Genomic DNA, 57,671 nt, shown 5'->3' with positions numbered 1-57,671 from the left:
CAAAATTTAGTGGCACATAAGGTTGGCCCTGCCATTGCAGCTGGTAACACGATTGTCTTAAAACCTGCTTCTCAAACGCCACTTTCTGCGCTATTTTTAGCTGAAATGATTGATCAAACTGCCCTACCGAAAGGGGCTTTTAATGTCGTAACAGGTAGCGGTAAAACTGTTGGCGATGCACTTGTAGATAGTAACAAAGTTAAAATGATTACATTCACAGGTAGTCCGGCTGTTGGAATTGGCATTCGTGAAAAAGCAGGCCTGAAAAAGGTCGCCCTAGAATTAGGCTCCAATGCAGGTCTTATTATAGATCACAATGTAGACTTAGATGAGATCGTGCCGAAGTGCGTTATGGGGGCTTTTTCAAATCAAGGTCAAGTTTGTATTTCATTGCAGCGCGTTTATGTACTGGATGAATTATATGAGGCATTTACTGAAAAATTCATAGCTGCAACAACACAATTAATGATTGGTAATCCTCTTGAAGACACAACAGATATTTCTGCAATGATTCATCCTGATGAGCAGGTTCGTGCGATGAACTGGGTACAAGAGGCCACCCAAAACGGAGCACAACTTTTAACTGGTGGCACTGTAGAAAATGGTGTATTTTTGCCTACAATTTTAACGAATGTAGCCTCTACATTAAAAGTTTCATGCCAAGAAGTATTCGCGCCTATCGTTATCATCAATCGTATTTCTTCTATTGATGAAGGCATAGCAGCCATTAATGACTCGAACTACGGCTTACAAGCGGGTATTTTCACAAAGGATATTCAAACAGCCTTTACTGCTTCCAAAAAGCTTGAAGTTGGTGGTGTTATCATTAATGACATTCCCACATACCGTGTCGATCAAATGCCCTATGGTGGTGTTAAGGAAAGTGGTACAGGTAAGGAAGGTTTAAAATACGCAATACATGAAATGACAGAAACAAAATTGGTCGTTTGGAATCAACAATAAGGAGTGCTGATTATGTCTGAAAAAATTACATTTGCCCCTATTAGCTATACGGGCTGGGGTTCGTTATCTCACCTATTGGATGAAGTAAAACGTTTGAAAGCCAGTAAAATACTAGTAGTAACTGATCCTTTCCTTAAGGATATCGGTCTTACTAATCAAGTTACAGAGCCGTTAGAGGCTGAAGGTTACGCCATTGAAATTTATACAGAAGTTGTTCCTGAACCACCTTTAGCAATAGGTGAAAAATTAGTGGCTCATACACGTGTCAATGCTTTTGATTTAGTTATTGGTGTAGGCGGTGGTAGTGCGCTGGATTTAGCAAAATTAGCTGGTGTACTTGCTTCACATGAAGGCAATGTCGCACATTATTTAAATTTAACAGGCACAAAACAAATCACAGAAAAAGGAATTCCTACTATATTAATTCCGACAACTTCAGGTACAGGCTCAGAAATTACGAATATCTCTGTCCTTTCTCTTGAAACAACAAAGGATGTGGTGACACACGACAACTTACTAGCCGATGTGGCCATTGTCGACCCTGCCCTGACAATTTCTCTACCACCAAAAGTCACTGCCGCTACTGGGGTTGATGCTTTAACCCATGCAGTAGAATCCTATATTTCTAAAAATGCTAGTCCTGTTTCAGATGCTTTGGCATTACAAGCTATTCGCCTAATTAGTAACTCGATACGTACAGCAGTTGCCAATGGACAAGATAAACAAGCACGAACTGATATGAGTTACGGTAGTTATCTTGCAGGTATTGCCTTCTTTAACGCTGGCGTGGCTGGGGTTCATGCACTTGCTTACCCTTTAGGTGGCCAATTCCACATAGCCCATGGTGATTCGAATGCCGTATTACTTCCTTATGTAATGGGCTATATTCGCCAAAGTTGTGAGAAACGAATGAAAGACATTTATGATGCAATGGGCTTTAGTTCCATAAACCTTTCTCAAGAAGAAGCATCCTATAAATGTGTTGCCGAATTAAAACGCTTAGTTGAAGATGTGGGTATCCCCTCTTCTTTAAAAGGCTTTAACATTCCAGAAGATGCTTTACAAAGTCTCACAAATGATGGCATTAAACAACGTCGTATTTTAGCACGAAGCCCCATGCCTCTATTAAAAGAGGATATTTATACGATTTATAAAGCTGCTTACGACGGCGTAATTGTGGAACCTTCGAAATAGGTGCCGAATAGAGGGGCCGTCAAGTCCGGCTAATCTGAAAATATGAATCTGCTCGTGTTCTGCGCGTTAGCAGGAAGTCTTCTCGACGCTCAGCGTCTAGCAAGATGCTTGCTTTGCCTAGCGCGGAAATCCGGCAGATTCACTTTTATTTTCAAGTCCGGAAAAAGCCACTCGCTTTCCGCGCGCGAGCCAGCTAACCTCCTCCTTTGCTCGTTTCGTGTGGGGCCTAAACCTGCTCGCGTTCTTCTGCAGGAGTCTTGCAATGGAAAGCGTCCGTCGTCGCGGAAATCAACGGATTCTTATAGACTCCTCAATTTTAAAACCAATTTTGATTTTATCTTCAATCTAAAAAGCTCTCCCCAATATGGGGAGAGCTTTTTTCGATATTGAATTTTAGTATGCTAAACCAAATAAAGCTTTGATGTGTGTAAGATAGCGAATGTTAGACGCTTCTTTCATAAGTGTAGCAGGAAGTCCTTTAAGTTGAGTGTTGCTAGCACCTATTGTAGCTACAGCATCTTTGCGACCTAAGCTTGCAAGTGTACCAGAGTTAACTGCTGAGAATGGCTTCAAATCTTGGTTTTTGTATTGTGCGAATAAGTTGTAACCAGCGCATTCGCCCATTTGCCATGCAACTTGTGCAGTTGGTGCGTAAAGTGGACGTCCACCGTCAGCTGGTAATGCAACAGATGCATCACCGATTACGAATACATCAGCATGTGATGTAGATTGTAAGAATTCGTTGATAGTTGCTTTACCGCGATCAGCAGCAAGACCTGACTCACCTACTAGTGGAAGTGGCGCTACACCACCAGTCCATACAAGTGTGTTTGCAACGATTGGCTCACGGTCTTTAAGTGAGATTACATTACCGTCAACACCAGTAACCGGTGTCCCTGTAATGAATTCAACACCACGTTTTGTTAAGCTTTCAGTAGCACGCTCAATAAGCACGTCTGGCAGTACTGGTAAGATTTTTGGACCAGCCTCAACAAGTTTGATTTTAAGGTCAGCAAAGTTAACACCGTGCTTTGCTGCGATTTTAGGGAAGTTGTCCACGATTTCGCCAACAAGTTCAACACCTGTTAAACCGCCACCACCAATAACGATTGTTGCATCCGCTTCGTCTTTTGACTGTGCGTAAGCTTTAATACGGTCTTCGATGTGTCTATTAATTTTATTGGCATCATTTACTGATTTAAGTACCATAGAGTTTTCTTCTAGCCCTGGGATACCGAAGAAACCTGTTTGGCTACCTAGTGAAACTACTAAAGTATCATAATTTAAAGTATATCCAGTATCTAAATCAACCTTTTTAGTGTCTACGTTGAATTTCGTTACTTTTGCAATTTCTAGATTAATATCTAAACCTTTGAAGATTTTTTTTAGTGGTAATGCTACAGCACCTTCTGCAATAGTACCTCCAGCTAAACGGTGAAGCTCAGTGATGATTTGGTGTGTTGGAAATTGGTTAACGACTGTGATTTTAGCTTCATCAGCTGATAAATACTTACGTGCTGTTAATGCAGTTAAAACACCAGCGTAACCAGCACCTAAGATGACGATTTCTTTTGACATTATTAATTAATCCTCCGTCCTTACGAATTAAATGTATCTCGAGTCTTATTTAGATTGACGTTCAGCGTTTACTTGTAAAAAAGCATTTACAAAACGGAAAACACCTTGAACTTGAGGGTCTTTTAGCATTTTCATAAGACCAAATAAACCGATAACTTCTTGGCTCTCAGAAGCACGGTCTTTTGCTTCAATTGCAGTAGCTGCAAGATTTTTAGCTGTACCTACAACTGGACCAGCCATTTCTGTAACAGCACCGACAGTATCATTTTTTAATACTTCATCAGTTGCAACTGCTTGTGCGAACTCATATGATTTTGTTAATAACGTCATCATTTCAGTTAACTTTGGTAATTGCTCAACTAAAGTTGTTAGAGAGGCTTGTACCTCAGGCTTTAATAGTTGGTCTAGTACATCTAGTTGTTCTTGACTCACAGTTAATTGTTCAGATTGTGCTTGGTTATTCGTTTCTGACATGTTGAACTCTCCTTTGCCATCACTATTACTATTTTTATATTACTTCCATGTAAAAAAGACCATTAAGCGATTTCTTAACAGTCGTTACAGCGGATATCTTACACATTCACCAGTCACAAGGGCTGGATAGTAATTCGTATGATCAGTTATTACAATGTTAACTTCATTTTGCAAAAAGTACATCACAATTCCATCCTTATCTTGGTGACATTACAACCTTCATTATAAAGCTGTTTGTACATTATTTCAATCAGCTAAATCACAATTTCAACATTCTTTTCAAGATTCATTGAATTTGTCAACTATTTGTTGTTAACAAAGATATCTTTTTGTCCATTTTGTTAAAAAATACAATTCCTTAATTCTCTTTTTTTAGCTGATGCGGTAATAAATATTTTACAATCAATAGTAATGCATTCTATTTTCTAGACAGTCTACTACCAAACTTATGACGACTTCTTAACAGACAGCCAGAAGAAATCAATAATCTCTTTCGCAGCATTGGCTTCTGTTTGAAATAGTCGATTACCTTCGCCATCTTTAAAATAGCCAACTGACATGAGCGCCATAAAGGTATGTGTAAAAAATTGAGCATTACCAGTCCGAATTGTCCCCTTGTCCATTTCACTTTGCATCGCCTGCTCAATTGTTTTATACATTTCGTTTTCCGAGGCATGAACTTCTTTTAATTGTTGCTCTGATAAATTAATTGTAGCTTCACGCATAAAATTCTTCATATCAATATCCAATGTTGCAGATAAATGAATTTCGACTAGTTGCTCTAATCGCTCTTTAAATGCTGTAGGCTGTTCTAATATCTGTTTAATATGTAGCTGAATTCTTTTCATCATTGCAATTAATGCGGAGGTATATAACTCCCCTTTAGTCGGGTAATAGTAATAAATAGTTGCTTTCGTAACATTGCATGCTTTTGCTACATCATCCATCGACACATTCTTATAGCCATCTTTAATAAAAAGTCTTGTTGCCGTCTCCAGTACAAGTTCTTTAGTTGGTTTAGCATTGTCATCATGGCGAGGTCTTCCTAGAACACGCGGTGATTGTTTCAACAAGTTCGCCCCCTTATAACTGATTATTATTAGACATAGTATAACATATCGGTAAATAGTAATTGATTAATTAACCTTCTAGTATATATAATTATCATTACATACATGGAATGGAGGTTTCGTCATGCAAAAACACCCACTCGAGCAATGGGGCGCAATGGTTGCAGGTAAAAAAGGTCGGTTGTTAGCACTTACCATTTGGGTTTTACTTGTTGTTGTCCTATCTTTTGCTTGGCCACAAATAAATAGTATTGAAAGTGAATCGGGTAATAATCTGCCTGATTCAGAAATGTCTGAGCAAGCAGCAGCTATTATTGAAGAAGAATTTCCAAATGATGCCGGTACCCCACTGTTACTTGTCTGGCATCGTGAAAATGGTCTAACGACCGATGATTACTCAGCTATTCAAAAGGTATACAAAGATCTTAAAACCATACCTTTGGCACACCAATCTCTTGTTCCACCCTATGATGAAATGCCACCTCAAGCTTTTTTGGCAGCCACATCTGAAAATGGTTCAACAATCGTTACACCTATTTTCTTTGAAAAAGGTGTTGCTACTGATTTATTACAAGAGAGTCTTGATAATTTAGCCAAAACAATGGATACGTATAATGTCCAATTAGATGAAGAATTAACAAAAGATGCACTCCATGTACGCTATTCAGGACCTGTGGGTATTGCAACAGATGCTGTTAGCTTATTCTCGCAAGCGGATGTGAAACTACTAATAGCAACGGTAATGCTTGTACTTGTGTTACTGATACTAATCTATCGTTCACCTTTACTTGCCATTATTCCACTAATCGTTGTAGGCCTTGCTTATGGTGTCATTAGTCCAACACTTGGTTTCTTTGCGGAGCAAGGCTGGATTGATAAGGATTCACAGGCTGTGTCCATTATGACCGTATTGCTTTTTGGTGCAGGAACAGACTATTGTTTATTTTTAATATCCAAATATCGTGAAATACTGTTTGATATTGAGGATAAGGCTTCAGCAATGAAGCTTGCTGTAAAGGAATCTGGTGGTGCTATTTTGATGAGCGCTTTAACGGTCGTTATCGGATTAGCCACACTTAGTCTTGCCCACTATGGCGCATTCCAACGCTTTGCGGTGCCATTTAGTTTTGGCGTTTTAGTAATGGGCATAGCGGCATTAGTTGTACTGCCTGCCATCCTCGTTATTATTGGGCGTGTAGCATTCTTTCCATTTACACCTCGAACAGAGGACATGGCTCGTAAGAAGGGTAAAAAACAACATAAGTCATCTCATAAAATAAGCCGCAAAATCGGACACTTCGTCACGCATAAACCTTGGATTGTTATTGTTGTAACTGTTCTTTTACTTGGTGGTTTAGCAGCATTTGTGCCGCGTATTCAATATACATTTGACTTATTATCTTCTTTCCCAGAGGATATGCCCTCTCGTGAAGGTTTTACTTTAATAGAAGAAAATTTCTCACCGGGAGAACTAGCGCCTGTTCAACTTGTAATTGATACGACAGGCACAGATATTAATATCCAGCAGTCGCTCACTGCACTTCCTTATATAGATACTGTGGGAGATGTCCAAATTGGGGAGAAAAACGATGCCATTCAATTATATGAACTTACGTTTAATGCAAACCCTTATGCAAAAGAATCATTGGCGCATATACCAGAGCTTAAGGCTGAAGTCGTAAATATACTTGAAAGTACAGGCATCAAGAATGCTGATCAGCAAGTGTGGATTGGCGGAGAAACTGCAAGTCAGTATGACACACAACAAATTACTGAACGTGATGAATCGGTTATAATGCCGACCATGATTGCGTTAATAGCAATTTTATTATTTATCTATTTACGTTCTGTGACAGCAACAGTGTATTTACTGGCGACAGTGATTATTTCTTATTTTGGCGCACTCGGTGCAGGTTGGCTTATTTTGCATCATATTATGGGAGCAGAGGCGATATCGGGTGCCATTCCACTGTATGCATTTGTATTCTTAGTAGCCCTTGGGGAAGATTATAACATCTTCATGATTTCAGAAATTTGGAAGAAACGTAAAAATACAGATCATTTAACAGCGGTAGAAGAGGGCGTAGTTCATACGGGTAGTGTCATTACATCTGCAGGTCTTATTTTAGCAGGTACATTCGCTGTCCTCGCAACACTACCTATACAGGTACTTGTGCAATTTGGCGTTGTGACTGCCATCGGTGTTCTACTGGATACATTTATCGTACGTCCACTGCTTGTGCCAGCGATTACTACTGTTCTTGGAAAATATGCTTTTTGGCCAGGTCCGCTATTTAAAAAGGATGCCTAAAGCCTGCTATCCAACTCTTAATATTTTGTAATTAAAGCAGCACGTTAATGTATAAGAATAGACCCGTTTTTTGTGGATGCTACTAGGCACACAGAAAACGGGTCTTATTTTATCCTTTTATAACATGACTTTTCATCTAGATTATTAAATGTATCGACCAACTTCTAGATTTTATCGATAACTTCAAACGATTTATCCCCCAACTATACGATTACTGTAACAACGTATTGAAAAAAACATAAAAAGCCCCGTTCTTAGAACGGAGCTTTTTGTCGTTTATAAGCTAAATTTAAATCATTTCTCTCATTTATTACTTTGTAGGTTTTTTCAAATCCATTGTAGCTGCTACACTTTCAACTTTTACACGTTTTAAGAAGAATGCCAGCACTAGTGCAAGAACTGTTACAATAGCCGCTATTAAGAATGAATGTGTAATCCCATCTAATAAGGCTGTTTGCATAATTTGATCTTGCATTTGTTGCATTTGCTCAGCTGTTGGCACCACACCGGATTGAGCCGCCTTCGCTTGTGCATCTGCTATTAAGTCCGCAGCTGTCGCTTTCGTACGGTTGTTCATAAAAGTAACCAACACTGCACTACCTATCGCTCCTGCTACTTGTTGTAGAGTATTATTGATAGCCGTACCATGTGGATTCATAATTTGTGGTAATTGATTTAAACCGTTTGTCATAATAGGCATCATTACCATAGACATACCGAACATACGAATTGAATACATAGACACGATAAATGTATAACTCGAATCCATGGCTAATTTCGTTAGACCAAATGTAGCAAGAGTAGTAATCGTTAAACCAATAATCGCTAAAATACGCGGCCCGAATTTATCAAAAAGCTTCCCTGTAATTGGAGACATAATGCCCATTACAAGTGCCCCCGGAAGCATCATTAATCCCGCTTCAAAAGGTTCAATTCCACGAATTGATTGCACATAAGCCGGTGTTAAAATCATCCCAGAGAACATCGCCATGGAAACAATAACAGAAATAGCCGAGCCCAGTGCAAACATCGGATATTTGTAAATACGTAGTTCCAGTAAAGGTTCATCCATACGTAATTGTTTGAAGATGAAAATAATTAACGATACAAAACCAATTGAAATGGTACCGTATACCCAAGGGCTAGACCATCCTTTATCGCCTGCTGTACTGAAACCATAAAGAATACCACCAAATGCAACTGTCGATAAAAATACGGAAAGGAAATCTAAATGAACTTCACGTGTCTCCATCACGTTTTTTAATTTCCAAACGCCAAATAGTAAACTAATAATGGCAAATGGAATAATCATTTGGAATAGCATGCGCCAATCATGATGTTCCACAATCCAGCCTGATAATGTTGGACCAATAGCTGGTGCCGCAATCATAACTAAACCAAAAATACCCATTGCTGCTCCACGTTTTTCTTTCGGGAAGCTCGTCAGCATTACATTCATTAACAGGGGTGACATACTTGAAGCCCCTGCTGCTTGCACCATACGACCAGCTAAGAGCACGCCAAAGTTTGGCGCAAAACCAGCCATAATTGTACCAATTGTAAATATTGTCATCGCTGTAATAAATAGATGTCTATTTTTAAAGCGTGTTACGAAAAATGCCGAAGCCGGTACTAAGATACCACTTACAAGCATATAACCTGTAGCCAGCCATTGTACTTTTGCATACGTAATACCAAAATCTTTCATAATGGTTGGCAACGCAACATTTAACAATGTGTTGTTAAGAAAAGCAACAAAAGCACCCACAAATAAAATAGCAATCATGCCATAAGGGGGCTTTTTCATTGTTAAGTCATTATTCATTTATATCCCTCAATTCTTTCTTGTTGTTTAAGATAAAACTTATTTTATACTCCCAGTCTACTTTTTTCAACAATTTATATTAATAATTTTAAAAACGTTGATATATAAGCGTTTTCATTATAGAATGAGAGTATAATAATTAAAAAAGGTGAGGTTATGAACAAAAGAAAAAGACAAATACTTACTTCTGCCCGTGAACTTTTTATAGAAAAGGGATTCGTAGATACATCTATTAACGATATCATCAGTGCTGCTAAAATATCTAAAGGCACATTTTATAATCATTTCGCCTCGAAAAACGAATGCTTAATCGCCATTCTAGATGAAGGGCGCGAGGAAGCAAGCAATCGCCGACATGAGCTTCTTTATGGGAAAGATCCAACTGACTTGGAAGTATTAACACAGCAAGTTGCAGTGCTCATGTATGTCAACCGCGAGCAAAATCTCATTCAAATTTTCGAATCAATTTTCCATTCTCGGGATAACGAACTAAAGAAAATTATTTTGAACTACCATTTACAAGAGTTAGAATGGCTTGCCAATAGACTTGTACAAGTTTTTGGAGAAGAAATTAGTCCGATGAGCTATGAATGTGCGGTACAAACACTTGGTATGATTAACCTTTCTTTACGTGCAGTGTTGATTTCAGATTATAAATATATAAATCGAGAAGCAATTGTACGCGTAGCATTACGCAATATTAGTGTAATTATTCCTGCAATGCTAAAATCAAAAGATATCATTATAAGTGTCGAGATGATTAACGCCATACAAAATGTTGTAAATTATCGTTCAGTCAGTAAAGGAATGGTAATCGAACAACTTCAAGGCTTTACGAAGGGATTATCGAAGGATGAAACTGTTGAAGGTTTAGAGTTCGCTACGTTTTTAATGGAAGAATTGCAGCAAGAGAAACCTAAGCTCTTTATTATCGAATCACTACTTACACCTTTCAGAAAAGCATTTGTTGGGACTGAACACGCAGCAGAGGCGCGTGACATTGCCAATAATTTATGGCGTTACGTAAAAATAGAACATCCTTCCGAGCACTGTCATAAAAAATAATCATAGGCCAAAAAAAAGAAAAATAGTATGCTAGGAGTACCTATGCATACTATTTTTTGTCATGTAAAGTGAAAATGTACTTATTAATTTATTTGCGCAACAGCGAGGGGCAATGAAGCAACAGCGGTTAAATCCTCTTTGTCTAATACTCTGTAGCCACGATGCAGCGCGTACCTTAAACACAGAAAGCGCAGCACATTGTAAGGACTTATTTTCAGACTACGCCATCATATAACTTCATGCTAATATGAATGCGCTATTGTTCATATGAAAATTTCACAACAAAAACGGTACCTCTTGCATCAGAACTAACACGAATTGTCCCATCATGCAAATCAATTAGTTGTTTGGTAATCGCTAACCCCAGACCAGTACCTGTAGCATCATCGGTTGTATTTGTTCCTCGGTAATAGCGCTCAAATAAGTTATCTAGTTCTTTTTGTGGAATTCCTGGACCTTGGTCAGCAATTGTCAACATGACGCCTTCTTGCGTATTTTGCGCTTCAACACTTACCTTCGTGTCAATCGGGGTATACTTCTTGGCATTTGTAATTAAATTATCTAATATTCGCTTTAAAAGAAGTTCATCTGCATCCAGTATGACATCTCCATAGACATGCACACACACCTGATTGTCTGCAAATTGCAGTAACCACGTATTGAGGGCTAAGGATACCTTTTCAAGCTTTATCGCTTTATTTTTCAACTGATACGTATAGGTTAAATCTTGGATAAGAGCATCCATATATGTGGCCTTTTCTTGCATTGTTTTCGCAAATGCACGCATTTCATCATTCGTCCACTCATAATCACCAGACGCCAACATTGTGGAATAACCGTAAATAGAGCTTAGAGGTGTCTTTAAATCATGTGATAGCCCCGTAATCCATTCTTCACGTAATTGTTCGGATTGCTTAATTTGTCTTTCATTTGAGGCAAGTCGGTCCGATAAATGATTGAGCGATTCATCGACAGGTTGAAATAATTTAAATTTACGCTTTAATTTCCCTGTCTTCTGGTGATGAACTTTCTTATCGCTCAATTTCCGGTAGTCAAATTGCGCAAGTTGTTCAATCCGTGAAATAACGTAAACAAGCGGTCGAACAAATTGACGAGAAATCCCAATAGATAAGAAAATGACGCCAATTAACAAGATAATATGACTGCCGAAAAAAATTGCAACAAACAGAAGCATCGCTTTATTAAACGGTTCTTCAAACGGTTTATAGGCTGGGTTCGGCATACGTACAACAAGTGTTGTTTCATCTGCCAGTGTTGCACTTTGGATAAGTTCTTCCTGTTCGAAAATGTCATAATTCTCTTCAAATAATTCTGGCTTATCCAGTAATTTATAACTTTCACCAATAACTTCTACGCGTTTCCACCGTTCGTTATAAAGCTCTATAGTAGCTGTATTATCCTTTAAACGCTGGAGCAAATCTGCAGGTATGTCCTCTTGTTTTTGCCAAACACTATATGTTTCATCAAATAGAGGCTGCACAAGTGAAGTAGGTAAAAATAATAAGTAATATTTAGGTAGTTTCCACGTATGCATACCTGAACGTTCAAGCGACAAAATTTCACTATCGGCTAATCCGCAAAGTTCGCATGTATCCCCTGTATAATCCACTATGTCCATTGATTGATTGATTAAATATAACTGCCCTAAATTCTCCGCAGCACGTTCTACTAAATAATCCGCAATTCGTACAGAATCCCCATCCTTTACCACTGCGTCATTTTCAATTTCATAGGAAGTCATAGTATGGATATTATCACCAACACGTGCATTGATAAAAAACGCAAAAAATAACAGACTGACAATAAAGCCTAAAATAATTAATAAATAAAATACTGTGAAATATGAAACAAAACGCAGTGTTAATCTTCTTGATGGTTTCATCACTGAATATCTCCAACGAGTTTATAGCCAATTCCCCTAACCGTTACAATGCACGTCGGTTTACCTGGATCTTCTTCAATCTTTTCACGTAGTTTACGAATATGAACCATCACCGTATTATCATCGAATATATAATCTCCCCACACGCGTTCATATATTTGTTCCTTTGATAATACTTGCCCTGTATTTTCACAGAGATATTTCAGTAAATGAAATAACCTTCCACTAATAATGTCCTTTTTTCCATCAACTGTGAGCTCTGCCGCATCCACATTAAACACAAAACGATGACAAGTATATAGATGTCCCTCTTGCACATCCACCTTCTTTTTCATGTAACGCGTGAGCTGTACTTTTACCCTCGCTACAAGCTCTAGCGGATTAAATGGTTTTGTTATATAGTCATCCGCTCCATTCATAAAGCCACGTAGTTTATCCGCATCACTACTCTTGGCAGTTAAAAAGAAGATTGGGGCATCACTGTTCTCGCGGATACGCTTCGCCATCTCTAAGCCACTACCGTCTGGTAACATGATATCTAACAGATAAAAGTCAAATTCTTCCTTGCCTATTTCCCTCATGGCACCTTGTACAGTGTCACAAAGTGTAATGTTGTCAATTCCTTCTTTTCTTAAGATGATTTCAATCATTTCTGCTATAGCTCGTTCATCTTCTAATACTAAAATTTTTGCCTTTTGCATATTATCACCAACTTTTAAGATTACTTTAAGGTAGTCATTATATCTCTATAAGATTTTACTATTACTCTATGTATAAGTTAACCAATTAAGGAGATAAAACGCAAATGACAACAAATCGAGTTACCTTCATTGACAGTATGCGTGGATTAAGTTTGTTTGGGATTTTGATGGCTAACCTGCTTATTTTCCAGTTTGGCATGTATGGCAAGGATGAATTAAAAAATTTATCAATGATAGATAACGGTGCATTATATTTTGTAAAAGTCTTCATTGAGGGCTCATTTATGCCTATTTTCACCATCTTATTTGGCTTCTCTCTTATTAAATTTATCGAATCTGTCCGTAGAAAGAAAACTAAGAGTCGGTGGTCAATTCTACGTCGCGCAATTGGTCTAATCGCCATCGGTTGGCTCCATTCTTCATTTTTATGGGAAGGTGATATTTTATTATCTTATGGCTGTATGACATTATTTTTAATTCCGTTCATTAATCGTAAACCAAAAACATTATTTATATGGTGCGGTGTATTATTTTTACTGACGACAGCTTTAACATTCGGTCCTACGGAAATCACAAAAAAAGAGCAGAATGAACTAACTACTTATATCGAAAAGGCAGATGCAACTTATGCAAACGGAAGTTACCTAGACATCTATGATTTCCGTGCAAATGTTATGCCTCCTGGATTAGACGATCCTATTTTTGTATTCTTTATCTTTATTTTTGCACCTTTATTTTATGCACCACTGTTTTTATTTGGTATGGGGCTTGCTAAACTACACGCTTTTGAAAATATGCAAAAAGAAAAGAAATGGTACGTTATCGGGGCAATCTTAGTACCAGTGGGCCTCGCTTTCAAAGCATTTAGCTTTATAGAAAATAACTTTTCCGGCATGTTACTAATGGGTGGTTCACAGCTATTAGCGGTAGGCTACGTGTGCTTAGTAGCATTATTTTTTAATACGCGACCTGTACAGTTGCTCTCACCTGCTTTTGAAAGTGTCGGCAAGCTATCGATGACCAATTATTTAATGCAAACAATCATTTGTACAACAGTATTTTACGGATACGGACTCGGCTTATATGGCCAATTAGGCGTATTTGGTGGCATCATATTCGGGGTTGTACTCTATAGCTTGCAATGCATTTTTAGTATTGCTTATTTAAAGAAATTCAAACGTGGCCCGTTTGAAACCGTACTGAGAATATGGACGAATTGGTCATGGAGTGGGCAAACGAAACAGAAAGGAAGTACTGTAAATGAATCGTGAATCGAAAGAAGATTTTACAGATACATGGTGGTTTCTAGGAATTTGTGCAACCGTAACCGTCGTTCTTACTATATGCGCATTCTAAAGACTTAAACCTCATAAAAAACATTTTGGCACTATACGGGAAGTATATTACCTTAAACTCTTTTTACTAAGAAATAGAATAAAGCTCAATGTCTTGCAGGTTAAGTTACCGACAGCAACATTACCAACCAACGATTTGTAGGTTCTATTTTAAGCATATTGACGTCTGCTAATGCTCATGAACTATCCAAAACATATTCATATTCGTTTTCATATGTCCCCCTACTGTATACTATTTGTAGATAATATATAGCTTAGGGGGCTTTTCTATTGCTACAAAGAATAATAATTACAGGCTACAAACCACATGAACTCGGTATTTTCAATGATAAACATCCCGGGATTCACATCATAAAAAAGGCATTGGAAAACCGTTTACGTCAATTGATTGATGAGGGGTTGGAATGGGTTATTATTAGTGGCCAACAGGGCGTAGAAACTTGGAGTGCAGAGATTGTCCTCTCATTAAAGGAAGAGTTCCCTGCATTAAAACTTGCCATAATCACACCATTTTTAGAGCAGGAGAAAAATTGGCAGGATATTAAAAAAGAAAAATATCTGTCCATAGTATCTCAAGCAGACTTTGTAACAAGTGTCACTAAAAAGCCCTATGAGGCGCCATGGCAGTTTGTTGAAAAGGATAAATTTATCATTCAAAATACGGATGGGCTTCTTCTCATCTATGACGACGAAAACGAAGGCTCGCCAAAATATATGAAGAGACTCGCAGAAAAATTTAGAGAAACTAACGACTATACCCTTTTGATGATTACAGCATATGACCTACAAGTAATTGCAGAAGAAATACAACAGCAGGATTGGTAGATAAATATTGATATAATTTTCTGTCAATTATATACTAAACTAAATAGATTATGACGTCATTTATCCTGAAAGGAGCTGTTGACATTTGAATAGAAAAATCGAAATGATTGTTGAACCCTCACCTGTGAATATCTCACACGATACGTACCGTCGAGAGTGCCAATATTCGCGGGGGATTCATATTGAAGAACAAGAGTTCAAAGCCATTTTAGCTACAATGTGCCACGATTCACGCTTGTATTTTGATTTCCACAATCCTCGTAAAGAGATTAAACAAGGAACATATTTAAATGGACACTCCGGTCTAGCACGTGATATTTTTGATTATTATAAAAGAAAAGACGGCACTGAAATTACTGAGCTCATGAACGGCAAGGATTTTTATGTGAAAATAATTTAAAAAGCGACGTAGACTCAATGCTATTTCATCATGTCTACATCGCTTCAGACTATAGACAAACTCGGCAAAAGTCGAGTTTACCTATAGTCTTTTTTCTTTTCCAACAGAAAGCAAAAATATTTAATGCCACGCGCTTTCGGCGGACGAACAAGCTCGCATCCGCTACACTTTGTGCTAGGACTAGCTGGCTCGTTCTTACGCAGGAGTGTCGCAGTTTTTTTCTCTCTATATCGAATCAGAGAGTCGTGTCTAAAAAATAATTCCGATTGCTTAAGCGGTACCACCTGATTGCTAAGCCGTACTAGAAGCTAGATGCATCTTATAAAAAGACATGTATTAACTACTTCAAAATCCTAAACACGTGTTTCAGTTTTCTATCCTTTCATTTTTATACTTTAAATGAATTCGTTTTTTCTTGTAAATCCTCCGCCATTTTAGAAAGTGTTGACGTAGATGCTGTAATCTCCTGCATAGAGGCTAGTTGCTCTTCTGTAGCCGCTGAAATATTTTGTGTCCCTACCGCAGAGCTTTGCGCAATTCCATTGATTTGTTCGATTGATTTAGACATTTGATTAGCTCCTACAACCATCTGTTGTACGGAAGAGGATACTTCTTGAATTTGAACAGCTACCTCATTAAAGGCAGATTGAATTTTTTCAAAAGATTCCCCCGCTATGTTCACATTGTGAATACCTGTTATGACTTCATTCGTTGTGAACTGCATGGAGTCTACCGCTTTATTTGTTTCGGCTTGAATTCTTATAATAAGTTCAGAAATTCTGTGTGCCGATACAGATGATTCTTCAGCTAATTTTCGCACTTCTTCCGAAACGACCGCAAAGCCCTTTCCATGTTCTCCTGCTCTTGCTGCCTCAATTGCTGCATTTAATGCCAGTAGGTTGGTCTGTGCTGCAATACCTGTAATGACTTCAACGATTTGTCCAATTTCAGCCGAGCGCTCACCCAAACCACTAATGACATCATTTAAACTACCAATAGATGTTTGAATCGCATTCATTTGTTGAACAGCGGTTTTAATAATATCATTTCCTTCCACTGAAAGTTGTTCTGCTTGGATAGCTGCCTCTGAAACGTTAGTAGAATTTTCAGCTATTGTTTGCACACCATGTACCATTTGAGTCACAACATCTGATGTTTCTATAATTGTTCTCATTTGCTCGTCTGAACCGCTTGCCACATCTAACGTCACTGACGCAATATGTTCACTTGCCTCACTTGTTTGTTCCGCACTCGCCGTAAGCTCCGACGAGAATGCCGCCATCTGGTCGGAAGTTTCTTTTACCTGACCAATTAAGTCTCGTAAATGAGCAATCATATTAATAAACGAAGTAGTTAAGACCCCTAGTTCGTCCTTTGAATCATAGTCTATATTAAAATTCAATTCTCCAGCCTCTGCTAATTGTACAGCAATTTTCAATTTTTCAATTGGCGTAATTATATATTTTCGTACACCTATAAAACCAATTACAACAAACAGAATCCCTAAAACAATTGAAATGATTAAAGAAATTAGCGTTCCTTTACTTGCTTTAGCTTTACTTTCCATATTTAAATCACCTGCATGTTTTTGATTTAAATCTGTTAACTCCACGCCTTTATTGTTAATTTGTTCGACTATCGGCTTAACCTTTGAATTAAACAAGTTTATTGCTTCCACATTCTTATTAACAGTACTTAGTTGTAAAATTTGCTCCATTCTGGCTTTAAACACAGGATAGAGCTGTAGCAGGTCAGCTACAATGGCATCCTCATCTGACTGTAATTTAGCCGCTTTCAGTAGCTGAAGATTTTCTTCATTCGCTTTAAGAGCTTTCTCTATTTCATCTTTAATTTGTTTATTTGTTGCTTCATCTACAGTTAAAAAAGAAAGATACATATCTGAAGTGATAACTCGATTATTAATTCTATATTGAGTCAAAACAAGGCTTGGTTCTAGTCGGTTTGTAAAAATATCCTCTGTATTCTTCTCCAGTGATTTTATTGTGATATATCCATTTAGCTGAATAATACCAATTGTTAAAATAGATATACCCATTAATAGAACTAGCTTTTTAAACATGGATAAATTGCGTAACATGGTTAATACTCTCCTTTTCGAATTCAGTTATTTAGTGCAAATAATTCTAATGAAAGACATTGAATCAAACATTATTATGGGTCCATGCCGATATGTAAATGCCAGCATAGAGACTAACCCGTTTCTAATCCCATGGCTTCTTTATATTTGGTCTTTTTTGCATACTCCTATACCGTTAAACATACTTACAACTAATACAGATTTTGCTGAATATATTAAAACCCTTACTTTATAACCTCTTTCTAAATTAAATTAAATAGTATATTTACCTATTCTAAATCTCTATATCTACACATTTCAATATTATTGAACTAAATTTTATAAATTGATTTAATTGGGTATTTAATACCAATAATAAATTATAATGTAACAAAAATAGTTCTTTTTGTTTAAAAATAACATTTTGCATAAAAAAGAGAAGTGAAATTCCACTTCTCCAAACTTTTTATATTGTTATTTTTTAACCCTCGATGATTCATCTTCTAATATGGTAGAAGGATGTGTTGACATGGACCCATTGAAGCTACAAAAACGTTTCCCCTTATTAAAGCCTTTTAATGACTTGCATACTGAAGGCTATTTGTTTAATTTTGACAATCAGCTCTATGAAATACCAAAGCACGCCATTACACGAGATGAACTCGAGCTATTGCGCATTTTCTCAGGTCCACTTATTATTTCTACCTTGCAGGACACCGATTGGCATCAGTATTTAACCAATCAAACCAATACAATACCTGCTGCTATTCAGGACCACCGCTTATTATTTTTACACTTTGACAAGGTTTTTACAGACCTTCACCTCCTACGGACAACACTTGAGGCACTGTTAGGTAAGGAAATATTATTAATGTCGTTAAATGAGCATTTATTTGTAGTTATCGAACAAATTACAGACGATGAGCCACTAATATTCACTTACTTTATTCATCTCTTGTGTGAAGATTTAGAAGCAAAATTAAAAATTTTTGTGACAGATGTTATATCAGATATTACCGTGACAAAAGCAAGGTTTAGTTGGCTTTCATCATTACAATCATCAATTTGGCATCATACTTCCAAGCATGTACTTACACAACAAGAATTACTTATTCCTTATTTAACACTTCAGTTAGACTCACAGGAAAAAGCTATTTTCAGTGCTTCGATTTTAAAAGAAGCTGTTGAACACCCAGACTTACTGCAAACCGTCAAGCAAGTCATTCAGTATGAAGGCAATATTTCATTTGCTGCTAAAAAATTATTTATGCATCGTAATACCTTACAAAATCGACTAGAGAAGTTTCATATCCTTACGCTCAAGGATATTAGACAATTCGAGCAAAGGCTTGAGGTGTTTCTTGCCATTACCCTCTTTGAATCCTTGTAGGTGTATGGCACATTGCACAGTTGATGAGACAAAAACTGTGCAGAATTGCTCTGTTCAGAAACGTACTATTTTTTTACACTATCCATATCACTACTAAAAGAAAGGATGTTGCCATGACGGAATTACGCTTGGAGCATATCTATAAGATTTACGATAAAAATGTGCAAGCTGTAACGGATTTCCATTTGCATATTCACGATAAAGAATTCATTGTCTTTGTCGGTCCTTCAGGATGTGGGAAAACTACAACACTGCGTATGATTGCGGGCTTAGAAGATATTTCGAAAGGTGAATTTTACATTGATGATGTCCTTATGAATGATGTGGAGTCAAAGGATCGGGGTATTGCTATGGTTTTCCAAAGCTACGCCTTATACCCCCATATGTCGGTTTACGATAATATGGCATTTAGCTTAAAGCTTCGAAAAGTCGATAAAAAGGAAATCGACCGACGCGTGTTAGAAGCCGCAAAAATTTTAGGCTTGGAAGATTACTTAAAACGTAAACCTAAGGCATTGTCAGGCGGTCAAAGACAGCGTGTCGCTCTAGGGCGCGCCATTGTCCGTGATGCTAAAGTATTTTTAATGGATGAACCCCTTTCTAATTTAGATGCCAAATTACGTGTGCAAATGCGTGCAGAAATTCAAAAACTACATCAACGTATTCAAACAACAACGATTTATGTAACTCATGACCAAACTGAAGCGATGACAATGGCCACACGTCTCGTAGTCATGAAAGATGGGCTCATTCAACAAATTGGCGCGCCAAAGGAAGTATATGATTATCCAAATAATATGTTTGTAGCAGGTTTTATTGGATCACCCTCGATGAATCTATTTCATGGACAGCTCACTGAAAATGAGGTAAAGATAGGAGATTTCAACTTACCTATTCCTGAAAGTTATTTAACAATACTAAAAGACCAAGGCTATCTAGGAAAAGATATCGTGCTCGGAATACGTCCTGAGGATTTACAACTTACATCCACAACCTCCGCTTATACTTTTGACACCACGGTAGATGTAGCAGAATTACTAGGTGCCGAGGTATTTCTCTACGCTTCATTAGCAGGTCAATCTTTTATTGCCCGTGTAAATGCCGATGCACAATGTCACCCAAATGACACGGTAAGCTTAAGAATAAAGGACAACAAAATACATTTTTTTGACCCTCAAACAAAAGTACGTATTATGAATGAACTGAGGTTGTGATCGCAACCTCAATTTTTACGTTTTACAACCTTCTTATGAAGGCCCTCGATGGCAGCGCGTGTCGTGTCTAGATAATTGATTGTTTGTTCATAGGAATTAGTAGCCACAGCCATAAATAGAATATCAATAACATGTAGTTGAGCAAGCCGTGATGATGTGGCACCACTTCTAAAAGTTGCTTCTACATTTGGCGATGTATATAAACAAATATCTGCTAGGCTAGACACTAGCGAATTGCCGTAACGCGTTAAACTAATGGTTGTCGCTGGTGTTTCACTAGCTATTTCTAAAATTTTTGCCACTTCATGTGTTTCACCAGAAAATGATATCCCCACTACCACATCCCCTTCCTCTGCATTTACTACTGCTGTAGCTCCTAAATGCAAGTCCATTAGTGCCGTACTATTTTTATTAATACGCAAAAATTTCTGGTCTGCATCCATTGCCGCAATACCTGATGCACCAACGCCAAAAAAGAAAATCCGCTTAGCCTGCGCTAGAGATGTCACCGCTCTCAATAACTCTTTGTCATCTATTAAGTCTGCAGTTTCCCGTAAAATTTGACTACTTTGGGTCGTCACCTTTTCTACAATAGTTTGTAATGGTTCATTTGGTTCAATATCACGATCATCTACCATTTCGCGTTGTAAATCTCCTGCAATACGTAGTTTCAACTCTTGTATACCACTAACATTTAACGATTTACAGAGACGAATCACTGCTGCACCACTTGTTTTACTTGCTTCCCCCAATTCAACAGCAGTCATTTTAATGGCTTTCGTCGGATGTTCTAAAATGTAGCTAGCTACCTTTCGTTCTGAAGGGGGAAGCCGCTCCTCCATTTCTGCCAGCATAATTAACCCTGCATTGATTTTCTCCATTTACTATCAACTCCGTTTTCCAATATGTAATGCAACGACAAATATCTTATGGATTTTGGAGCTAGCTGTGCCAGCTCCACCTGTTAATGCCCAGATACACAGTACAAATAATTAGCTCTGTTTCCTTTTTTTACTTCCTGTTCTTTAACTCCATCGCTGTCCGTACATGTCCTTCAGATTGGGCTAATAATCGTTCTGCTTCTTCATAAGTTGTCTCCATCAAAAGCATGATGATGGCTAGTTTCACTTTATAATCCGTTTGCGTCAATACGCTTTCGGCCTCTTGATAGGAAACACCCGTGGCATCACAAACAATCTTTTTTGCCCGTTCGCGTAATTTAACATTACTCGCATGAACATCCACCATTAAATTTTTATATACTTTCCCAAGTTTAATCATTGTTGTTGTTGTGATCATATTAAGAATTTGTTTATGGGCAGTTGCTGCCTTTAGTCTGGTAGATCCTGTTAAAATTTCTGGTCCTGTCATTACCTCTATCGCTATATCTGCATATCTACTAATCATTGATTGTGGATTACTCGTTAAGCTTACCGTTTTCGCCCCGATTTGTTGCGCATAAACAAGCGCACCCTTCACGAATGGGGTTCTTCCACTTGCGGCTATTCCAATAACAATGTCCTTTGCCTGTAGGACACGATGTTGTAGTGCCTCTTGTCCCAAGGCTTCATTATCCTCTGCACCTTCGACAGCGACTACGACTGCGTCTAAGCCACCTGCTAACACCGCCTGTACGAGCTCCGATGATGTACTGAAAGTCGGTGGACACTCGACTGCGTCTAGTAAACCTATGCGACCACTCGTTCCTGCTCCTACGTAAAATAATCGCCCCCCGTTTTTTATAGCTATAATAACTGCTTCAATCGCACGCTCAATTTCAGGTAACACTTTGGCGATTGCTTGCGGAATCTTTACATCATCCTCATTCATAAGCCGCACAATTTCAGTGATAGACATTAAATCTAAGTTTGCCGTTTTTGGATGATAGCCTTCTGTTTCCAACTTTGTCAATCGATCCATCGAAGTCAGATTCCTCCTGCCTTATCTTCATTATCTAAATCACACTACATTCTTCTGTCATTGAAGGGATGTCGATTAAAAATTGGAGTATACCCTTGCTCCTTTCTTTCACTAAGTTCACGTAACTATTGAGGTGCATTACTTCACTGCTCCGGCTGTCAACCCTTCCATGAACTGTTTAGAAGCAATGAAGAACAAAACAATCATAGGCAACGAAGCCAGTGTTAAACCTGCAAATAGTGAGCCCCAATCCGCAGAATGCTCTCCAAAAAGCGACATCATCCCTACCGGAATTGTGCGCTTTACCTTATCAGTAATGAATATAAGCGGGAAGAAAAAGTCATTCCAAGCAGCGATAAAATTAATAATGACTACAGTGCCAAGCGCCGGTCTCATTAAAGGTAACACCACATGCCAGAGCACACGCAAATTACCGGCCCCATCAATACGTGCAGCCTCTTCTAGTTCATACGGCATTGTCCTGAAAAATCCAGTTAAAATTAACATTGTTAATGGAATACCTGTCGCAATATTCATAAAAACCAATGACCATAGTGAATTAATAAGCCCCAAATCACGCATTAAAATAAACAATGGTACAATCCCCAGCTTAATAGGAATCATCATTCCTAATAAGAAGATGAAAAATAAAGCATTATTCCAAGAAAATTTAAAGCGTGCAATATAGAAGGAAGCCAATGAACAGATTATGACAATCAATACAACTGATACAATGCTTACAAAGACGCTATTCATGAAATACGTTGTAAACGGAATTTTTGACAATAATGTACGGTAAGTATCTAAGCTAAAGCTGGTCGGTAATCCTAAAGGATTTTTGTAAATTTCAACACTTGTCTTAAAAGATGATAACATCATTAATAAAATAGGATATAAACTAATTGTCGCCATAGCAAATACCACAATATAATAAAACGGTCGTGTCCAAATTGCGCCCTGCTTCATCTATGCACCTCCTACATCTGCACGTCTTTTTTGTTCGCAAAACGTAAAAACACCGTTGTGCAAATCAAAATGAATAAGAATAAAACCGTGGCTAATGCTGAACCTAAGCCAATCGCCGTCGTACCTGATGCTGTAGAGCTACCAAATGCTAAACGGTAAAAGAATACTGCCAACGTATCAGTTGAATAATAAGGTTCACCCATTGACCCTTGCATTGCATAGACAAGCTCAAAGGCTTCAAATGATTGAATGAAAGTTAACACACCCATAATCGTAATTGAAGGTACCATTAATGGCAGATAAATGGTCCGTAATAACGTAAAACCCTTCGCTCCATCTAACCTCGCAGCCTCTATTAACTCAGCTGGGATGCTCTGAAATCCTGCTAAGAAAATTAATACCCCAAAGCCGAGACCAAACCAGCAGTTTACTAAAATAATGGCGATTAATGCTGTATTGGGATCCCCTAACCATGCACGTTGTAAGCTCTCTAAGCCGATTTTCTCTAAAATGATATTCAATGTGCCGAAATTGGGATTCAATATTAACTTCCATAAAAATCCTACAACAATCACTGATAATAATCGTGGTAGAAAAAATGCTGCTTTAAAAAACTCTGCGCCTTTGATTTTTTGGTAAATAATAAAGGCAAGAAATAGGGCGAGACCATTCATAACGACCATTTGTAATACAAAATACAACACATTATGTTTGAAAGCGTTCCAAAACATGGATCCATAAGGCTCTGTCGTAAATAATGTCACGAAATTTTGAAAGCCTACAAAATCTCCTCTCGACATACCTTTCCACTCGAAAAAACTATAGGACAGAGCCGCTAAAATTGGATACAACACAAACATACCGTATATTACTAGTGCCGGGATTGGAAACAAATGTATGGTCCACTTCGCCCAAGATTTTTTCTTTTTCGAAGGCATAACTGTCACTGTTTTCAATTTTCGAATACCCCCTGTCATATCCTAGACGGTAAGACCCCACCTACTTTTTGAGAAGCGCTAGTGGGGCCCTACTTAAAAACCAGAAATCGTATGAAATTTCTCTATCTTTGTGTTGGCCATAATATCTGTTCTCGTTAAGTAATAAGTGTAAGTAAGCAAAGTTTACTTCACGCTCTCAAAGTTAGCGCCAAAACTACCACAGCATATGGTGTCTTTTTTATTTTGATTTATTTTTGGAATGGCGCGAACCATGTTTTTGCATTATCTTGCACTTTTGCCGCAACATCCTCTAGCTTCACTTGACCTAAATACATACCTTGTAACTCCGTTTCTAACACGGTTTTCGTTGTTGGATCTCCACCAGTAAAGTTGGTTACCCACATGTAAGGTGTCGCTTCACTCTCCGTTGATTTACTTAAATCATTTAACAATGCATTGTCAGATGAAATGCCAGGAATTGCACTAATCATTGAGAATTCCTTGACGAATAGCTCACCAAATTCTTTAGTTGTTAAAAATTCTAAAAATACTTTCGCTGCTTCTTTATTCTCGGAATTTGCATTTATCGCAAAAGAACCATCCACCCATGTTGTCACCGTCTTAGTTCCCGTTTTTGATGGAATCGGGAAGTAGCCGAAATCTAAATCTGGATTCATTTCTAGCACAACTGGTATCTCCCAGCTTCCTAAAGGAAACGTCGCTGCTTCTTCCAGCGCAAAAAGTGTGCGTATATCATCCATACCTAATCCCTCTGAATTTGCAGGGAAATACTTTTTCAAATCATTCATTACTTGAAGGGATTCTATGAATGCTGGGTCAGTAAAATCTTTTTCACCTGCAAGTACTGCCTTGTAAAAATCATTTCCTTCATAAATTGCTGGCCCGACAATACCGTGTAGTAGAGATAATAGCCAGCTCTCCTTTGTTCCCATTGCAATAGGTGTAATGCCTTTTTCTAATAAAGTATCATTCAATTGCATAAACTCATCCCAAGTTTGCGGTACTTCCAGCCCATTATCTGCGAAAATCTTTTTATTGTAGAAGAACTGTGTGGAACTTAAATTAATCGGAACACCATATTGATTGCCCTCCGCATCTTTTGAAGCAATTAATGCTTCTTCTGGATATGTGCTTAATCCCTGTAAATCGTTAATTTTTTCTACGAAGCCCGCTTCAGCTAACTTTAAACCTGCTGCGTATGGACGTAAGTGAAAAATGTCAGGTCCTTCCCCTGCTTGTAATGCAGTATTAAGCACGGTATTGTATTCAGTATTTTTTGTTGGATTAAAAGAAACTTTGATATCAGGATGTTTCTCATTGAATAAGGCAATGACTTTTTCATATTTGGCAACATCCTCTGTCCGCCAACTACCAATCGTTAATGAAACTTCTTCAACTCTATGGTCATCCGTACTTGAAACAGGCGCTGTCTCTTTTGCTGGCTCCTCATTTGAAGAACAGCCTACTAAAGCCGCCACTATTAATAATGGCATCATAAAGAGCCATTTGTTGATCTTTTTCATAACCATGCATCCACCTTTCATGTAATTAGTTCTTCAAAAATCATCGTATGAATTTTTTCTCTAATCTCCATAAAACCTCTGTCTCTTCCATAATGCACAGCATTTGTTAATAAAATGACGAAAGCCTTTTTCACCGGATCCATCCATATACTTGTACCTGTAAATCCTGTATGACCAAAAGATCCCTTAGTCCACCCCCTACCGAAGCACTTCAATACATCACTTCCATTCCAAACCTCGAAGCCAAGTCCTCTGTTTTCAATAATATTTGTATACGCTAAGGTCATCCAATCGAACGGTATAACCGACTGCTGAGTAATGCCTAACCAATATTGTGCAAATGTTGCTAAATCTTCTGCACACGAAAATAAACCTGCACTACCGCTTACTTCTTGAAGTAGTAACGCCTTCTCATCATGAACAATTCCCTGTACAAATTTAATTTCAATCTTTTCTGTTGAAGCCGCTTGCATTTGTTGCTCTTTTGACAGTTTATACTGTGTATCATGCATGCCCCATGGCTTAGCAATTTCTCTATCTACGAAATAATCAAGAGACTGCCCTGAAACCTCTTCGATGATTTTGCCTAATAAAATCATACTCAAATCACTATAGAGTACTTGCTTGCCCGGTTGAGTGATTACACCCGCTGATAATACTTCCCCCATGATATCCCGTTGATGATGTCTTTTTACAGGTGGATCTAAATCAGCTACTAGTCCCGAACTATGCTGTAAAAGATGCTGAATATTTACTGTAGGATATTTAAAATCCGGCAAGAAGGTTTGTACGGTATCTGTGAGCTTTATTGCATTCCTACTAAGTAATAACAAAGTTGCAGGTAATGTCGCCACGACCTTGGTCAATGATGCCAAATCAAATAATGTATTGGTTGTTATTTGTTGTGTGCTTAAATTTGCAGCACTATAGGCGCCAAAGCTTTGCGTCATAATGCGCGTATGTTGTTGTTGTATGATGAGGACGCCGCCTGGAATCTTTCTCTCTGACACTAAACTTTTCATAAATGTATGAACCAAATTAGCACCCCACAGATACAATTCTTAATTTTCTGTAAATAAATCATATAAAATAAAATGCTAAACAACAACACATTTTTTAAAATATTTTTTTAAAATTTATGCATAATATCAAAAACTAAAAGAGCCAACCTTCCACATTGAGTGAAAAAGATGACTCTTGATATCAATAATAAATTGTAATTTTTAACTATTTTTCGGTGGAACTAATTCAAACATCGTAGTGTTATGTTCTTTCTGGGCAAATAAAAAGAGTTACTCTCCAAAAAATGGAGATATAACTCTTAAATCTTAAAGATCTGCTACTTGTGCGCTAACATCTTTATTATTGTAAATTTCAGTATCCAACTCTTTTGTAACACGTGCCGTTGCGACACCTGCCGTCATCGAACCACTTACATTCAATGCAGTACGACCCATGTCGATTAATGGCTCAACAGAGATTAAAATACCCGCAAGTGCTATTGGTAAGTCAAGTGCTGATAATACTAAGATCGCTGCAAATGTTGCACCACCGCCCACACCTGCTACACCAAAGGAACTGACTGCTACTACTGCAATAACAGTAATGATGAACACTGGGTCTAGTGGATTGATGCCGACTGTTGGAGCAATCATAATGGCAAGCATGGCAGGATAGACACCCGCACAGCCATTTTGACCAATCGATAACCCAAACGAACCTGAGAAGTTTGCAATACCTTCTGGTACACCAAGTCGCCCTGTTTGCGTTTTAATATTCATCGGTAACGCACCCGCACTTGAACGAGAAGTGAAGGCGAATAATAATGTTTCCGCTGATTTTTTTAAATACGTAAATGGATTTAAGCCACTTAACGAAATGATTAGTAAATGTACAAGTAACATAATGATTAATGCTACATAAGAAGCAATTACAAATTTACCCATATTGTAAATCGCACCGAAATCTGATGTTGCAACTGTACGAGCCATGATAGCTAAAATACCATATGGTGTTAAGCGTAAAACAATTGTTACGACACCCATAATAAGTGCATAGATTGCATCTAGTCCTTTTTTAATCGTAGCGCCTGTTGCTTCATCTTTACGTGCTACACGTAAATAGGCGAAACCTAAGAATGCTGCGAATATAACAACAGCAATCGTCGATGTTGAACGAGCACCAGTTAAATCAAGGAATGGGTTCGCTGGGAACAATTCAATAATTTGTGTTGGTAAATCGGGTGCTGTCATGCCACTTGTTTTTTCTTCCAGATATGCACCACGTTCAGTTTCAGCATCACCGTGCATGATTTGTGTTGCATCAAGATCAAAAATTGTTGCTGATAGAATACCAACGCCCGCTGAAACAGCTGTTGTACCAATTAAAATGGCTAAAATAAGTGCTGCCATTTTCCCAAAGTTTTTGCCAATAGTCATTTTCGTAAAGGCAATTAAAATGGAGATGAATATTAATGGCATCGCGACCATTTGAAGCAATTTTACATAACCGGTACCAATGATGCTGTACCACGGTGTTGTTTCGGCTAAAACTTGCGAATCAATACCGTAAAATAATTGAAGTCCAAGACCGAGTGCGATACCCAAGCCTAGACCTGCAAAAACACGATTTGAAAATTTTACGTGCTTTTTGTTCATAACATATAAAATTCCAACGAACACAAGCAATATGGCTACGTTGAGAATGACTTGTAAAGTTGACAATTGAAAGCCCCCTAAGATGTTTTATGATAATGTAAATCGAATTATATACCTACAATACCTATTAATCAAGTATGTTTTATTAAGTTTGATAAATTTCTAATTTATAAGTGATCCGGTTTCTTTTGATTATGCCCCTAAAACACAATATAATGAATTTAGTTTAAAGCTAAACTTTTTTTCAGGAAAGAGGAGAAGATTGAGTGGGAAATTACAAAACAAAGTAGCAGACTGCAATGAAGATGCTTTAAAGACAACAGTCACTGAATTTAACGAGGCTGGTTATGACGCCTTTGGTGTAAAAGTAAACGTCGATGCAGTTGCTCATTTCGGTCGTATAGATATTTTAGTCAACAATGCAGGAGTTGGTGACAGTATGCAGGCTACAGCAAATGTGCAAGATACGGTATGGCAACGCGTTATGGACATTAATGTAACAGGGATGATGCGTGCCATACGCCAAGCCTTACCAGTACTTATCGAAAATGGTGGCGGAACAATTGTCAATATGGCCTCGATTGCTGGTTTAACGGGTGGACGTGGTGGTCTAGCTTATACGAATGCTAAACATGCAGTTGTTGGCATGACAAAAAACATCGCTTCACATTACGGCCCACAAAATATTCGTTGCAATGCCATTGCACCGGGGCATGTAGAAACAGGCTTTGCCGCAGCGATGACCAACGTAAATCCATTCGGAATGGAGCAATCAGTTCGTGGCGTAAGCTTAATGCCAAAAGCAGGACAAGTTTCAGATATCGCTAATATTGCCTATTCCTGGCATCTGAAGATTCTGGTCTAATTAATGGTGTAGCAATAGCAGCTGATGCTGGCTGGAGTACTTATTAAGGAGTAACCCAACAACGAAAAGAAACCTGCCTCTTTTAATGAACGAGGTAGGTTTCTTTGCCATTGATAAGATAACAGCTTCCTGAGATTTTCTTGCATTCTTTTTTGATGCGAGTAATCGCATCTGATAATTGTTCAACAGAGTCAAACTGTCGATGTTCATTTGTAACTACTGCAATAGAAAGTGAGGTACAGGTGAAGGGTTGTAGTTTACCTATTCTATTTGGAACTTGTAAATGTACAATGTCTTCAAGTTCGTAAAATCCTAAGATTTGCGAATCAAACTCGTCAATTATCCGCTGACAAATTGCCCTTACCTCATAATGTGGAACGATGGCAACAAAGTCATCTCCTCCAATATGCCCTAGAAAATCATGTGTCCCAGCTATATTCTTTTTCAATATTTCCGTTAAATAACGCAGTATTTTATCACCCTTATTAAAGCCATACGTGTCATTATAGGATTTAAAATGATCTAAATCAAAATAAATGAGACTATATTGCTGAAACTCCAAGGTTTCTTCTAGCTTGTCATCGATTAATTTATTGCCAGGTAAACTACTAAGAGGATTTAAGAAGCTCGCAATAGCTACCTGTGTTTCTACCAACTTTAACAATAGTTCTCGAATGCTAACAACCCCAAAAAAATAACCATCCTTCGTCACAATTACATCGTCATATAAATCTTCTGCCGGTCGTTGCATCGCTTCTGTACTTACTTCCGTAATAGGTATGCATCTATCAACAATTAGCGGATTTTCTTTAATAATAAGCTGATTTTGGCGACCCATAAATAAATTATAGCCATAACGTGTACCAATTTTTTGATAGAAATGTGTGCGTGTTATATGTCCAATTGGTCTACCTTCTTGAACAACCACAACACTTCGCAATGACGGATTACTTGTAAAAAGTAAATCTACCTCTTTGTTTTTTACATATTCATCAATACAAGGAACGTTCTCAATGACTTCCCCTATTTTCATGGTCACCCATCCTTATTTTCCCCAAATGTATGTCCTTTGCAGGCTTCCCTAATGCATATCCTTGTGCATAATGGATGCCTATTTGATGTAAATAATCGAGCTCCTCTTGACGTTCAATGCCTTCTGCGATGATTTTGGTTTCAGCTTGTACAGCATACTTCATTAGCAATGTGACAAGCTGCTGTTGTTCATGATTTTTATCTATAAATTGAATTAATGAACGATCTAGCTTAATAAACTCTGGCTTTAAATAAATAAGCGTTTTTAAGCTATTGTAGCCAGAACCTACATCATCCACTGCAATACGATAGCCCTGTGAACGATAATTTGATAATACCCGTTCAAACTCCACAAAATCGATTACTGCGCTACGTTCCGTCAACTCAAAAACAACCTGCTGTGGTTTTATGCCAAGCTCCGTTAACAATTGTAGTGTTTCACCACTATGATACTTTTTATCTAATAATACATTGGGATGAATATTAAGAAAAAGCATAAAATCTTTGTGCATTATATCTCCGGGCAATCGTTCTTTAAAACGTTGCAAGGATAGGTTACGACAAAAGCATTCGAATAAAAACACACAATCTGTTTGCCCTACAAACTCATAAAAATGGTCGACATTGCTAAACAAATCTGAAGCCTCCGGTCGATTTAATGCCTCAAATCCCATCGTTTGCTTTGAATGCAAATCGACTATCGGTTGAAAATATGTATGCAAATCCTTGTCTTGGATGATTTTTTTTAATGCCTTTAATCGCCTCATATATAAAGTATTGTTTTGATGCTGGTCATAAAGATATTTTATATAGGAAAATAAACTGCTTGATTTTACACTTTGTCTCACAACAGACTCCATTCTCGCACCTCTTAAATTGGTTATTAATAGCTATTGTACGCTTCCATTGTAAATGTACTGTGAATAACATGTAAAAAGAGCTAGTGCGAATACTCCTACCAAAGCAAGGCGTAGCAGTCGCTAGAAAAAGATCATCCATTAGTTTTCCTTAATTATAGTAATATTTACATGAACGACATTATATGACATTCTATTTATTTGATATAATTTACGAATAGTGTATGCTTGTTATAATAGTATTTTATTACCTTTTATAATAATTTGTGTTTCATTTGGTAGAACAATGATAGATAATCAATTTTGTTCTTTATAGGAAATACCTATTTAGATAAAGTGAAACTTCAATCACTGGGCCAGTGATTGTTCGTTGAACCAATCGGGCTTTTACGGTCAGTTGATTGCCCGTTTTACTTTACTCGCTCTCAGCTTTCAAGTTGAGGCGGGTTTCTACTGACCGTTAAAGCGGGATAAATTATTATCAAGGGAGGATCACGTGAATGAGATTGTCTATTCAACAACTATTGGAGAACAAAGGAATTGAAGCAAAATCTGAACACCTTGAGCTACTTAAAACACGATGGGAAGGCATGCAATCACTTCGTAGCAATTTAGAAGGCGTTGCCATTGATGACGCGGATATCGCTATTCGCAACATACCTGGAGGTGACCATATTGACAACTGATTTACATTTGAAATCTGTAGAAGAATTGGCACCCTTAATTGAACATAAAACACTCTCTCCCGTCGAACTGACGAAGGCAATTTTAAATTTCGCTGAGGAAAGTCAACCAAAGATCAATTCTTATATGGCTTTTTATCATGATGAAGCTTTAGCTCATGCTAAAGAAGCAGAAAAAGAAATTTTAAATGGGCAGTATCGCGGCATGTACCATGGCATTCCAATGGCATTAAAAGATAATTTATATTTTAAAGATAAAATAACAACGATGTCCTCGAAAATTCATAAGGATTTCGTGTCACAATATGATGCGACTGTTGTGGAAAAGCTCCGTGATGCGGGTGTTATTTTCACTGGAAAATTGAGTATGCACGAGTATGCTTGGGGTATTACAAATAACAATCCTCATTACGGACCTGTACGGAACCCATGGGATTTAGATAAAATTCCAGGTGGCTCTAGCGGGGGCTCTGGTGCAGCTGTTGCAGCAGGAGCGAGCGTTGCTTCATTAGGCACAGATACAGCAGGTTCAATTCGTATCCCTTCATCTGCATGTGGAATTGTTGGCTTAAAGCCTACTCACGGTCGTGTTAGTAAATATGGCTGTTACCCACTTGCTTGGAGTCTAGATCATATCGGTCCAATGACAAAGACAGTCAAAGACGCTGCTGGTATGCTTGAAATTATTTCAGGCTTTGATCATCGTGACCCAACATGTGTCGATGTAGCAGCTGATAATTATGTACAGCAGCTTTCAGGCAATGTTAAAGATTTAGTCATCGGCGTCAATGAGGATTATTTCTTTAATCGCGTAGATTCAGATGTGGATCGTGCTGTTCGTGCAAGCATTCAAAGTTTAGTTGACCAAGGAGCAAGGGTTGAGGTTGTAAAAATTCCATCCTTACAGTATGCAGAATGGGCTGAGCTCATTACCTCCCTTTCGGAGGCAGCTGCTATTCATCACTCTGACTTACTGAAAAGACCACAAGATTTCGGGGATGATATTCGTCTATTATTTGAACTTGGTGAATTACCTTCTGCTGTTGATTATTTACAGGCTCAACAGGTACGTAGACAAATCAAGCAAGAATTCACCCAAATTTTCAATCAGGTTGATGTAATGATTACACCAACCTTACCTGTTGTAGCTAGTAGTATCGGCGATGATTTTGCCGAACTAAATGGCGAAAAAGTAGATTTGATTGACAATATTATTCGTTTTACTGGTCCTAGTAACTTAACAGGTTTACCGGCACTCTCTGTTCCTTGTGGTTTCAAAGGCAACTTACCTATTGGTCTACAAATCATTGGACCAGCCTTTAAAGAAGGCCGTATCCTAAACGTTGGTTATGCTATTGAACAAACGAACCCGATGAAAAACAGAAAGCCTAATATTTTCGCTAACATTTAAAATAGTAGATACTATGTAGCCGTCCATTCGTGGGCGGCTTTTTACTTCATTAACCCCTTTTGTCCAACAACCTGTTCCCCGAAGTAGCTCGGTGCTTGCCCGCGGAAAGCGCCCACCTGTAGCGGAATATCCCTATATGATTAGGAACAATTCCTTTATTTTTTTAGTTAATATTCGCCGTTATGAAAGTGAATTATGAAAGTGATTCATTTAAGTGATAATAGATTTTATAATAAGTATATAAACTATTAACTCAAATCCATTACCAGAAAGGTTGCTAGATCCCCTTATGAACGTAAAAAACTTTTTACAACTACCTATTACCAAGGCATTTACAGTCGTTGCTGGTCGCAATGGTTTACATAAACCTGTTCACAATGTAGAAATTCTAGATTTTGAATTTTCGCCTGATATACAAACTGTTAGAGAAACGGTTTTCACACCAAATAGCGTTGTTCTAAGCAGTTTATTATTTGCAAAACAAGAGCCCGAGTATTTATTAAATGCTGTGAAAAATCTTATCCAGCTAGATGCTAGTGCTTTAGCTTATAAGCCAGTTATTTATAAAGATTTGCCAGAAAAAGTCCTCGCCTTGGCAGATGAACATCATTTCCCGATATTACGATTTGGTGGGGATGAATTTTTTGAAAAAATCATTTTAGAAACAATGGCTTTTGCGAAAACACAAGATTACACATTCTTTTTAGCAACCATCATGGGACGTCTAATTAACGAGGAACTATCGGATGAACAAATAAAATCCTTTCTACAACAAATGAATAAAACTTTTGAAAAGTATGTGTTTGTTGCAAATGTTCAAATGAACCAAATGGTTAATACGCAATGGATGGAAAACTTTTTCAACTTAGAGCCCCTATTGAAATCAGGCATTATATGTACTTTTAAAAAAAGCATGTTTATCCTGATGACCCATCCATCTCAGCAGCTTCAATTTGAAAAGCTACTTAACGAATGGCTAACGATGTATGATATTGCAACAGAGAATCTCTTTATTGGTTATAGTAATGTACATTTAACAGAGGTAGAGCTTCATCTAGCCGTTCGGGAAGCCTACTTCTCTCGTATCATGGCAGAAATTTACACAATCTCTACTTATCATTATAAAAATCTGGCATCTGATTGTCTGCTTATTGAATTGCATCGTAAGGACGCACACTTTGCTATGGATTATGTGAATAATTACTTAGGCCCCCTACTAGAGAATAAGGTAGACCCTGATTTAATGAACACAGCTATAACCTTTGTGATAAAAAAAGGAAATATTAAAGAAGTAGCTGTTGCACACTTCTGTCATCCTAACACCATACGCTATCGCATGACAAAAATACGCCAACTAATAGCTCCTTTAGAAAATGATTATGTATTTTATGAACGCTTATCGACAGCCGTTAAATTGTACTTACTACATAGCAAAGTTGAAGAATGATTGTCAGCTTTGGAATAAGTACAAAAAAACGCCTGAAAGTTTAGAATTACAGTCAAATTATTTTCTTCTTTCTCATGCTATCCTTATTTAAGTCAGGAGGAAGAAAGATGAAACAATACATAGCTGATGGTATGCTACTTGTTACTGCAATTGTTTGGGGTAGTGGATTCGTGATTACTGCCATCGCATTAGAATATTTAACTGCTTATCAAGTAATGGCAGGAAGGTTCTTATTAGCTTCCATTATACTGACAGTCTTATTTGGATACAGATTAAAAAAGGCTAGTAAATCCGTTATATGGAAAGGTGTGCTATTAGGCACTATATTATATATTGCCTTCGCTCTTCAAACAGTTGGTTTGCAATATACAACACCATCTAAAAATGCATTTTTAACCGCTGTTAACGTCATCATTGTACCAATCATTGCCTTTGCCGTTTATAAACGACGTATTGATGGCTATGAAATAATTGGCTCGATGATGGCGATTGTAGGGATAGGTTGTTTATCATTACAAGGATCTATGACGATGAATATTGGTGACATCTTGTCACTAGCATGTGCGGTTGCCTTTGCATTTGATATTTTTTGTACAAATCTTTTCGTACAAAAAGAAGATGCTATTGCACTCACGATTATTCAATTTATAACAGCATCATTCATAGGAATCGTGGTAGTAATCAGTACAGGTGAAATACCAGCAACACTTGAAAAAGAAGCCATCTATTCAATTGTCTATTTAGCCATTTTTTCCACTACGATTGCTTACCTCTTTCAAAATGTGGCAAATCAATATACCACGGCTACAAAAGCAGCAATTATTCTATCAACTGAATCCTTTTTCGGTATGGTGTTATCGGTAATATTTTTACATGAAGTACTAACTGGCCGTATGATTATCGGTGCGGTGCTAATTTTATTGGCTATATTAATCGCAGAGATTAAGCCTGCTTATCCAAAAAAACGACTGCTAAATAGCTAAACAAAAGTATTTTTCTACAAAATGAATGTTAAATAGTTTCAGCCTGCTGGAGCTATTTTTTTGTCTCTAGTGATGATTTTGACTAGTAACAATACTCGTGGTAATTCCAACCATTAATACTGTAATAATAGAAAGCAGTAACGTACTAGAAGACAAAAGGAGCCCGCCAAATACGATGACGATTGAATCAATAAAAAAAATCAGGACTCCAACATTGATGCCTGTTTTATCACATAGAAACTGAGCTATAAGATCAGTACCACCAGTGCTTGTCTGAAATCGAAGCATCAAGCCAATACCAAAGCCAACAAGTATACCTCCTAAAATCGCACTATAGACAGCATCGATTTCAATCATGTTACGAACTGGCTTTAACAAATCAATAATAAGTGAAGATGCGATTAATCCATGTACACTATTATAGAAGTAAGCCCTATATTTAAACCAAGCAATAATAAAAATTGGAATACTTAAAATGATAATCATCAAGCCAATTTTTAGCTTATATAAATAATGTAAAATTAAAGCTAATCCCACAACTCCTCCATCTAAAATTTCATAGGGTGTTAAGAATAGATTGATTCCTAACGATAAAGAAATACTACCGATAATGATGACCAAGCCTTTCTTTAGAAAAAGCATACAACCTCCCTCCGAGCACTGAGCATGTACTATATTATGAAAGAATGGAATTGAACAGACTTTACTATGAGCAAAAATTACATTGATTTCAACGAAACCTTCTTCATAATTTCCACGTATAATACTGTAAAATACCAATTTTATGAAAAGAGGAATTTTAATGGAGCAAGCCCTACTTGAGCGGGTAAAGCAAACACGTATATTTTTACGAAAAGAACTGCTAGCAACAATATTTGAAGAATTTGATGTCCAGCGTATGGGGCTCGATGAGGAACAGCGTTTAGAGAAATATCGTACAATGCTAGAAAGTCCATTTCGTTTTTTCCGAGGGAGTGCCTATTTATTTTATTTTGATATCACGAAAGTGCCATCGATTTTCCATACAGCCGATAGCAGGCCTACTTGGATTCAAGGCGATATGCATATGGATAACTTTGGTGCATTCCAAAATGAGACAGGTGCTATCGTTTTTGATGTCAATGATTTTGATGAAGGCTATGTTGGCTCTTATTTATACGATGTTATTCGTATGAGCGTTAGTATCTCACTTTATCTCGAGGAACAAGGTTTACATATTGCGGCTCAGAAAATGGCGATGCATCATTTTTTACAAGGCTATCTGGATCAATTAAAACGATTCCAACGTAAACAAGATGATCCGCTAACGCTAACATTTACAAAAGACAATACCAAGGGACCAATTAAAAAAGTCTTGAAAAAGCTTGAGAATCGTCAACGTTCTCATTTTTTACAAGATATAACATACATTAACGATAACGGACAGCGTGTTTTCATGGAATGAAGAAGTTCAACCTGTATCTGAAGATGAATATGCAGCTATTTCTAACGTACTTGCCAAGTACATGATTAAAGACATTGCCGTTAAACATGGCTCAGGCACTGCATCCATTGGTTTAAAACGCTATTATATTTTAGTAGATGGCGAAACAGACGCTCTAGGAGTAGAAGATTTAGTACTTGAAATGAAGGAAGTGCGTACGGCGATTCCTGCTTACTTCCTTCCATATAATGAAGCTTTCTGGGCTAGCTATGCACATCAAGGTGCACGTGTTGTCGGTACCCAAAGGGCGATGCATCATTTAGAGGACCCCCATTTAGCTTATGTCACGATGGATGGGCAAGAATATTATATTCGTGAGCGTTCACCTTATAAGAAGAAAATAAAACCTAAAAACTACAAAGACTTAGAAGATTATTTTGTCACAACGTCCACTATGGGGCGCATCGCAGCAAAAATTCATGCACGTGCCGATATCGATTATTCTAATGTTTTTACTTACCATAGTGAGGACGAAATTTTAAAAGCTATCGGTAAGGAGCGCAACGTCTTTATTGAAAGTACGATTTTACAAGCAATGCACTACAAGGAAATCGTTTATGCAGACTATGAGCTGTTTAACAATTGGGTAGCAGAGAAGTTTAAACATCTAGCAACAGTTTCTGAAGTAAACAAAAAAAGTCGCTCATAATGGGTCCGCAAAGATATAAATGAAACAGAACCTCTTCCCGAGAACGAACAGCTACAGCATTATATACGTTGGACATTTTTAAGTCACGGTCAACACAAATTTCGAACAAAAAACACAGAAAAAAGCAAAAGGTTTTGAGATGCTGTGCATTCTCAAAACCTTTTGTCTTCCATGTAAGCTCGTTCAACAAGCATGATATTATTTTAGATAACTAGGACAAGAAAAATCGTTATCCTGTAATTCAAAAGTGTAAGAACAGCTACAACGCTTCGATAACTATACGATTTTCAAGAAGAAGGTCTACATGATGCCTTGAAAATTTTAACTCTATCCTCACGACAAAGTTCTAATAAATTATTACTTATAGCCCGCAAAAATAAAACTTATTTAACTTTTGCTCTAATTCTGTCAAGCAAGAAACCGCCTTTAAATGACTTCGGCTCGTATGAAATAATAAATGCATTCGGTTCAAGTTGTTCTACTAATTGAAACAGCTCTACCTCGCGATTTCGCTTCGTCAAAATTTCGTATTTATAACGATTACTGTCTCTGCCCTCTCCAACATAAATCGTTACTGCAAATCCTTCATTTCGTAACAGCTTAACTAGTTCTTCATTTTTATTTTGTGTGTTAATTGTCGTATATACATAGCCAATAGCAAGTTTGCGTTCAATTTTTGCTCCCACAAAAATACCCAAACCAAAACCAACTGCATAAACAATCATTGCTAAAATACTTTGATCCCCATTAAATACAAGCGAAAGACCAAACACATAGATTAACATTTCTAGCATACCAAACATCGCTGCAAGTAAAGTCACATTTTTAACTAAGAATATTGTACGTAAAGTTAAAAAAGGTACATAGATTAATTGTAGTAATAAAATCAGCAATATATTTTGCATTTTTAAGACCTTTCGAAGTTAAATTTTTGAAACACTTTATTTCATAGTAATGAATATCTAAATGAAAAGGTCGCATTCAATAGTGAATGCGCCTTAAAACATGTATTTACTTTTAAAAACATTATCAGGTCTACTCCTATTTTTTTATATTAATTACATTAATACGGTTTAATAGATTATATGCTTATATGCAGGTTCTTTGCTTAATAAACCTTTTCTAATAACTATTTCTTTAATTCCTAGCATCAGTTTTATATGCCTCTGCTACAACAGTAACACCAATTTAGTTATAGATTTAACATTTCCCTCTTTTGCCTTTTAATAAACACTTAGGTTTACAGTAAATGGGTGCCCAAAAGTCATTGGAAAGCATCCTGCAAACAATTTATTGAAATACAGACCTTTCTCGATAGGCTGTTTTCTATAGTTTCTTGTTACTCAATGAAAAACGAAGCAGGATAATCGAACAAGCAAGTTGTATTATACATAGTAGGTGAAAGAAAAAACAAGGATTTATGGTTGAGGGAACATTAAGGGAATGCATAAAGAATGATAAAGGTTTCGAGTCTTTACATATTATGTCTTTATTAAAGAGTGTATTTGAAAAAAGGTATCAAGGCTAACGTATTACTTCACTAACAGGTACTTTAAATGCAACAAACACCCGAACTCCTTATTTATATTCGTTCTAAGGTTCCCTCGATGCTACAAAGCTTTTCACGATTTGCGTTAATTTAACGTGGGTTTGCGTGCTGTTTGCTTTCCTATTATGTATAGGTAACTAACGAGGTAAAATATTATAATTTCACTCACTAAATTTTTATATTATATATTTTGGATATTATTTCATACGTTTATGTAGTTATAAAGTAAAACGTAGCGTCTTACCGAGGTGAAAAATTGCAAAGATTAATAATAGCAATTGGGTATATCGTTTTTTTAACATTATTTTTATACCTAACTATTAAAACACTGATTTTTTCTACAATGCGTGATTCTTTTCCTAATTTCCAATTTATTATAACTATGCTTGTATTCATAGTAGTCACATGGACATTAGGATTACTGATGAAAAAATCCGAAATTTTTAGAAATTCTAAGGTTCTATTTGTAGGATCTTCTGCGCTTTCATTAATTATTGTAATGGTGATATTTTGAAACTCTTAGAATAAAAAAGCAGTGGATTAAAGCTCCACTGCTTTTTCTTGTTATTCTTTCTTTTACTCGTAAATAGTTAAACTTGAATCGCTACCGCCCACATAGCTTTACCTTCAGCATATAGCCAAGCAAGACCGATTATCGTTAATATCCAGCAGCAACTTTTGTCCATGTAGGTTCTAGTACTAAATACAAAACAGCTACAAGGCTCATAGCGTCTGTTCCTCTCAACTCTTCTAACATGTGTTTTCGCATACAAAAAAGCCACCTACTTTCAACTAAATTAATAGGTGAAAATAGGCGACTTGCTAACATTCTTTTCATCAAAATATATGGGATATTTAGATGAAAGCTATTTAATTATTTGCTGTAAAATTAGCCCTGCATCGGATCATTTTTATGTTTTGGGCCAATCATATTAAATAAAATGTTCAGGACAATCGCTGTGACAGAACCACAGACGATGCCATTTGACGTTAAAATGGCTACGCCCGGTGGCAGTGATGCAAAGATATCTGGAACGACAGATACGCCGACACCAAGACCGACAGCAATCGCTGCAATCATGGCATTTTCCGCTGATTCATTCATAACTGGTACTAACATACCCATACCTTGCGTAATCACCATTCCGAACATCGCAAGCATTGCCGCACCAAGTACTGGTGTTGGAATAATTGTTGTTAACGCTGCGATTTTCGGTAGGAAGCCAAGTGCTACAAGTAAGCCACCTGTGATGTAAATAACTTTGCGGTCTTTCACGCCAGACATGCGTGTAAGTCCCACGTTTTGTGAGAATGTTGTATATGGGAAAGCATTGAAAATACCGCCAATGACAGAAGCAAGACCTTCAGAACGATAACCACGCGCTAAATCTTTAGAATCTAGTTTTTTATTGCAAATATCGCTAAGTGCAAAATAAACCCCTGATGATTCTACTAGCGAAACCATCGCTACAAGCGTCATTGTAAGAATTGCGGTTGCATCGAATGTTGGCATGCCGAAGTAAAATGGCTGTACCATGTGCAAGACACCTGCATCGGAAACAGGACTAAAATCGACTTTACCCATGAATATACCTAAGACTGTACCCGCCACTAATCCGATTAAAATCGAAATGGCACGGACGAAGCCTGTTGAAAAACGATAAACCACTAAAATAATAGCTAATGTAATAAACGCTAAAGCAACATTGGAACCAGATGCAAAATCTGGTGCACCTTGTCCACCCGCCATATTGTTCAATGCAACTGGCAATAATGAGATACCAATAATCGATACAACAGAACCGGTTACAACTGGTGGGAAGAATTTCACTAGCTTACCAAAAAAGCCTGCAATCACTACCACGATTAAACCAGATGCAATAATCGAACCATAGATATCTGTAATCCCTTGCTCAGGATTGGTTCCTATTGCGATAATCGGACTAACCGCTGTGAACGTACAACCCAGTACTACTGGTAAACCAATACCGATAAACTTGCCAGAATAAACTTGTAACAGTGTTGCGATACCACACATCATAATGTCTATCGCCACTAAGTACGTCATTTGTTTAGCATCAAAGCCAAGTGCCCCACCAATAATCAGCGGCACTAAAATGGCACCGGCATACATCGCAAGTAAGTGTTGAATAGCTAGTGTCGTTGCTTTAAAGTTATTCATTACGCGCGATCCTCCGCAAATGTTACTTTGCCATCTTCTAAAGAATTGACAATTGCTAAAGATTCCACGCGAATACCTTGTTGTCGTAATAATTTCCCGCCATCTTGGAAGCCTTTTTCAATAACGATACCTACTCCGACAACATTTGCACCTGCTTGGGATGCGATGTCTAATAATCCTTTCACCGCTTCACCGTTTGCAAGGAAGTCGTCAACGATTAAGACATTATCGTCTGCGTTTAAAAAATTACGTGATACTGAAATATCATTTGTTTCGTTTTTTGTGAAAGAGTGTACTTCGGAAGAATAAAGATTATCTGATAGTGTTAGAGATTTCCGTTTACGAGCAAATACAACTGGAGCTCCGATTTCCAGCCCAAGCATGACTGAAGGTGCAATACCTGAAGATTCGATCGTCAGTACTTTCGTAATAATTTGGTCAGAGAAGCGATTTGCAAACTCATGTCCAATTTCCTTCATAAGCTGTGGATCAATTTGATGATTTAAAAACGAATCTACTTTTAATACAGATGAAGATAAAACTTTACCTTCTTGCATGATTTTGTCATGTAATAACTTCATTTCCTTAAATCCTTCTTTCTTATTGATAATAGAAAAAACGCTGAATACTTTGATTCCAATCATCTACGAGTGGAGCAAAGCGTTCAGCGCAAAAACGTCGACACAATTAGAAAAACGGCTCACCAACTTGTAGGAGGTCTTCTAAAACATTGCTACCCATAGTCGATTCATTTACGGTAAATCGGTAGAAACTCGCGAGCCCTATTCTCGCTATTATATGAGTGAAATGGTATTAAGCTGTTAGAATGTCCTTATTATAAACATCCACTTTTGTACATTCAATATGAATATTAATAATAGGATTATTTTAAATTTTCGGAATTAACTGGTATTCCTGCACTTTTTGACAGTGAACGTTCGTGTTTCACATCAATGTTCTGATTATATCAGACTATTTTCGACCATGCTAGTCATTATTTTGATAAATGGAAAGGTACTGTCATAATGACGACATTTTTGTGAAATAACAGCGATGTACGAATTAATAGACTCGATTGATTGTGTAACATATGATGCCAACCTTTTTTCGGTAAAAATTGTGGAATGACAACTGTAACTTGATAATCTGTTTTCGCATATTGATGTTCAACCTTGTCGATAAATTTTTTCAATGGTTGTGTAATACTACGATACTGCGAATAGTAAGTGACAAGTCGCACATCTGGTTTCCAAGCCTTCCATTTCTCTTCAAATGCTTTTGCATCTGCTTGATCGAATGCCACATAGAAGGCAATAATTTTCTCTACCTTTAGCGACTGCGCATAATGCAATGAGTTTTCTACCACTTTAGTAATGCCCGCTACTGGCACAATAAAGACATTGCCCTCTACATTCGGTAATGCTCCATGATCTAATCTGAGCTGTTCTCCCACTGCATCATAATGTAGCTTAATGCGATGAAACAGCCCAATAATAATTGGTAAAAATATAAATACTGGCCATACTTGGGCTAACTTTGTCACAAAAAACATCATCGCAACAATAAATGAAATCGCTGCACCAATCGTATTCACAGTAAATTTTGCCATCCAGCCACTTGGCTTTTCACGCCACCATTTTCGAATCATACCTGTCTGGGCTAATGTAAACGGGATAAAAACACCCACTGCATAAAGTGGAATTAAAAGCTCTGTTGTCCCATCAAACAAAATAATTAGCACAATTGCTGCTGCCCCAAGCATCAAAATGCCATTCGAATAGCCAAGACGATCCCCACGAATTTGAAATATTCTTGGAATAAAGCCGTCCTTCGATAAATTTACCGCAAGTAACGGAAAAGCTGAATAACCTGTATTGGCAGCAAGCACCAATATCATTGCAGTTGTTCCTTGCACAATATAGTAAAACATATTGCGCCCAACACTCGCCTCTGCAATTTGTGATACCACTGTTGCCTGTTCATTTGGTACCACTCCATAGAAATAGGCTAGACTCACGATACCAATAAATAGCACCGCTAAAATGCCTCCCATTGCTAGTAAAGTTTTAGCTGCATTTGTGGGAGCAGGATTTTTAAAATTTGGTATGGCATTAGAAATTGCTTCTACACCTGTCAGAGCAGAACTACCTGAAGCAAATGCCTTTAATAATAGAAACAGGCTAATCCCCGCAACTGGTGTACCTATTTTTGGATGGAGATCTGCGGGTACTTGCCCTGTTGCTACATTATAAATCCCTACTGCAATTAATAGCAGCATTACTGCTACAAATAGGTATACAGGGTAAGCTAAAATGGATGCAGATTCTGTAACACCTCGTAGATTTAAAAGCGTTAAACAAATAACAAAAAACACAGCAATGACTACGTTATATGCATGTAAGCTTGGGAAGGCCGAAGTAATAGCATCCGTTCCCGCAGAAACACTAACAGCAACTGTTAATATATAATCCACGAGTAGTGAACCACCTGCTACAAGACCTGCATTGACACCTAAATTTTCACGAGAGACGACATATGCCCCACCACCATGTGGATAGGCAAAAATAACCTGACGATACGATAAGATGAGTGCCACGAGCAGCACTGCTACTCCGAATGCTATCGGTAAAGAATACCAAAATGCAACCGTACTTACTGTCATGAGCACTAATAAAATTTGCTCTGGTCCGTACGCAACAGATGACAACGCATCCGATGATAAGATAGCAAGCGCCTTTGTTTTACTAAGCTTTTGTTCCCCGAGTGCATCGGATTTTAAAGGTTTTCCGATAACATAACGTTTGAATGAAGATCCCATACTAAACACCTTCTAGTTTCATAGAGTGTGTTTCTCGTTTCTAAATCAATATTCGCTTAGACAGGCTTGCTACCGCTTCAATACTACAACACGATAGCTGAATGAAGATAAAAAACGTCTACAAGTCATCACTAAATACGACTTGTAGACGTTTTTTCGTCTGCAAGCTTCAATTTTTCTGCTCTTAACGCTTACGGGGTTAGCTGTCGGATTCGGGCCATGAGTAGCCCTACTCTTCAGTAATAAAGAGATTCACCCCAAGGATTGCCTATACAATCCACGAAATTGGTTCCCCCGCGTCTATTTGCTTCAGCGATTTAGAAATTTGAAACTTTTATAATGATGTCATATTACGCTTGTCAATTGAAAAAGTAAAGGTGAAAAGTATAGGTATTGTATATTTTTTTAAGATAGCTTATCAGTACCTTAGCCAACAAAGAGGGCTGAACGATTTCCATCCCCTTCTTAACGTAAAAAACTACCTTAAAAGTATACACTCACTTTTAAGGTAGCTGTCCGATTTTAATCTTCAATATCTTGTTCAAAACTCACAATTTCGCCTGTCAAAGCATTGATGTCTATTTCATATTCAAGCTGTCCGTCTACGATTTCAATTTCATAAACGCCATCATCCATCTTGATTTTTGTCACTGTACCCTTTGCCTTCGTTAAAGCTTTTTCTATTGCCTGCTCTTTTGTTATTGTAGTTGCTGTAGTGTTAGTCGTAGCTTGGAGATTTCCCCCCATATCGTCATCTAAATCATCATTGTCTAATCGTTCTTTCTTTTGCTTCAACAACTTTCCTGTAACGGCATCGAATTTCAAGTCATATTCTTCCGTTTCAGTGCGAACCTCTACTTCGTATACAGAATTGTAACGATTCTTTTCGAATTCGATGTCTGACACCGTACCATTTACTACTGATAATGCCTTTTTCTCAATTTCTTGCATTGTTAGAATCTTTTTCTCTTGTGCATTCCCTGTTAATAAAGATGTCGAGCCAATTACCGCACCAATGCCAAGGACACCAACTATTGCCGGAATTATAACGATCTTTTTCATATCCATCTCTCCTTTGTTTTATCTATCCTTAGCTTATCAAGTAAAGATGATAGGACAATAAGAGAAAGATTAGAATTTCATGAGAAGACCTTTTTCTTTATATCAGCTCTTTAATGATCGTTGTCCCAAGTAACTGACAACACTTTACCAGAAACTGCATGTATTTGAAAAACAGCCTCATCCTTGTCGGTTTCGATTTCCACTAAGTAATAACCGCCATCTTCTGTTTTCTCATAATCAACCGAATCAACTTCGCCATTTAGCTGCTGTAAGGCAATTTGAATCGCCTGCTGCTTGGAAATTACACTTGTTCCTTCATCAGGCTCTGTCGCCTGCTGCACCTCTACCTCTGTTAATACCTTTCCAGTATAAGCATCAAGCGTAAGCTTTTTCACCATATCTTCTTTCTTAATTTGCACCATATAGGTAGTGTCAGTTAAGGTTACACTGTCTATCACACCAGGAGTATGGGCTAATGCTCTTGGCCGAATTTCTTGCTCTGTGAGCAGTTTATTAGCGGGCTTTTTAATTTTTAAATTACTTACCTGTTGTGTATGCTGATTCAACTCAATAGCATAGGTAGCACCACCTCGGAAAAAAACTATTTCGTAGTTCTCTCCTCTTTTCTTAATATGCTCCACTTGTCCATTATAAAGCTCTTCGATACGTGAAATTGCCTCTGCTTCTCCTAGCGGTTTATCGCGAAAGAAACGATCTTGCAGAAACCATAGTGAAAAACTGCATAAAATGATCATTATCGAAACTGGAATCGTCCATTTTTTCATCATTGCTCCTCCTTCGGCACGTGCAGTGTAAAGGAAGAACCCTTCCCAACTATACTTTTGACCTCAATTGTAATAGCTAGCTGATCGGCAAGCTCCTGCGCAATAGCTAGCCCTAAACCTGTACCTCCAGTTTTTCGATTGCGGTCCTCTGCTACTCGATAAAAGCGCTCAAATAAATGTGGGATATGTGCTTCTGGAATACCGATACCAAAATCCTGAATGGTGATAAGGACATGGCTTGGGGTTTCTGTTGCACGTAACTGTACCTCACCATCGCTGTATTTGCGCGCATTATCAAGCAAAATGAAAAGAAGTTGCTTCACTATTTTCTCATCACTATAAATATATTTGGGCATCTCTGTATCAACAATAAATGAGCGATGATACGCTTGTTGCATTTGTGACGCAGCCTTTTTTAGTAACGGATTAAGCTCTAATTGTACATAATGCACAGCAAGGTGCTCTTTGTTTTTCGCTAAATCTAATAATTGTAGCACCATTTCATGCATACGCGCGGATTCATTTACAATCGCTTGGAGAGATTCTTGTGCGACTTCTTTATTGTCAAAACCTCTACGTAACAGTAATTTTGCATAGCTTTCAATAACTGTAATAGGTGTTTTTAACTCGTGTGAAGCATTCGAGACAAACTGCTGTTGTTTTTGGTAGTGCTGTTCAAGCTTTTCCATCATGCCATTAAATGTATAGCTAATTTCAGTAAGCTCATCACGATTTTTATCGAGGATTTCAATTTTTTCATATGTCCCTGTCTCAGCGCTTTTTTTCATTGTCTGACTTAATCGTTCAAGCGGCTGTAAAATCAAATTACTAAGCGCAAGGCTCGCTAAAAAGATAGGAATCATTGCCACCAGTGTTACCACGACTAAAATGATTTTAAGTAGGCCCATCATGTTAGCTACTTCTTCCATTGACTGCATTAACTCAACTTGTACTACAGTCCCATCAGTCCAAATTACAGGCATATCATACGTAATGTAAGGTACGTCCGGCATATTTAGTGTCGTTTGTACCTTCATCTTCAACTGCTCTCCATCATAGATATAAACAGCTCCGTCCGTTGGCATATATGCGCGTAAAACCTGCTGCAAATTGCTTTGTTCATCTAGTTGACTGAGTGCGGTACTGAGCTCATCTGCACGCTGCTGTAGCTGCTTTTCTTCAGTATTATCAGCAAGTTTCTCATATAAAAAGTAAATGCCACTGTTAGTCGCTACTAAAATCACCAACATCAATAGCGTTGTGAGCAGATGGATTTTTGTTTTAAGTCTCATGCTTGTGCTCCTTTAGCACATACCCAACACCGCGCACCGTATGGATTATTGGCTCATTGCTAGCAGTTTCAAGCTTGTGACGTACATAACGAATATAGACATCTACAACATTCGTATCACCGTAATAATCGTAGCCCCATACAGCCTCTAAAATCTGCTCCCGCGTTAGTACTTGCTTAGGGTGCTTCAGTAAATATAAAAGTAGGTCATACTCACGTGGTGTTAGTTGTACATTGTTACCGTAATAAACAACCTCTCTTGTTTGTTCATCGATAGATAACTGTCCATACAGTTGTGCTACTTCTTGGCCATTAATTTTTTGTGAAAATCTTAATGCTGTCCGAATACGAGCGAGTAATTCTTCAATTTCAAATGGCTTTGTTATATAATCATTCGCCCCCAAGTCCAGGCCCTTTACCTTATCCTCAACATCACTTTTAGCTGTAAGCATAATAACAGGTGTTTGCAACTCTGTTGCACGAATACGCTTTAGTACATCAATCCCGCTCATCTCCGGCAACATGACATCCAGAAGGATCAAGTCCCATTGTTGTTCACGATATTTCAGCAAGCCGTCCGTTCCCGTATGAGCCATTTCTGCCTCATAACCCTCAAATTGAAGCTCTAATTGCAATACACGAGCAATGCTTTCTTCGTCTTCTATAATTAATATTCGATTCGTCATGTGGTGTCATTCCTCACCGTTTTCTTTTCATCGTAAACTACATTGGGTGTCAAAGTCTAATTAGAAAATGATGAGAACAGTGAAGAACAGTGACATCAAAACATGTCATCCTTAAACACCTTAGAGTAAAACATAGAAATCCCCCGCTAGGACTGCAACATCTACCTTAGGAAGAGAGGTACCTTAGAGCAATGAAACTTTGCTGTCATCTAATTTTTTTTTTAGAAATGAGCAAACAACTTCACATTTATCAGTTCTAGCTATAGAATAGTAGTATATTATCTTTCCTTAGGGAAACTTTATTTCTTTTGAGATACTTTTTGAAACGAGGGAACGTTATGGTTTATAAACGCAATATTAAGCCGACAGCTGAGGCGGTTTTAGATGGCGATATTAAAGGTTGGAGACGCATTCTCCCCTTCCTTGGCCCAGCCTTCATCGCAGCTGTTGCCTATATAGATCCTGGCAACTTTGCAACAAATATTACGGCTGGCTCACAGTACGGTTATTTACTTCTGTGGGTCATCGCATTTTCAAATTTAATGGCTGTACTCATTCAATCATTATCAGCAAAATTAGGCATAGCGACTGGAAAGAATTTACCGGAAGTCTCACGTGAGCACTTTTCTAAAAAAACATCAATCTTTCTATGGATACAAGCTGAATTGGTTATCATCGCAACTGATCTTGCGGAGTTCATTGGAGCAGCACTCGGCCTTTACTTATTGTTTAACATTCCGATGCTTCCAGCCGCACTTATTACCGCAGTCGGGTCATTTGCTATTCTAGAATTACAACGTAGAGGTTTTAAAGCATTTGAGGCAGGTATTTCTGGTATGGTGTTAATTGTCGTATTAGCATTCGCTTTCCAAACATTTTTAGCGCAACCGAATTGGGGCGATGTAGCAATAGGAATTTTTACACCACAATTTGAAGGTGTTGACTCTCTATTACTTGCAACAGGTATTTTAGGCGCGACGGTTATGCCACACGCTATTTATTTACATTCTTCATTAACACAAAGCCGTGTTGTTGGGCGAAATGACGGGGAAAAACGCAGAATTTTCCGCTTTGAGTTTATCGATATTGTCATTGCGATGGTTATTGCTGGTGCGATTAATATGAGTATGTTAATCATTGCAGCAGCTGTGTTCCATACACAAGGATTAGTAGTAGAGGATTTAGATATAGCCTATAACGGATTACGTGATGCACTTGGCCCGATGGCAGCAGTCTCCTTTGGGCTTGGGCTTCTCATTGCAGGGCTGGCAAGTTCTTCTGTCGGGACATTAGCAGGGGACGTAGTTATGCAGGGCTTTATTCGAAGAAAAATTCCATTGTACTTACGCCGAGCAATTACTATGATTCCCCCAATTGCCATTATTGCATCTGGCGTCAATGCTACTTATGCACTTGTGCTAAGTCAAGTCATTCTATCATTTGGTATTGCTTTTGCTCTTGTGCCTCTTGTCATGTTTACAAGTAAAAGAGACATTATGGGCAGTCTTGTCAATCATCGTGTAACAACTGGACTAGGTTGGATTGTGGTAGTAATAGTTGTTGCGCTAAATATTTATTTATTATGGGAAACTATATTTGCATAAAAAAATGCCAGAAACTCTAACAAAGTAACATTGTTAAAGTTCCTGGCTCAGGGGCTATTATGTTAAATTGTCAGAATTGTTTGGGTGCCAGGCACCTTAAACATCTACACTTTCAATATTTCGAATGGATAAGTAGGCAATGATAATACCGATGATTGCTAATGTTATCGGGATAACTATAATGTCATTTAAAGAAAAGTTACCCGTATTAGAGGATACGACCATGACAATTAATAAGGATGAAAGTATTGTTGTTGGAATCGAATATTTTTTCATACCAAAGTACAAAGGGATTAGAGACATTCCTGTTGCTGCAATAGCGTTCATAAACATGGAAGGGATTTGTTGCATAATCACTGTCGTTGTTAACGTATCTGGGATTAATTGATAGGTCGTACTAACCAAACAAAATATAGTAGTAATAAATACATTAGAAACAATAATAGCAACGAATGTAAATATAATGACAATTGCAAGCTTGGCGGCAATCAATTTTTTTCTCTTTATCGGATACATAAATGCTGTAGTGATTGTTCGATTTTTATATTCTCCAATAATCAGTTTGGCAATTAATGTAGCAGCAAAGACAATAAATACACCTCTTACAAAAGAGTCAATGACAGTTAGTGCTATCTGATAGTTTTCGATAGCACTATCTTCTTCTATTTTCGAGATAAACAGGATCATAAACATAAAACCTGCTATGACGAAATTTGCAATGATAGCTGCTTTTACATAGGAGCCTAACTGATACTTCTTCATCTCTAAACGCATTAAATTAAGCACTTACTACACCCCCATTAATTATTTTTAAGAAATAATCTTCTAATGAGCTTGTTTTCTTGCTAATTCCTTCAATATCAATATCATGTTCAATGAATGTTTTTGAAATATCCTTTTGAGAAGTGGACGTTTCATAAATCCGAATACAATGCCCATCAATTAGTTTAAAGTTTGTTATCTTTAATTTATTCTCTAAAATGAAAGCAGCTTTCTTCCCATCACTCACAAACATTTCAATATACTCTGTTTGGCTACGGTTGACATTATCCATTGATACCTCTGTTATTAATCTACCATTATTAATTACACCAATCGTGTCAGCTAATTGTTCAATTTCTCCTAAAATGTGACTAGAAACTATAATTGTTATGCCATATTCTTTACAAAGCATCATGAATAACTCACGAAGCTCCTTAATTCCAATTGGATCAAGACCGTTAATTGGCTCATCCAAGATAAGTAATTCTGGTTTTGTAATAATTGCTCGTGCAATGCCCAATCGCTGTTTCATACCAAGTGAAAAGTCTTTTACACGTTTCTTATCCGTATTTGTTAGCTTTACTAAATCAAGTACATGACTAATTTCATTTTTATTGTAATAACCCATATATTCACAATGCAGTTCCAAGGTTTCCCTAGCCGTTAATTTCTCGTAGAAAATTGGATATTCTATAATAGTTCCCATCCTTTTTAGCACTTCGTAGGATTGATCTGTTAATTTTTCACCAAAAATTTCGATATCCCCACTTGTTGGCTTAATAAGGTTTGTTAACATTTTCATTACTGTCGTTTTCCCTGCACCATTGGGACCCAAAAAACCGTATATCTCCCCCTTCTTCACATGCAAATTGACATTCGCTACAACTTCATTACCCTCATATACTTTTGTAAGCTGATTAGTCTTTACAATATAAGTCATTTTTAAATCCCCCCTAAGTATGTGTCTTTCTTTATTATAAAAAGTAAAACTCTCTATTTTATTACTCAATTCTTACTTATTTCTTAAATGCAGAAGAAAAGCCTGTAGAGCATTATCAGCTCTACAAGCAGAGTTGCTTAATATGTCATTCTTTTTAAAGAAACAGTAAAAATTGTTTTCTCATAGGGGATACTTGAAAGATGAATGGAGCCATTCATTATTTCTACAAGTCGCTTCGTTATCGTTAAGCCAAGCCCACTCCCTTGAAATGATTTATTTCTTGAATCTTCAAGTGTATACATTCTTTCAAAAACATAATCAGCTTGGTATTCATTGATCCCCTCCCCACGATCCCAAACGTCTATATAAATATTTGCACTATCCTTTCTTACAACTATTCCAATCATATTTCCTTCTGCGCCATAAGCAAGTGCATTGGACAGTAAATTGTTCAATATTCTATCTAGCGCTTCCTCATTACCAAGTGCAAAAATCGGTTTTTCTGGAATATCAATGTCAATTTCTAGCCCCTTTGACGTCACTAAATCGTATAATGAGAGGATATTTTTTCTACATATTTCACTTACATTTATTTTGGTTATAGGATAATCGGTATCGCCCGCTTCAATTTTAGCAAGATCGAAAAAGGAATGAATAATGCTCAATACCTCCAGTGTTTTTGTATGAACACCTGCCAGCAATCTTTGCCGCTCGTCATTGCTGATTGGCTTGTCTAGTTGAAGTATCTCAATATAGCCTAGGACTACTGTCAGTGGTGTTTTGAGATCATGTGAAATATTAGCAAGCATCTTTTTCATAGAACCTTCCATTTTTCGATGCGTGGCCAATATTCTTTGATTATGATTAAGTAATGTATTCATGGCATTCAGTAATTGCTTTATTTCACCATTCGTCGTCGAAACTAAAATTTTCTCATTTGTTTGTTCTGTCATTATTGATTGCAGCTTATTATGCATGTAATAAATAGTAGCATTTTGTTTTTTCTTTTCTTTGACCTGAAAACCAATAATCCCAATGAGTAATACAATAATCATAGATAACAACAAAACCATACAATCAACCTTCTAACTTATAGCCAATTCCCCATAATGTCTTAATATATTGGGGATTGGATGGATCATCTTCAATTTTTTCTCGTAGCCTTCTTATATGGACATTGATAATATTTTCATCACCATAATATTCATCATTCCAAATCTGCTGATAGATTTGCTGCTTTGTAAATACTCGATTACGATTTGTGGCAAACAGCTTTAAAATTCCAAACTCCTTTGAGGTAAGTTTTACTATTTGCTGATTTTTTTCAACTGAAAAATTAGTTACATTAATTGATAAATCACCGACGATTAATACATCTTGCTTTTCTTCAATCTGATTCGAATACTTGGTCGCTCGTCTAATCGCCGCTTTTACCCTCGCTGAAAACTCCAACATTGAAAACGGCTTTGCAATATAATCGTCTGCTCCCAACCCTAATCCTAGCGCTTTATCGACATCACTATCTTTTGCAGACATAATAATAATTGGAAGTGCCTCTTGCTGACGAATAATCTTTAAAACTTCTAATCCATCAAGTTTTGGTATCATAATATCCAAAATGACTAAATCAAACGAAGTACTTAAACATTGTTGTACAGCTTCTTCACCATTTGAAACAGAGGAAACGAGAAATCCCTCCATCAATAAAAATTTTTCCACCATTTCTTGGATGGCTTCATCGTCTTCTACTAGTAATATATGTTTTTGCATAATGTGCACCTCTTCTCTTCTTAAGAGAAACTTTTTATGTATAATAAACAGATCATATCTAAACAAATGTCTATTTAACCTTCCGTATCTATAATACCTTACCATATTAAAGAAATTTAGGATTATTTTATTTACTACCAAAAAAGCTATCCTATTAGCCATTTTACAATGACTTACAGGATAGCTCCATTAGCTATTTTTCCACGTTCAAATCACAATCCTTAAGTGGAATCATTTTCGTTTTATTTTTTACTTTAAAGCCAATCCATAATGCTAAAAACAGCGGTATTCCAATATATGAAACCAGTATGCCATACCAGTCAATTGTTTCACCTGTAAAGGCTGTGTAGTTTTGACCGACTACAACAATCATACACACTGTAAAGGCAAAAATCGGACCAAATGGATATAGCTTCGCTTTATAGGGTAGTAATTTCGAATCTAGACCTTGAGCCTCGAAAGCTCTACGGAAACGGTAGTGGCTATAGGCGATACCGAGCCATGCGATAAAGCCTGACATACCCGAGGCATTAAGCAGCCATATATAGACAACCCCATCACCAAAAAAGGACGCTAGAAACGCAAGACTGCCTACTGCTAATGTCGCCATTAAAGCATAAATTGGTATTCCACGGCGACTTAACTTCATGAAGACTTTCGGTGCATGTCCATCAACAGCTAATTGCCATAGCATACGCGATGACGCATAGAGCCCTGAATTTCCCGCTGAAAGCATAGCTGTTAAAATAATGGCATTCATCAGTGAAGCTGCAAAGGCGATACCTAATCGATCAAATACTAGTGTAAATGGAGAGACTGCAATGTCTTCAGATAGTAAACGTGCATCTGTAAACGGAATAAGCATCCCAATGGCTGCAATCGCTAAAATATAGAATAAAATAATACGCCAGAACACAGATTTCACTGCTTTAGGAATATTTTTCCCTGGGTCATCTGTTTCCCCAGCCGTAATACCAAGTAGCTCTGTCCCTTGGAACGAGAATCCCGCTGCTAAGAAAATACCAAATGTAGCAAGGAAGCCACCATGGAAAGGCCCATCACTAATGAAGAAATTCGTGAAGCCGACGGGTGCTTGCCCGCCCAAAATACCAAATATCATCAGAATACTGACAATAATGAAGATAATAACCGTTGCAACCTTTATCATTGCAAACCAATATTCACTCTCACCGTAGCTTTTTACTGATAGAAGATTAAATGATAGTACTATAGCAATAAACAATACTGTCCAAAGTGCTGACGAGCTATCTGGGAACCAGTATTTCATGATTAGTGAGACAGCCGCAATTTCTGCTGCGATCGTAATGGCCCAGTTATACCAGTAATTCCAACCAAGTGCAAAACCTAGTGCTGGATCTACAAATTTACTGGCATACGTACTAAACGAACCCGAGGATGGCATGTAGGCAGCCATTTCCCCTAGGCTTGTCATTAAAAAATACACCATAATACCGATTAAGGCGTAAGCAAGTAGTGCGCCACCAGGGCCTGCCTGTGCAATGGCACCACCACTTGCCAAAAATAGTCCAGTACCAATTGTGCCGCCTAGCGAAATCATTGTTATATGACGACTTTTTAATTCTTTTTTTAGCTTTGGCGGTTTATGTCCAAGCTGATTAACTTTTATTTCACTCACGTTAAAGCTTCCTTCCTTTTATAAGAGGTACTCATATTCACCTCGACGTAATTGTACCCATTGTGTTCACACATCATAACATTGGCGAATTAGGTACAGTAAAATGCGTACCTATCAGTCAGCGGAGATTCTACTTTAGTCAGTAGGTAATCACATACCTACCGTAAAGAAATAAAAAACGCCATCACATAAACGTATGAACGTTGTGATGGCTAAGTTAATCCCCAGTTCTTTCAAATGATAGCGCAACACGTCATTCCAACGTGACAGTTCTGTTCCTTTCGGAAACAGCCCCAGCATGAGGTTTTCAAGTCCCCTCACACTTCGGCGGTATTTCCTTTCAGCTAACATCTTTAATGCTTGTCATTTCCGTTAGCATACTTATAAACACCGCGACCTCTACCTCAATACAAACATGAGGCATATAATTATTAAATTTATGATGTTACTCAGTTTATCATACGACCTTAGACATTTCAATAACAATAGTAGTATTCAATATTTTAAGAATTTTCTACTATTTTTAATAACGTGGTAAAGTGGTATAGTTGTTCGAATTATTATTGTTTTAATTCAAGGAGGACTTATTTTGGCAACTAATGAACATGCTACTTATCCTAGCAAAAAAATTAGCTGGAAGGGAAAAACGCTATTACTTGTCATTGGTGTTATTTTTATAGCTTCTACACTACGGATGCCACTAACTGTCGTTGGTCCAATTATTTCCTTCATTCGTGAAGGCCTTGGCATTTCCAACGTACTCGCCGGCTTTTTGACAACAATTCCATTACTAGCGTTTGCGATTATATCACCATTTGCCCCAGTCATTGCACGCAAATTAGGTTTAGAATTGACATTGTTTTTATCAACAATTTTATTAGCATTTGGCATTATCACTCGATCCCTTGGTACAACTGCACTACTCGTTCTCGGAACCGTACTAATTGGGGTTGCGATTTCTTTTGGTAATGTGCTTATACCAGGTTTACTGAAACTGAAATTTCCTTACCACGTCGGTTTACTAATGGCATTCTTCACAGTGTCTATGAACCTGTCAGCAGGTGTAGGGGCTGGTGTTAGTTATCCAGTAGCCAATTCTTTTCTTGGTTGGCAAGGAGCTCTCGCAATAGCTCTTATTCTAGTTGTCTTTACCATTATAGTTTGGATACCACAATTAAAATCGAATAAACCTGAAGTTGCTTTCGTATCTACGAAAGCGCGTATACCATTATGGAAATCACCGGTAACTTGGGCTGTAACGGGGGCAATGGGGTTACAATCACTCATATTTTATACAACGGCGGCATGGATACCTGAAATTTATATTGCCCAAGGACTCGCTGCCGATCGTGCTGGCTGGATGTTTTCAACAATGCAGTTTTCACAGATACCTATGGCGCTAGTTGTACCTATTATTGCAAGCAAAATGAAATCCCAACGTCCTCTTGTCATAATTTTTACAGTGTTTTATGTTATTGGCTTTATTGGTTTAGTAATGGAATGGACAAGTCTTGCAGTTCTTTGGATGATGCTTCTTGGCTTAGCCGGGGGAGCTTCATTTGCGTTAGCCATGATGTTTTTCACTCTACGTACACGCACGGCCTACGAAGCAGCTGATTTATCTGGCTTTGCACAATCTATTGGTTATTTACTAGCAGCAGTTGGACCAATCTTATTTGGTTATCTGCATGATTTATTTGGAGGCTGGAACATCGCTGGCTGGCTCTTCGTTGTGGTGGCATTACTACTCTTCTTCTGCTCTATGAGAGCATCTAAGAATGAATATGTGAATTAAATAAAAAAGGCAGCTCATGTGCTTGTGATGTGCTGCCTGTTCTATTCAGTAAGGGGGCTTCTGATAAAAATAGTTTGGCGTATTGTAAACATTGACGAAAGGCTTATGAAAGATATGTGTTGCAGCGGGCGATAGTGGCGGAAGTAGCCATGCCCAGTTACCTGTTAGCTCTCGTCCTGCCTTCTCTTCTGCTTCTTCAAATAGCTTAAACTGTTGTGCTGCCGTGTGATGATCCACTATGCTAACGCCGTCTTCTTTAAAGGAATGCAGCACTGCAATATTCAACTCAACTAATGCACGATCTCTCCATAGTGATACCTGCTTTGTCATATCCAACCCAAATATTTCTGCTATTGCTGGTAGCATGTTATAGCGATCGTGATCGGCTAAATTGCGTGCACCAATCTCTGTGCCCATATACCAGCCATTAAATGGTGCCGCTTGAAAATCAATTCCTGCCATCTGAAAGCGCATGCTCGATATAATTGGTACAGCATACCATTTTAAGTCAAGCGCCTCGACCTTTGAATATTGTGGATGACGAATAGGGACTTCTAAAATATATTCAGGTGGGATTGTAAATAATTGTGGTGTTCGCTGATCTACTTGCACAATCAGGGGCAATACATCAAACGCTGTTCCCTCACCTTGCCAGCCTAGCGATTTGCATATTTTTGTGAAAGCGATAGAATGTGAATCACCAACGATTCCCTCTTGCGTTTCATAGCCTGCATAACGAATAAGCTGATGATTCCATATACGCACACGTTCTGGTGCAAACACCGTAATTGTCGGACGGATTTTCCCATCATTTGTTGCATACTGAATATGTGCCAGCAAAGTTTCAAAAATGGACTGCTCATCTAAGATATCACGTGCATCAACAACATGTAGCGATTGCCAAAATAAACGACCAATGCATTTATTACTGTTACGCCATGCTACCCGTGCTCCAAAAACTAATTCTTCTGTTGTCGGGTTATACTCCCC

The 57,671-nt window shown here is 37.6% G+C and carries 49 protein-coding genes and 3 riboswitches (2 of these 52 running past the window's edge); of the genes, 18 read left to right on the top strand and 31 right to left on the bottom strand.

The genetic code is table 11. The features are described from left to right. Positions 1-963 carry the 3' portion of an aldehyde dehydrogenase family protein gene (locus tag C9J31_RS01755; RefSeq protein WP_107948504.1) on the top strand. The gene continues 459 nt to the left of window position 1, outside the view, so the window shows 963 of its 1,422 coding nt (coding positions 460-1,422); its start codon lies beyond the left edge, outside the window; its stop codon occupies positions 961-963. A gap of 12 nt (positions 964-975) precedes the next feature. Further along, complete coding sequence (locus C9J31_RS01750; protein WP_107948506.1) at positions 976-2,157, top strand: iron-containing alcohol dehydrogenase; 1,182 nt, start codon at positions 976-978, stop codon at positions 2,155-2,157. 393 nt (positions 2,158-2,550) lie between these two features. Here the strand turns inward: C9J31_RS01750 and C9J31_RS01745 are convergent, their stop codons facing one another. The 3 genes from C9J31_RS01745 to C9J31_RS01735 form a co-directional block, all read right to left on the bottom strand. Next, the gene (locus C9J31_RS01745; protein ID WP_107948508.1) at positions 2,551-3,735 is read right to left on the bottom strand and encodes an NAD(P)/FAD-dependent oxidoreductase; all 1,185 of its coding nucleotides are present in this window, start codon (positions 3,733-3,735) and stop codon (positions 2,551-2,553) included. A 45-nt stretch (positions 3,736-3,780) separates the two neighbouring features. Then, entirely contained in the window at positions 3,781-4,209 is a 429-nt protein-coding gene (locus C9J31_RS01740) for a helical membrane plugin domain-containing protein (protein ID WP_107924965.1), read from the bottom strand. 446 nt (positions 4,210-4,655) lie between these two features. Further along, on the bottom strand, positions 4,656-5,279 hold the full coding sequence (locus C9J31_RS01735; protein WP_054767927.1) for a TetR/AcrR family transcriptional regulator: 624 nt from the start codon (positions 5,277-5,279) through the stop codon (positions 4,656-4,658). Between the two features lie 124 nt (positions 5,280-5,403). On the opposite strand from C9J31_RS01735, the gene C9J31_RS01730 reads away from it, so the two are divergent. Next, a complete protein-coding gene (locus tag C9J31_RS01730; RefSeq protein WP_107948510.1) occupies positions 5,404-7,590 on the top strand; it encodes an MMPL family transporter in 2,187 nt (728 codons plus the stop codon). A 310-nt stretch (positions 7,591-7,900) separates the two neighbouring features. Here the strand turns inward: C9J31_RS01730 and C9J31_RS01725 are convergent, their stop codons facing one another. Then, a complete protein-coding gene (locus tag C9J31_RS01725) occupies positions 7,901-9,415 on the bottom strand; it encodes an MDR family MFS transporter (protein WP_107948512.1) in 1,515 nt (504 codons plus the stop codon). A gap of 156 nt (positions 9,416-9,571) precedes the next feature. Here C9J31_RS01725 and C9J31_RS01720 point away from each other — a divergent pair, with 156 nt between their 5' ends. Next, positions 9,572-10,480 (top strand): TetR/AcrR family transcriptional regulator, encoded by a 909-nt coding sequence (locus tag C9J31_RS01720; protein WP_107948514.1) that lies wholly within the window; start codon positions 9,572-9,574, stop codon positions 10,478-10,480. Between the two features lie 256 nt (positions 10,481-10,736). Here C9J31_RS01720 and C9J31_RS01715 read toward each other — a convergent pair whose 3' ends face one another. Beyond that, positions 10,737-12,383, bottom strand: a complete 1,647-nt coding sequence (locus C9J31_RS01715; protein WP_107948516.1) for a sensor histidine kinase — start codon at positions 12,381-12,383, stop codon at positions 10,737-10,739. Next, the gene (locus C9J31_RS01710) at positions 12,383-13,084 is read right to left on the bottom strand and encodes a response regulator transcription factor (RefSeq protein WP_107924958.1); all 702 of its coding nucleotides are present in this window, start codon (positions 13,082-13,084) and stop codon (positions 12,383-12,385) included. Before C9J31_RS01710 ends, C9J31_RS01715 begins: the two co-directional genes overlap by 1 nt. Positions 13,085-13,188: 104 nt before the next feature. Between C9J31_RS01710 and C9J31_RS01705 the strand changes: the two genes are divergently transcribed. From C9J31_RS01705 to C9J31_RS01695, 3 genes are all read left to right on the top strand, one after another. After that, positions 13,189-14,355, top strand: a complete 1,167-nt coding sequence (locus C9J31_RS01705) for a DUF418 domain-containing protein (RefSeq protein WP_107948518.1) — start codon at positions 13,189-13,191, stop codon at positions 14,353-14,355. 354 nt (positions 14,356-14,709) lie between these two features. Continuing rightward, positions 14,710-15,264 carry an SLOG family protein gene (locus tag C9J31_RS01700; protein WP_107948520.1) on the top strand — a complete coding sequence of 185 codons (555 nt, stop codon included), beginning with the start codon at positions 14,710-14,712 and terminating at the stop codon, positions 15,262-15,264. Between the two features lie 85 nt (positions 15,265-15,349). Then, a complete protein-coding gene (locus C9J31_RS01695) occupies positions 15,350-15,664 on the top strand; it encodes a hypothetical protein (protein ID WP_107948522.1) in 315 nt (104 codons plus the stop codon). Positions 15,665-16,052: 388 nt separating this feature from the next. Here C9J31_RS01695 and C9J31_RS01690 read toward each other — a convergent pair whose 3' ends face one another. Beyond that, positions 16,053-17,762, bottom strand: a complete 1,710-nt coding sequence (locus tag C9J31_RS01690) for a methyl-accepting chemotaxis protein (RefSeq protein WP_107948524.1) — start codon at positions 17,760-17,762, stop codon at positions 16,053-16,055. A gap of 508 nt (positions 17,763-18,270) precedes the next feature. On the opposite strand from C9J31_RS01690, the gene C9J31_RS01685 reads away from it, so the two are divergent. Together C9J31_RS01685 and C9J31_RS01680 are read left to right on the top strand one after the other, a co-directional pair. Then, the gene (locus C9J31_RS01685; protein WP_107948526.1) at positions 18,271-19,131 is read left to right on the top strand and encodes a PucR family transcriptional regulator; all 861 of its coding nucleotides are present in this window, start codon (positions 18,271-18,273) and stop codon (positions 19,129-19,131) included. A 113-nt stretch (positions 19,132-19,244) separates the two neighbouring features. Then, positions 19,245-20,345 (top strand): ABC transporter ATP-binding protein, encoded by a 1,101-nt coding sequence (locus C9J31_RS01680; protein WP_107948528.1) that lies wholly within the window; start codon positions 19,245-19,247, stop codon positions 20,343-20,345. Positions 20,346-20,353: 8 nt separating this feature from the next. Here C9J31_RS01680 and C9J31_RS01675 read toward each other — a convergent pair whose 3' ends face one another. The 7 genes from C9J31_RS01675 to C9J31_RS01645 all read right to left on the bottom strand — a co-directional run bounded on the left by C9J31_RS01675 (position 20,354) and on the right by C9J31_RS01645 (position 28,436). Then, the gene (locus C9J31_RS01675; RefSeq protein ID WP_107948530.1) at positions 20,354-21,226 is read right to left on the bottom strand and encodes a MurR/RpiR family transcriptional regulator; all 873 of its coding nucleotides are present in this window, start codon (positions 21,224-21,226) and stop codon (positions 20,354-20,356) included. Between the two features lie 130 nt (positions 21,227-21,356). Beyond that, a complete protein-coding gene (gene murQ, locus C9J31_RS01670; protein WP_107948532.1) occupies positions 21,357-22,265 on the bottom strand; it encodes an N-acetylmuramic acid 6-phosphate etherase in 909 nt (302 codons plus the stop codon). Positions 22,266-22,403: 138 nt separating this feature from the next. Continuing rightward, positions 22,404-23,231, bottom strand: a complete 828-nt coding sequence (locus tag C9J31_RS01665) for a carbohydrate ABC transporter permease (protein ID WP_054767921.1) — start codon at positions 23,229-23,231, stop codon at positions 22,404-22,406. Positions 23,232-23,242: 11 nt separating this feature from the next. Further along, the gene (locus C9J31_RS01660) at positions 23,243-24,169 is read right to left on the bottom strand and encodes a carbohydrate ABC transporter permease (RefSeq protein WP_107948583.1); all 927 of its coding nucleotides are present in this window, start codon (positions 24,167-24,169) and stop codon (positions 23,243-23,245) included. 248 nt (positions 24,170-24,417) lie between these two features. After that, positions 24,418-25,713 (bottom strand): ABC transporter substrate-binding protein, encoded by a 1,296-nt coding sequence (locus tag C9J31_RS01655; protein WP_107948534.1) that lies wholly within the window; start codon positions 25,711-25,713, stop codon positions 24,418-24,420. A 17-nt stretch (positions 25,714-25,730) separates the two neighbouring features. Then, positions 25,731-26,750, bottom strand: a complete 1,020-nt coding sequence (locus tag C9J31_RS01650; RefSeq protein WP_107948535.1) for a serine hydrolase domain-containing protein — start codon at positions 26,748-26,750, stop codon at positions 25,731-25,733. A gap of 291 nt (positions 26,751-27,041) precedes the next feature. Then, on the bottom strand, positions 27,042-28,436 hold the full coding sequence (locus C9J31_RS01645) for an L-cystine transporter (RefSeq protein ID WP_107948537.1): 1,395 nt from the start codon (positions 28,434-28,436) through the stop codon (positions 27,042-27,044). Positions 28,437-28,632: 196 nt separating this feature from the next. Between C9J31_RS01645 and C9J31_RS01640 the strand changes: the two genes are divergently transcribed. Then, on the top strand, positions 28,633-29,235 hold the full coding sequence (locus C9J31_RS01640) for an SDR family NAD(P)-dependent oxidoreductase (protein ID WP_193767020.1): 603 nt from the start codon (positions 28,633-28,635) through the stop codon (positions 29,233-29,235). 82 nt (positions 29,236-29,317) lie between these two features. On the opposite strand, the gene C9J31_RS01635 is transcribed toward C9J31_RS01640, so the two are convergent. Then, a complete protein-coding gene (locus tag C9J31_RS01635; RefSeq protein WP_107948541.1) occupies positions 29,318-30,268 on the bottom strand; it encodes a GGDEF domain-containing protein in 951 nt (316 codons plus the stop codon). Continuing rightward, a complete protein-coding gene (locus C9J31_RS01630; protein WP_054767919.1) occupies positions 30,246-31,127 on the bottom strand; it encodes an EAL domain-containing protein in 882 nt (293 codons plus the stop codon). The genes C9J31_RS01635 and C9J31_RS01630 overlap by 23 nt, the downstream gene beginning before the upstream one ends. A 497-nt stretch (positions 31,128-31,624) precedes the next feature. On the opposite strand from C9J31_RS01630, the gene C9J31_RS01625 reads away from it, so the two are divergent. From C9J31_RS01625 to C9J31_RS01610, 4 genes are all read left to right on the top strand, one after another. Further along, positions 31,625-31,810 (top strand): hypothetical protein, encoded by a 186-nt coding sequence (locus tag C9J31_RS01625; protein WP_107948543.1) that lies wholly within the window; start codon positions 31,625-31,627, stop codon positions 31,808-31,810. Then, entirely contained in the window at positions 31,800-33,218 is a 1,419-nt protein-coding gene (locus C9J31_RS01620) for an amidase (RefSeq protein WP_107924936.1), read from the top strand. Before C9J31_RS01625 ends, C9J31_RS01620 begins: the two co-directional genes overlap by 11 nt. 289 nt (positions 33,219-33,507) lie before the next feature. Continuing rightward, positions 33,508-34,665 (top strand): PucR family transcriptional regulator, encoded by a 1,158-nt coding sequence (locus C9J31_RS01615; RefSeq protein ID WP_107948545.1) that lies wholly within the window; start codon positions 33,508-33,510, stop codon positions 34,663-34,665. Between the two features lie 107 nt (positions 34,666-34,772). Continuing rightward, a complete protein-coding gene (locus C9J31_RS01610; RefSeq protein ID WP_107924934.1) occupies positions 34,773-35,648 on the top strand; it encodes a DMT family transporter in 876 nt (291 codons plus the stop codon). Positions 35,649-35,714: 66 nt separating this feature from the next. On the opposite strand, the gene C9J31_RS01605 is transcribed toward C9J31_RS01610, so the two are convergent. Further along, a complete protein-coding gene (locus C9J31_RS01605) occupies positions 35,715-36,290 on the bottom strand; it encodes a YitT family protein (RefSeq protein ID WP_054767918.1) in 576 nt (191 codons plus the stop codon). A 160-nt stretch (positions 36,291-36,450) separates the two neighbouring features. On the opposite strand from C9J31_RS01605, the gene C9J31_RS23925 reads away from it, so the two are divergent. Together C9J31_RS23925 and C9J31_RS23920 are read left to right on the top strand one after the other, a co-directional pair. Continuing rightward, positions 36,451-37,092, top strand: a complete 642-nt coding sequence (locus C9J31_RS23925) for a DUF2252 family protein (RefSeq protein WP_274520156.1) — start codon at positions 36,451-36,453, stop codon at positions 37,090-37,092. Then, positions 37,076-37,780, top strand: a complete 705-nt coding sequence (locus C9J31_RS23920; RefSeq protein WP_274520155.1) for a DUF2252 family protein — start codon at positions 37,076-37,078, stop codon at positions 37,778-37,780. Before C9J31_RS23925 ends, C9J31_RS23920 begins: the two co-directional genes overlap by 17 nt. Positions 37,781-38,163: 383 nt before the next feature. On the opposite strand, the gene C9J31_RS01595 is transcribed toward C9J31_RS23920, so the two are convergent. The 8 genes from C9J31_RS01595 to C9J31_RS01560 form a co-directional block, all read right to left on the bottom strand. Beyond that, on the bottom strand, positions 38,164-38,685 hold the full coding sequence (locus tag C9J31_RS01595) for a DUF2179 domain-containing protein (protein ID WP_107924932.1): 522 nt from the start codon (positions 38,683-38,685) through the stop codon (positions 38,164-38,166). A gap of 1,533 nt (positions 38,686-40,218) precedes the next feature. Beyond that, positions 40,219-41,511, bottom strand: coding sequence for a nucleobase:cation symporter-2 family protein (locus C9J31_RS01590; protein WP_107948549.1), 1,293 nt, complete (start codon positions 41,509-41,511; stop codon positions 40,219-40,221). Then, complete coding sequence (locus C9J31_RS01585) at positions 41,511-42,092, bottom strand: xanthine phosphoribosyltransferase (RefSeq protein ID WP_107948551.1); 582 nt, start codon at positions 42,090-42,092, stop codon at positions 41,511-41,513. The genes C9J31_RS01590 and C9J31_RS01585 overlap by 1 nt, the downstream gene beginning before the upstream one ends. 139 nt (positions 42,093-42,231) lie before the next feature. Next, a riboswitch (purine riboswitch) is annotated at positions 42,232-42,333 on the bottom strand. A 172-nt stretch (positions 42,334-42,505) separates the two neighbouring features. Next, entirely contained in the window at positions 42,506-44,329 is a 1,824-nt protein-coding gene (locus C9J31_RS01580; protein ID WP_107948553.1) for an APC family permease, read from the bottom strand. 174 nt (positions 44,330-44,503) lie between these two features. Then, a riboswitch (cyclic di-AMP (ydaO/yuaA leader) is annotated at positions 44,504-44,654 on the bottom strand. A gap of 197 nt (positions 44,655-44,851) precedes the next feature. Beyond that, positions 44,852-45,391 (bottom strand): PepSY domain-containing protein, encoded by a 540-nt coding sequence (locus C9J31_RS01575; RefSeq protein WP_107924928.1) that lies wholly within the window; start codon positions 45,389-45,391, stop codon positions 44,852-44,854. Positions 45,392-45,501: 110 nt separating this feature from the next. Then, positions 45,502-46,179, bottom strand: a complete 678-nt coding sequence (locus tag C9J31_RS01570; RefSeq protein WP_244854857.1) for a PepSY domain-containing protein — start codon at positions 46,177-46,179, stop codon at positions 45,502-45,504. Continuing rightward, positions 46,176-47,468: a sensor histidine kinase gene (locus C9J31_RS01565; protein ID WP_107948556.1), complete on the bottom strand. Its 1,293-nt coding sequence runs from the start codon at positions 47,466-47,468 to the stop codon at positions 46,176-46,178. The genes C9J31_RS01570 and C9J31_RS01565 overlap by 4 nt, the downstream gene beginning before the upstream one ends. After that, positions 47,458-48,153, bottom strand: coding sequence for a response regulator transcription factor (locus tag C9J31_RS01560; RefSeq protein ID WP_107924925.1), 696 nt, complete (start codon positions 48,151-48,153; stop codon positions 47,458-47,460). The genes C9J31_RS01565 and C9J31_RS01560 overlap by 11 nt, the downstream gene beginning before the upstream one ends. 338 nt (positions 48,154-48,491) lie before the next feature. Between C9J31_RS01560 and C9J31_RS01555 the strand changes: the two genes are divergently transcribed. Then, positions 48,492-49,757 (top strand): Nramp family divalent metal transporter, encoded by a 1,266-nt coding sequence (locus tag C9J31_RS01555; RefSeq protein WP_107948558.1) that lies wholly within the window; start codon positions 48,492-48,494, stop codon positions 49,755-49,757. Between the two features lie 96 nt (positions 49,758-49,853). On the opposite strand, the gene C9J31_RS01550 is transcribed toward C9J31_RS01555, so the two are convergent. The 5 genes from C9J31_RS01550 to C9J31_RS01530 all read right to left on the bottom strand — a co-directional run bounded on the left by C9J31_RS01550 (position 49,854) and on the right by C9J31_RS01530 (position 54,886). Continuing rightward, a complete protein-coding gene (locus tag C9J31_RS01550; RefSeq protein WP_107948560.1) occupies positions 49,854-50,543 on the bottom strand; it encodes an ABC transporter permease subunit in 690 nt (229 codons plus the stop codon). Next, the gene (locus C9J31_RS01545; protein ID WP_107948562.1) at positions 50,536-51,459 is read right to left on the bottom strand and encodes an ABC transporter ATP-binding protein; all 924 of its coding nucleotides are present in this window, start codon (positions 51,457-51,459) and stop codon (positions 50,536-50,538) included. Before C9J31_RS01545 ends, C9J31_RS01550 begins: the two co-directional genes overlap by 8 nt. Positions 51,460-51,596: 137 nt before the next feature. Next, a complete protein-coding gene (locus C9J31_RS01540; RefSeq protein ID WP_107948564.1) occupies positions 51,597-52,532 on the bottom strand; it encodes a sensor histidine kinase in 936 nt (311 codons plus the stop codon). A gap of 4 nt (positions 52,533-52,536) precedes the next feature. Further along, positions 52,537-53,229 (bottom strand): response regulator transcription factor, encoded by a 693-nt coding sequence (locus C9J31_RS01535; protein WP_107948566.1) that lies wholly within the window; start codon positions 53,227-53,229, stop codon positions 52,537-52,539. 193 nt (positions 53,230-53,422) lie between these two features. After that, on the bottom strand, positions 53,423-54,886 hold the full coding sequence (locus C9J31_RS01530) for an amino acid permease (RefSeq protein WP_107924920.1): 1,464 nt from the start codon (positions 54,884-54,886) through the stop codon (positions 53,423-53,425). A 233-nt stretch (positions 54,887-55,119) separates the two neighbouring features. Beyond that, a riboswitch (Lysine riboswitch) is annotated at positions 55,120-55,296 on the bottom strand. Positions 55,297-55,475: 179 nt separating this feature from the next. On the opposite strand from C9J31_RS01530, the gene C9J31_RS01525 reads away from it, so the two are divergent. Further along, entirely contained in the window at positions 55,476-56,681 is a 1,206-nt protein-coding gene (locus C9J31_RS01525) for a CynX/NimT family MFS transporter (RefSeq protein WP_107948568.1), read from the top strand. A 45-nt stretch (positions 56,682-56,726) separates the two neighbouring features. Here C9J31_RS01525 and C9J31_RS01520 read toward each other — a convergent pair whose 3' ends face one another. Then, a protein-coding gene (locus tag C9J31_RS01520) for a nitric oxide synthase oxygenase (protein ID WP_107948570.1) crosses the window boundary here: on the bottom strand, positions 56,727-57,671 show its 3' portion. Its footprint extends 102 nt past the window's final position; 945 of the gene's 1,047 nt are visible here — the last part of the coding sequence; its start codon lies beyond the right edge, outside the window; the stop codon is at positions 56,727-56,729.

The sequence above is a fragment of the Lysinibacillus parviboronicapiens genome (assembly GCF_003049605.2).
In the GTDB taxonomy this organism is placed as follows: Bacteria; Bacillota; Bacilli; order Bacillales_A; family Planococcaceae; genus Lysinibacillus; species Lysinibacillus parviboronicapiens.
Note: the sequence above shows the minus strand (reverse complement) of the source record. Positions and strands in the feature narration are given on the sequence as shown.

Coding starts and splice junctions, on each gene's coding strand:
- C9J31_RS01750 (WP_107948506.1), top strand. CDS start 976: ATGTCTGAAAAAATTACATTTGCCCCTATTAGCTATACGGGCTGGGGT.
- C9J31_RS01745 (WP_107948508.1), bottom strand. CDS start 3,735: ATGTCAAAAGAAATCGTCATCTTAGGTGCTGGTTACGCTGGTGTTTTA.
- C9J31_RS01740 (WP_107924965.1), bottom strand. CDS start 4,209: ATGTCAGAAACGAATAACCAAGCACAATCTGAACAATTAACTGTGAGT.
- C9J31_RS01730 (WP_107948510.1), top strand. CDS start 5,404: ATGCAAAAACACCCACTCGAGCAATGGGGCGCAATGGTTGCAGGTAAA.
- C9J31_RS01725 (WP_107948512.1), bottom strand. CDS start 9,415: ATGAATAATGACTTAACAATGAAAAAGCCCCCTTATGGCATGATTGCT.
- C9J31_RS01720 (WP_107948514.1), top strand. CDS start 9,572: ATGAACAAAAGAAAAAGACAAATACTTACTTCTGCCCGTGAACTTTTT.
- C9J31_RS01715 (WP_107948516.1), bottom strand. CDS start 12,383: ATGAAACCATCAAGAAGATTAACACTGCGTTTTGTTTCATATTTCACA.
- C9J31_RS01710 (WP_107924958.1), bottom strand. CDS start 13,084: ATGCAAAAGGCAAAAATTTTAGTATTAGAAGATGAACGAGCTATAGCA.
- C9J31_RS01705 (WP_107948518.1), top strand. CDS start 13,189: ATGACAACAAATCGAGTTACCTTCATTGACAGTATGCGTGGATTAAGT.
- C9J31_RS01690 (WP_107948524.1), bottom strand. CDS start 17,762: ATGTTACGCAATTTATCCATGTTTAAAAAGCTAGTTCTATTAATGGGT.
- C9J31_RS01685 (WP_107948526.1), top strand. CDS start 18,271: ATGGACCCATTGAAGCTACAAAAACGTTTCCCCTTATTAAAGCCTTTT.
- C9J31_RS01680 (WP_107948528.1), top strand. CDS start 19,245: ATGACGGAATTACGCTTGGAGCATATCTATAAGATTTACGATAAAAAT.
- C9J31_RS01675 (WP_107948530.1), bottom strand. CDS start 21,226: ATGGAGAAAATCAATGCAGGGTTAATTATGCTGGCAGAAATGGAGGAG.
- murQ (WP_107948532.1), bottom strand. CDS start 22,265: ATGGATCGATTGACAAAGTTGGAAACAGAAGGCTATCATCCAAAAACG.
- C9J31_RS01665 (WP_054767921.1), bottom strand. CDS start 23,231: ATGAAGCAGGGCGCAATTTGGACACGACCGTTTTATTATATTGTGGTA.
- C9J31_RS01660 (WP_107948583.1), bottom strand. CDS start 24,169: ATGCCTTCGAAAAAGAAAAAATCTTGGGCGAAGTGGACCATACATTTG.
- C9J31_RS01655 (WP_107948534.1), bottom strand. CDS start 25,713: ATGAAAAAGATCAACAAATGGCTCTTTATGATGCCATTATTAATAGTG.
- C9J31_RS01635 (WP_107948541.1), bottom strand. CDS start 30,268: ATGAAAATAGGGGAAGTCATTGAGAACGTTCCTTGTATTGATGAATAT.
- C9J31_RS01630 (WP_054767919.1), bottom strand. CDS start 31,127: ATGGAGTCTGTTGTGAGACAAAGTGTAAAATCAAGCAGTTTATTTTCC.
- C9J31_RS01625 (WP_107948543.1), top strand. CDS start 31,625: ATGAGATTGTCTATTCAACAACTATTGGAGAACAAAGGAATTGAAGCA.
- C9J31_RS01615 (WP_107948545.1), top strand. CDS start 33,508: ATGAACGTAAAAAACTTTTTACAACTACCTATTACCAAGGCATTTACA.
- C9J31_RS01610 (WP_107924934.1), top strand. CDS start 34,773: ATGAAACAATACATAGCTGATGGTATGCTACTTGTTACTGCAATTGTT.
- C9J31_RS01605 (WP_054767918.1), bottom strand. CDS start 36,290: ATGCTTTTTCTAAAGAAAGGCTTGGTCATCATTATCGGTAGTATTTCT.
- C9J31_RS23925 (WP_274520156.1), top strand. CDS start 36,451: ATGGAGCAAGCCCTACTTGAGCGGGTAAAGCAAACACGTATATTTTTA.
- C9J31_RS01595 (WP_107924932.1), bottom strand. CDS start 38,685: ATGCAAAATATATTGCTGATTTTATTACTACAATTAATCTATGTACCT.
- C9J31_RS01590 (WP_107948549.1), bottom strand. CDS start 41,511: ATGAATAACTTTAAAGCAACGACACTAGCTATTCAACACTTACTTGCG.
- C9J31_RS01585 (WP_107948551.1), bottom strand. CDS start 42,092: ATGAAGTTATTACATGACAAAATCATGCAAGAAGGTAAAGTTTTATCT.
- C9J31_RS01580 (WP_107948553.1), bottom strand. CDS start 44,329: ATGGGATCTTCATTCAAACGTTATGTTATCGGAAAACCTTTAAAATCC.
- C9J31_RS01575 (WP_107924928.1), bottom strand. CDS start 45,391: ATGAAAAAGATCGTTATAATTCCGGCAATAGTTGGTGTCCTTGGCATT.
- C9J31_RS01570 (WP_244854857.1), bottom strand. CDS start 46,179: ATGATGAAAAAATGGACGATTCCAGTTTCGATAATGATCATTTTATGC.
- C9J31_RS01565 (WP_107948556.1), bottom strand. CDS start 47,468: ATGAGACTTAAAACAAAAATCCATCTGCTCACAACGCTATTGATGTTG.
- C9J31_RS01560 (WP_107924925.1), bottom strand. CDS start 48,153: ATGACGAATCGAATATTAATTATAGAAGACGAAGAAAGCATTGCTCGT.
- C9J31_RS01555 (WP_107948558.1), top strand. CDS start 48,492: ATGGTTTATAAACGCAATATTAAGCCGACAGCTGAGGCGGTTTTAGAT.
- C9J31_RS01545 (WP_107948562.1), bottom strand. CDS start 51,459: ATGACTTATATTGTAAAGACTAATCAGCTTACAAAAGTATATGAGGGT.
- C9J31_RS01540 (WP_107948564.1), bottom strand. CDS start 52,532: ATGGTTTTGTTGTTATCTATGATTATTGTATTACTCATTGGGATTATT.
- C9J31_RS01535 (WP_107948566.1), bottom strand. CDS start 53,229: ATGCAAAAACATATATTACTAGTAGAAGACGATGAAGCCATCCAAGAA.